General features: G+C 61.6%; 54 protein-coding genes and 1 tRNA gene (2 of these 55 running past the window's edge). 30 read left to right on the top strand and 25 right to left on the bottom strand.

Annotated features, from left to right (window positions below; all coding sequences use genetic code 11):
- Positions 1-965, bottom strand: partial view of an RsmB/NOP family class I SAM-dependent RNA methyltransferase gene (locus B5M06_RS08895; RefSeq protein WP_054065108.1) — the 5' portion only. Its footprint begins 307 nt before the window's first position; only the first 965 of its 1,272 coding nucleotides appear in the window; it begins with the start codon at positions 963-965; its stop codon lies off the left edge, out of view.
- 163 nt (positions 966-1,128) lie between these two features.
- Here B5M06_RS08895 and B5M06_RS08890 point away from each other — a divergent pair, with 163 nt between their 5' ends.
- From B5M06_RS08890 to B5M06_RS08880, 3 genes are all read left to right on the top strand, one after another.
- Positions 1,129-1,386, top strand: a complete 258-nt coding sequence (locus tag B5M06_RS08890) for a DUF1653 domain-containing protein (protein WP_054065107.1) — start codon at positions 1,129-1,131, stop codon at positions 1,384-1,386.
- 68 nt (positions 1,387-1,454) lie between these two features.
- Positions 1,455-1,637, top strand: a complete 183-nt coding sequence (locus B5M06_RS08885; protein ID WP_054065106.1) for a hypothetical protein — start codon at positions 1,455-1,457, stop codon at positions 1,635-1,637.
- 34 nt (positions 1,638-1,671) lie between these two features.
- Complete coding sequence (locus B5M06_RS08880) at positions 1,672-2,310, top strand: FMN-binding negative transcriptional regulator (protein ID WP_054065105.1); 639 nt, start codon at positions 1,672-1,674, stop codon at positions 2,308-2,310.
- Between the two features lie 7 nt (positions 2,311-2,317).
- Here B5M06_RS08880 and purN read toward each other — a convergent pair whose 3' ends face one another.
- The gene (gene purN, locus B5M06_RS08875) at positions 2,318-2,899 is read right to left on the bottom strand and encodes a phosphoribosylglycinamide formyltransferase (RefSeq protein WP_054065104.1); all 582 of its coding nucleotides are present in this window, start codon (positions 2,897-2,899) and stop codon (positions 2,318-2,320) included.
- A gap of 21 nt (positions 2,900-2,920) precedes the next feature.
- Here purN and B5M06_RS08870 point away from each other — a divergent pair, with 21 nt between their 5' ends.
- The 3 genes from B5M06_RS08870 to B5M06_RS08860 all read left to right on the top strand — a co-directional run bounded on the left by B5M06_RS08870 (position 2,921) and on the right by B5M06_RS08860 (position 6,008).
- A complete protein-coding gene (locus B5M06_RS08870; RefSeq protein WP_054065103.1) occupies positions 2,921-3,568 on the top strand; it encodes a YceH family protein in 648 nt (215 codons plus the stop codon).
- 124 nt (positions 3,569-3,692) lie between these two features.
- Positions 3,693-4,874, top strand: coding sequence for an acyl-CoA dehydrogenase family protein (locus tag B5M06_RS08865; RefSeq protein ID WP_054065102.1), 1,182 nt, complete (start codon positions 3,693-3,695; stop codon positions 4,872-4,874).
- 15 nt (positions 4,875-4,889) lie between these two features.
- Positions 4,890-6,008 (top strand): acyl-CoA dehydrogenase family protein, encoded by a 1,119-nt coding sequence (locus B5M06_RS08860; protein ID WP_054065101.1) that lies wholly within the window; start codon positions 4,890-4,892, stop codon positions 6,006-6,008.
- Between the two features lie 96 nt (positions 6,009-6,104).
- Here the strand turns inward: B5M06_RS08860 and B5M06_RS08855 are convergent, their stop codons facing one another.
- Both B5M06_RS08855 and B5M06_RS08850 read right to left on the bottom strand, forming a co-directional pair.
- Complete coding sequence (locus B5M06_RS08855) at positions 6,105-7,052, bottom strand: bestrophin family protein (RefSeq protein WP_054065100.1); 948 nt, start codon at positions 7,050-7,052, stop codon at positions 6,105-6,107.
- A gap of 53 nt (positions 7,053-7,105) precedes the next feature.
- Positions 7,106-7,717 carry an HNH endonuclease gene (locus tag B5M06_RS08850; protein WP_054065099.1) on the bottom strand — a complete coding sequence of 204 codons (612 nt, stop codon included), beginning with the start codon at positions 7,715-7,717 and terminating at the stop codon, positions 7,106-7,108.
- A gap of 160 nt (positions 7,718-7,877) precedes the next feature.
- Here B5M06_RS08850 and B5M06_RS08845 point away from each other — a divergent pair, with 160 nt between their 5' ends.
- The 4 genes from B5M06_RS08845 (at position 7,878) to B5M06_RS08830 (ending at position 14,423) form a co-directional block, all read left to right on the top strand.
- Positions 7,878-8,912, top strand: coding sequence for a bifunctional riboflavin kinase/FAD synthetase (locus B5M06_RS08845; RefSeq protein WP_054065098.1), 1,035 nt, complete (start codon positions 7,878-7,880; stop codon positions 8,910-8,912).
- A gap of 102 nt (positions 8,913-9,014) precedes the next feature.
- Positions 9,015-11,870, top strand: a complete 2,856-nt coding sequence (ileS, locus tag B5M06_RS08840) for an isoleucine--tRNA ligase (protein ID WP_054065097.1) — start codon at positions 9,015-9,017, stop codon at positions 11,868-11,870.
- A 131-nt stretch (positions 11,871-12,001) separates the two neighbouring features.
- Positions 12,002-12,535 carry a signal peptidase II gene (lspA, locus tag B5M06_RS08835; RefSeq protein WP_054065096.1) on the top strand — a complete coding sequence of 178 codons (534 nt, stop codon included), beginning with the start codon at positions 12,002-12,004 and terminating at the stop codon, positions 12,533-12,535.
- Between the two features lie 235 nt (positions 12,536-12,770).
- Positions 12,771-14,423 (top strand): Na/Pi cotransporter family protein, encoded by a 1,653-nt coding sequence (locus B5M06_RS08830; protein ID WP_054065095.1) that lies wholly within the window; start codon positions 12,771-12,773, stop codon positions 14,421-14,423.
- A 67-nt stretch (positions 14,424-14,490) separates the two neighbouring features.
- On the opposite strand, the gene gadC is transcribed toward B5M06_RS08830, so the two are convergent.
- From gadC to B5M06_RS08810, 4 genes are all read right to left on the bottom strand, one after another.
- Positions 14,491-16,035, bottom strand: a complete 1,545-nt coding sequence (gene gadC / locus B5M06_RS08825; RefSeq protein WP_054065094.1) for a glutamate/gamma-aminobutyrate antiporter — start codon at positions 16,033-16,035, stop codon at positions 14,491-14,493.
- Positions 16,036-16,103: 68 nt separating this feature from the next.
- Entirely contained in the window at positions 16,104-17,483 is a 1,380-nt protein-coding gene (gad, locus tag B5M06_RS08820; protein WP_077344421.1) for a glutamate decarboxylase, read from the bottom strand.
- 272 nt (positions 17,484-17,755) lie between these two features.
- A complete protein-coding gene (locus B5M06_RS08815) occupies positions 17,756-18,559 on the bottom strand; it encodes an NUDIX hydrolase (RefSeq protein ID WP_054065093.1) in 804 nt (267 codons plus the stop codon).
- Between the two features lie 17 nt (positions 18,560-18,576).
- Positions 18,577-19,569, bottom strand: coding sequence for a quinone oxidoreductase family protein (locus B5M06_RS08810; protein WP_054065123.1), 993 nt, complete (start codon positions 19,567-19,569; stop codon positions 18,577-18,579).
- A 98-nt stretch (positions 19,570-19,667) separates the two neighbouring features.
- On the opposite strand from B5M06_RS08810, the gene B5M06_RS08805 reads away from it, so the two are divergent.
- Both B5M06_RS08805 and B5M06_RS16990 read left to right on the top strand, forming a co-directional pair.
- On the top strand, positions 19,668-20,579 hold the full coding sequence (locus B5M06_RS08805) for a DMT family transporter (RefSeq protein WP_054065092.1): 912 nt from the start codon (positions 19,668-19,670) through the stop codon (positions 20,577-20,579).
- Positions 20,580-20,632: 53 nt separating this feature from the next.
- Positions 20,633-20,803, top strand: a complete 171-nt coding sequence (locus B5M06_RS16990) for a hypothetical protein (protein ID WP_162777353.1) — start codon at positions 20,633-20,635, stop codon at positions 20,801-20,803.
- Between the two features lie 78 nt (positions 20,804-20,881).
- Here B5M06_RS16990 and B5M06_RS08800 read toward each other — a convergent pair whose 3' ends face one another.
- The 11 genes from B5M06_RS08800 to B5M06_RS08750 all read right to left on the bottom strand — a co-directional run bounded on the left by B5M06_RS08800 (position 20,882) and on the right by B5M06_RS08750 (position 32,881).
- Positions 20,882-21,679: an SDR family oxidoreductase gene (locus B5M06_RS08800; RefSeq protein WP_054065091.1), complete on the bottom strand. Its 798-nt coding sequence runs from the start codon at positions 21,677-21,679 to the stop codon at positions 20,882-20,884.
- 30 nt (positions 21,680-21,709) lie between these two features.
- Complete coding sequence (locus tag B5M06_RS08795) at positions 21,710-22,645, bottom strand: DMT family transporter (RefSeq protein WP_054065090.1); 936 nt, start codon at positions 22,643-22,645, stop codon at positions 21,710-21,712.
- Positions 22,646-22,703: 58 nt separating this feature from the next.
- Positions 22,704-24,017 carry a DUF3422 family protein gene (locus tag B5M06_RS08790; protein ID WP_054065089.1) on the bottom strand — a complete coding sequence of 438 codons (1,314 nt, stop codon included), beginning with the start codon at positions 24,015-24,017 and terminating at the stop codon, positions 22,704-22,706.
- A 451-nt stretch (positions 24,018-24,468) separates the two neighbouring features.
- Entirely contained in the window at positions 24,469-25,980 is a 1,512-nt protein-coding gene (locus B5M06_RS08785) for a tripartite tricarboxylate transporter permease (RefSeq protein ID WP_054065088.1), read from the bottom strand.
- Between the two features lie 21 nt (positions 25,981-26,001).
- Positions 26,002-26,490 carry a tripartite tricarboxylate transporter TctB family protein gene (locus B5M06_RS08780; protein WP_054065087.1) on the bottom strand — a complete coding sequence of 163 codons (489 nt, stop codon included), beginning with the start codon at positions 26,488-26,490 and terminating at the stop codon, positions 26,002-26,004.
- A 259-nt stretch (positions 26,491-26,749) separates the two neighbouring features.
- Positions 26,750-28,561: a type IV pilus assembly ATPase TfpB gene (tfpB, locus tag B5M06_RS08775; protein WP_077344435.1), complete on the bottom strand. Its 1,812-nt coding sequence runs from the start codon at positions 28,559-28,561 to the stop codon at positions 26,750-26,752.
- 59 nt (positions 28,562-28,620) lie between these two features.
- On the bottom strand, positions 28,621-29,406 hold the full coding sequence (locus B5M06_RS08770; protein ID WP_054065086.1) for a class I SAM-dependent methyltransferase: 786 nt from the start codon (positions 29,404-29,406) through the stop codon (positions 28,621-28,623).
- A 1-nt stretch (position 29,407) separates the two neighbouring features.
- Positions 29,408-29,959, bottom strand: a complete 552-nt coding sequence (locus tag B5M06_RS08765; RefSeq protein WP_420809966.1) for a DNA-deoxyinosine glycosylase — start codon at positions 29,957-29,959, stop codon at positions 29,408-29,410.
- Between the two features lie 75 nt (positions 29,960-30,034).
- Positions 30,035-30,856 (bottom strand): TatD family hydrolase, encoded by an 822-nt coding sequence (locus tag B5M06_RS08760; RefSeq protein WP_054065120.1) that lies wholly within the window; start codon positions 30,854-30,856, stop codon positions 30,035-30,037.
- Between the two features lie 98 nt (positions 30,857-30,954).
- Complete coding sequence (lolD, locus tag B5M06_RS08755) at positions 30,955-31,635, bottom strand: lipoprotein-releasing ABC transporter ATP-binding protein LolD (RefSeq protein WP_054065085.1); 681 nt, start codon at positions 31,633-31,635, stop codon at positions 30,955-30,957.
- Positions 31,628-32,881 carry a lipoprotein-releasing ABC transporter permease subunit gene (locus tag B5M06_RS08750; protein WP_054065119.1) on the bottom strand — a complete coding sequence of 418 codons (1,254 nt, stop codon included), beginning with the start codon at positions 32,879-32,881 and terminating at the stop codon, positions 31,628-31,630. Before B5M06_RS08750 ends, lolD begins: the two co-directional genes overlap by 8 nt.
- 88 nt (positions 32,882-32,969) lie before the next feature.
- Between B5M06_RS08750 and B5M06_RS08745 the strand changes: the two genes are divergently transcribed.
- Together B5M06_RS08745 and recJ are read left to right on the top strand one after the other, a co-directional pair.
- Positions 32,970-33,980: a hypothetical protein gene (locus B5M06_RS08745; RefSeq protein ID WP_054065084.1), complete on the top strand. Its 1,011-nt coding sequence runs from the start codon at positions 32,970-32,972 to the stop codon at positions 33,978-33,980.
- Positions 33,977-35,686: a single-stranded-DNA-specific exonuclease RecJ gene (gene recJ / locus B5M06_RS08740; RefSeq protein WP_054065083.1), complete on the top strand. Its 1,710-nt coding sequence runs from the start codon at positions 33,977-33,979 to the stop codon at positions 35,684-35,686. Before B5M06_RS08745 ends, recJ begins: the two co-directional genes overlap by 4 nt.
- Positions 35,687-35,827: 141 nt before the next feature.
- On the opposite strand, the gene B5M06_RS08735 is transcribed toward recJ, so the two are convergent.
- Positions 35,828-37,645, bottom strand: a complete 1,818-nt coding sequence (locus B5M06_RS08735) for a methyl-accepting chemotaxis protein (RefSeq protein WP_054065082.1) — start codon at positions 37,643-37,645, stop codon at positions 35,828-35,830.
- Positions 37,646-37,838: 193 nt separating this feature from the next.
- Here B5M06_RS08735 and B5M06_RS08730 point away from each other — a divergent pair, with 193 nt between their 5' ends.
- The 8 genes from B5M06_RS08730 to B5M06_RS08695 all read left to right on the top strand — a co-directional run bounded on the left by B5M06_RS08730 (position 37,839) and on the right by B5M06_RS08695 (position 46,415).
- Positions 37,839-38,699, top strand: a complete 861-nt coding sequence (locus tag B5M06_RS08730) for a 3',5'-nucleoside bisphosphate phosphatase (RefSeq protein ID WP_054065118.1) — start codon at positions 37,839-37,841, stop codon at positions 38,697-38,699.
- 94 nt (positions 38,700-38,793) lie between these two features.
- A complete protein-coding gene (locus B5M06_RS08725) occupies positions 38,794-39,429 on the top strand; it encodes an L-threonylcarbamoyladenylate synthase (protein ID WP_054065081.1) in 636 nt (211 codons plus the stop codon).
- 55 nt (positions 39,430-39,484) lie between these two features.
- Positions 39,485-40,147, top strand: coding sequence for a site-2 protease family protein (locus B5M06_RS08720; RefSeq protein ID WP_054065080.1), 663 nt, complete (start codon positions 39,485-39,487; stop codon positions 40,145-40,147).
- 66 nt (positions 40,148-40,213) lie between these two features.
- The gene (locus tag B5M06_RS08715) at positions 40,214-41,524 is read left to right on the top strand and encodes a tryptophan--tRNA ligase (protein ID WP_054065079.1); all 1,311 of its coding nucleotides are present in this window, start codon (positions 40,214-40,216) and stop codon (positions 41,522-41,524) included.
- A 36-nt stretch (positions 41,525-41,560) separates the two neighbouring features.
- A complete protein-coding gene (locus B5M06_RS08710) occupies positions 41,561-42,247 on the top strand; it encodes a response regulator transcription factor (protein ID WP_054065078.1) in 687 nt (228 codons plus the stop codon).
- Positions 42,248-42,274: 27 nt separating this feature from the next.
- Positions 42,275-42,721, top strand: coding sequence for a LysM peptidoglycan-binding domain-containing protein (locus B5M06_RS08705; protein WP_054065077.1), 447 nt, complete (start codon positions 42,275-42,277; stop codon positions 42,719-42,721).
- The gene (locus tag B5M06_RS08700; RefSeq protein ID WP_054065076.1) at positions 42,643-44,016 is read left to right on the top strand and encodes a FecR family protein; all 1,374 of its coding nucleotides are present in this window, start codon (positions 42,643-42,645) and stop codon (positions 44,014-44,016) included. The genes B5M06_RS08705 and B5M06_RS08700 overlap by 79 nt, the downstream gene beginning before the upstream one ends.
- Positions 44,017-44,120: 104 nt before the next feature.
- Positions 44,121-46,415 (top strand): CHASE2 domain-containing protein, encoded by a 2,295-nt coding sequence (locus tag B5M06_RS08695; RefSeq protein WP_054065075.1) that lies wholly within the window; start codon positions 44,121-44,123, stop codon positions 46,413-46,415.
- A 73-nt stretch (positions 46,416-46,488) separates the two neighbouring features.
- Here B5M06_RS08695 and B5M06_RS08690 read toward each other — a convergent pair.
- Positions 46,489-46,565 (bottom strand) — tRNA-Arg (locus tag B5M06_RS08690).
- A gap of 180 nt (positions 46,566-46,745) precedes the next feature.
- Between B5M06_RS08690 and B5M06_RS08685 the strand changes: the two genes are divergently transcribed.
- Positions 46,746-47,066 carry a hypothetical protein gene (locus B5M06_RS08685; protein ID WP_054065074.1) on the top strand — a complete coding sequence of 107 codons (321 nt, stop codon included), beginning with the start codon at positions 46,746-46,748 and terminating at the stop codon, positions 47,064-47,066.
- 79 nt (positions 47,067-47,145) lie between these two features.
- On the opposite strand, the gene B5M06_RS08680 is transcribed toward B5M06_RS08685, so the two are convergent.
- Together B5M06_RS08680 and B5M06_RS08675 are read right to left on the bottom strand one after the other, a co-directional pair.
- Complete coding sequence (locus tag B5M06_RS08680; RefSeq protein ID WP_133936506.1) at positions 47,146-47,553, bottom strand: hypothetical protein; 408 nt, start codon at positions 47,551-47,553, stop codon at positions 47,146-47,148.
- A gap of 368 nt (positions 47,554-47,921) precedes the next feature.
- Positions 47,922-48,695, bottom strand: a complete 774-nt coding sequence (locus tag B5M06_RS08675; protein WP_054065072.1) for a LysR family transcriptional regulator — start codon at positions 48,693-48,695, stop codon at positions 47,922-47,924.
- 77 nt (positions 48,696-48,772) lie between these two features.
- On the opposite strand from B5M06_RS08675, the gene modA reads away from it, so the two are divergent.
- From modA to miaB, 6 genes are all read left to right on the top strand, one after another.
- A complete protein-coding gene (gene modA / locus B5M06_RS08670) occupies positions 48,773-49,528 on the top strand; it encodes a molybdate ABC transporter substrate-binding protein (protein WP_054065071.1) in 756 nt (251 codons plus the stop codon).
- Between the two features lie 104 nt (positions 49,529-49,632).
- On the top strand, positions 49,633-50,307 hold the full coding sequence (gene modB / locus B5M06_RS08665; RefSeq protein ID WP_054065070.1) for a molybdate ABC transporter permease subunit: 675 nt from the start codon (positions 49,633-49,635) through the stop codon (positions 50,305-50,307).
- The gene (modC, locus tag B5M06_RS08660) at positions 50,304-51,374 is read left to right on the top strand and encodes a molybdenum ABC transporter ATP-binding protein (protein WP_054065069.1); all 1,071 of its coding nucleotides are present in this window, start codon (positions 50,304-50,306) and stop codon (positions 51,372-51,374) included. The genes modB and modC overlap by 4 nt, the downstream gene beginning before the upstream one ends.
- A 24-nt stretch (positions 51,375-51,398) precedes the next feature.
- Complete coding sequence (gene fdhD, locus B5M06_RS08655) at positions 51,399-52,289, top strand: formate dehydrogenase accessory sulfurtransferase FdhD (RefSeq protein WP_054065068.1); 891 nt, start codon at positions 51,399-51,401, stop codon at positions 52,287-52,289.
- A gap of 65 nt (positions 52,290-52,354) precedes the next feature.
- Positions 52,355-52,735, top strand: coding sequence for a hypothetical protein (locus B5M06_RS08650; protein WP_054065117.1), 381 nt, complete (start codon positions 52,355-52,357; stop codon positions 52,733-52,735).
- Positions 52,736-52,848: 113 nt separating this feature from the next.
- Positions 52,849-54,177: a tRNA (N6-isopentenyl adenosine(37)-C2)-methylthiotransferase MiaB gene (miaB, locus tag B5M06_RS08645; protein WP_054065116.1), complete on the top strand. Its 1,329-nt coding sequence runs from the start codon at positions 52,849-52,851 to the stop codon at positions 54,175-54,177.
- Positions 54,178-54,316: 139 nt separating this feature from the next.
- Here the strand turns inward: miaB and B5M06_RS08640 are convergent, their stop codons facing one another.
- Positions 54,317-54,622, bottom strand: a complete 306-nt coding sequence (locus tag B5M06_RS08640; protein WP_054065067.1) for a hypothetical protein — start codon at positions 54,620-54,622, stop codon at positions 54,317-54,319.
- A gap of 51 nt (positions 54,623-54,673) precedes the next feature.
- Positions 54,674-55,561, bottom strand: a complete 888-nt coding sequence (locus B5M06_RS08635; RefSeq protein ID WP_054065066.1) for an MOSC domain-containing protein — start codon at positions 55,559-55,561, stop codon at positions 54,674-54,676.
- A gap of 103 nt (positions 55,562-55,664) precedes the next feature.
- On the opposite strand from B5M06_RS08635, the gene B5M06_RS08630 reads away from it, so the two are divergent.
- Positions 55,665-56,632 carry the 5' portion of an FAD-dependent monooxygenase gene (locus B5M06_RS08630; RefSeq protein ID WP_054065115.1) on the top strand. It continues 172 nt past the right edge of the window, so only the first 968 of its 1,140 coding nucleotides appear in the window; it begins with the start codon at positions 55,665-55,667; the stop codon falls past the right edge of the window.

Raw genomic sequence — 56,632 nt, 5'->3', positions numbered from 1 at the left:
ACGGCTTTTTCGTCCTGACGCCACTTCAGGTCAGGGTTGCGGCGCAGGGTACCCAGGCCGGAGCAAGGCGCATCGACCAGCACGCGGTCAATCTTGCCTGCCAGGCGCTTGACGCGCTCATCACGCTCGTGTGCCAGCGCTGCGGGGTGCACGTTCGACAGGCCGCTGCGTGCCAGGCGGGGCTTGAGCGCTTCCAGGCGGTGAGCGGACACGTCAAACGCATACAGGCGGCCGGTGTTGCGCATCTGCGCGCCAATGGCCAGCGTCTTGCCACCGGCACCGGCGCAAAAGTCCACGACCATCTCACCGCGCTTGGCGTCCAGCAGCAGGGCCAGCAGCTGTGAGCCTTCGTCCTGCACTTCAATGCGGCCTTCCTTGAAGGCTTCAAGCTTGGTCAACGCAGGCTTGTCCTGCACACGCAGCCCCCAGGGGGAGAAAGGCGTGGCTTCGGCCTTGATGCCTTCCTTAGCCAGTTCTTTCTGCACAGCGTCGCGCTTGGCGTTCAGCGCGTTCACGCGCAGGTCCAGCGGCGCGGGCTCGAGCATGCTGGCGGCCAGTGCGTCGAACTGATCGCCCACCTGGGCCTGCAGCTTGTCGGCCATCCACTGGGGCAGGTTGTGGCGATGCTGGGGGAGCAGCTCTTCGGGCTTGACCGCGTCGCAGTCCTTGAGCCACTTGGCTTCCTGATCGCTCAGCGCAGCCTGCAGAAAGTTGCGGGGCGCGTGAAAGCCCAGAATGGCCAGACGGCGCTCCTTGGGGCCGGAGCCGGAGCGGGCCAGTGCTTCAAACAGGGTTTTCTTGCGCAGCACCGTATAGACGGTCTCCGCCAGCGTGGCACGTTCGCGGGGGCCAAGATTGCGGTGGTCGCGGAAATAGCGAGACACCACGGCATCAGCCGGGTGTTGGAATTGGAGGGTCAGCTTGACCAGTTCGGCGCAAGCGTCGAGAAGGGCTTTGGGATGCATAGCCCCTATTGTCCCACTGCTGCCAAATCCCGGTACGGCGCTGGATGCTGCACATCTCTTATAAACATAGCTGCCAGCGCTTGTATTTGCTTGTTTTTGAATGGTTTTCTATGTAAAACCCTTTTTACACAAGCGCTAGAAGCTATTAATTTGAAAGCACTCTATGTCTGACGCCCATTTGCCGCCCCTGATCGTCACCCCGCCCGGCCTGTACCGCCACTACAAAGGCAATCTGTACCAGGTGATGGACACCGTGCGCCACAGCGAAACACTGGAGCCCATGACGCTGTACCGCGCCCTGTACGGCGAGCGAGGCCTGTGGGTGCGCCCAGCCGCCATGTTCAATGAAACCGTGGTGATTGACGGTGTAGAACAGCCCCGCTTTGCGCGCTGCGCCGACAGTGACGCAGCTACAGCTTGATACCATGCCAGCCACGGCTGCCCGCTTGGCAGCTGGTTTGCCCATCTTCTGACTGAACAGGATTTTTTATGTTGCGCCCCACGCTTGTGCTTGCCCTGCCCCTGACGCTGCTGCTGGCAGCCTGCACTGCCCACGAAAAACAGGTGATCAAGGAGCTGGAAGACATGCCCGGCATCACCTGCACCACCAATGCCAAGGACCAGACGCACTGTGGGCCGGACAGACTGTCCGTCACGGCAGACCCGCAGTAACAGCTTGCGGCATGGCACTTGCTTGACTACCCGCATGTACCTGCCACCCCACTTTGCCGCCAGCCATACCGATGCTCTTGCACTGATACGCCAGTACCCGCTGGGTGCGCTGGTGCATCTGCACAGCGGCGGGCTGGATGCCAACCACATTCCCTGGGAACTGGAAATGCCCGAAGGCGGCCCCGCACGCCTGATCGGCCATGTGGCACGTGCCAATCCGCTGTGCACCCAGCTGCACGATGGCGCGGCGGTGCTGGTGATCTTTCAGGCAGAGCAGGCCTATGTCTCACCCAACTGGTATCCGAGCAAACACACTACGCATCGGCAGGTGCCCACCTGGAACTATCGCGTGGTGCATGTGCACGGCACGGTGCGGCTGCACGATGACCGCAAGTGGGTGCTCGGCGCCGTTGGCAAGCTCACGCGCACGCACGAAGCTCGCGCCCAGTCTGCCCTGCCCCAGGCTGCAGGCCCGTGGAAGATCAAGGATGCACCGCCGGATTATCTGGACGCCATGCTGGCCCACATCGTCGGCATCGAGGTCGTGATCGAGCGCATCGAGGCCAAGTTCAAGCTCAGCCAGAACCGCAGCGCCGAAGACCGCAGCAGTGCAGCCGAGGCCGTCAGCGCTGCTGGCACGCCCCTGCTGGGCGATGCCATGCGCCCGGATTAAGACCGCCTCAGTGCTTTTCCAGCCACGCGGCAATGGCGCGTGCATAAATGATGTGCTCCTGCGTGAGCACGCGTGCGGCCAGCGTATCGGCCGTATCGTCCGGCAGCACAGGCACCACAGCCTGGTCCAGAATCGGGCCGACGTCCAGCTCCGCCGTCACCTCATGCACGGTGCAGCCCGCAAACTTGCAGCCCGCCTCAATCGCACGCTGGTGGGTATGCAGGCCAGTGAATGCAGGCAACAGCGAAGGGTGAATATTCACCATGCGGCCTGCGTAATGCTGCACAAAGCCGGGGGTGAGAATGCGCATGAAACCGGCCAGCACCACCAGTGCGGGCTCGTAGCGGTCAATGACCTCGGCCAGCTGGGCGTCGAAGGCCTCACGGCTGTCGAACTGCTTGTGGTCCAGCACTTCGGTGGCAATGCCATGTTCCTTGGCAAACACCAGCCCCTTGGCATCAGCCTTGTTGCTGATCACAGCTGCCACACGGGCACCATAGCGCTGCTGCCAGTTTTCCTGCTGGGCTGTTTTCACAATGGCTGCCATGTTCGAGCCGCCGCCTGAGATCAAAATCACGATGTTTTTCATTGCCCCGCGATTATCCCTGCCATGACCATTGACCTCCACAAACACCCGCTGTCCCCGACCGAAGCACGCGTGCTTGCCACGCTCATGGAAAAAGCCCGTACCGTGCCGGACAGCTACCCCATGACACTCAACAGTCTGGCCAGCGGCTGCAACCAGAAGACCAGCCGCGACCCGGTGATGAGCCTCAGTGAGGCCGAGATCCTCAGCGCGCTGGACAGCCTGCGCGAGCGCTCCCTCGTGATGGAAGTGAGCGGTCAACGTGCCATGCGCTGGGAGCACAACTTTGAGCGCGTCTTTGGCGTGCCCAGCCAGGCCAGCGCCCTGCTGGGCCTGCTGATGCTGCGCGGCCCGCAGACGGCGGCTGAGCTGCGCACCAATGCCGAGCGCTGGCACAAATTTGCCGACACCGGCTCGGTGGAAGCCTTTCTGGACGAGCTGCAATCGCGCAGCGAAGAAAAAGGTGGCCCGCTGGTGCAGCTGCTGCCCAAGGCACCGGGCGCACGCGAGGCACGCTGGGCGCAACTGCTGTGCGGTGCGCCTTCCGTACCTGCTGTGGCAGCCAGCGCCCCGGCCAATGCCGATCAGGATGCACGCATGGCCGAGCTGGAAGCCCGCGTGCAGGCACTGGAAGCCCAGGTGCAGCAGCTGCTGGATGCCATGAACAACTGACGCACATCAGGCACCTAGGCGACAGTTGCTCCGCATTCCCCCTGTGGCGTATCAGGCCGCAGGGGCGCAAGCTCTCAGAGGCAGCCGGATATCAGCGCCGGCACGCCATCAAGAGGAGCAACGCATGGATTTGGCATTTACGCCCGAAGAACAGGCCTTCCGCGAAGAAGTACGCGCCTGGATCAATGCCCATCTGGACCCGACACTGGCGCACAAGGTGCGCAGTGGCCTGCGCCTGAGCCGCGAAGACCTGCAAGGCTGGGCCAAGACCCTGGGCAAACAAGGCTGGCTGGCCTATGGCTGGCCCAAGGAGTTTGGCGGCCCCGGCTGGAATGCGGTGCAAAAGCACCTGTTTGCCGAAGAACTGGCCAAAGCCGGTGCCCCTGGCATCGTGCCCTTTGGCCCGGTGATGGTGGCCCCCGTCATCATGGCCTATGGCACGCCCGAGCAGCAGCAGCGCTTTCTGCCCGGCATTGCCAGCGGTGAAGTCTGGTGGAGCCAGGGCTATTCCGAGCCCGGCTCCGGCTCGGACCTGGCCAGCCTCAAGACCCGCGCCGAGCGCCAGGGCGACCACTACATCGTCAACGGACAGAAAACCTGGACCACGCTCGGTCAGTACGGTGACTGGATCTTCTGCCTGGTGCGCACCAGCACCGAAGGCAAGCCGCAGACCGGCATCAGCTTTTTGCTGATTGACATGCAAAGCCCCGGTGTGACCGTGCGCCCCATCAAGCTGCTGGATGGCGAGCACGAGGTCAACGAGGTGTTTTTTGACAACGTCAAAGTACCTGCCGACCAGCTCATTGGCGAAGAAAACAAGGGCTGGACCTACGCCAAGCACCTGCTGGCCCACGAGCGCACCAATATTGCCGACGTCAACCGCAGCAAGCGCGAGCTGGAGCGTCTCAAGCGCATTGCCAAGCAGGAAGGCGTGTGGGAGGACAGCCGCTTCCGTGACCAGATTGCCCTGCTGGAAGTGGACATCATTGCGCTGGAAATGCTGGTGCTGCGCGTGCTCTCGGCCGAGAAAAGCGGCAAGAACCCGCTGGACATTGCAGGCCTGCTCAAGATCAAGGGCAGCGAAATCCAGCAGCGCTACACCGAACTCATGATGCTGGCCGCAGGCCCCTACAGCCTGCCCTTGATCGAGGAAGCGCTCTACCCCGGCTGGCAGGGCGATTTCCCCGGTGGCATCGTCGGCAATGCGCCGCTGGCGGGGGCCTACTTCAACTTCCGCAAGACCACGATTTACGGTGGCTCCAACGAAGTGCAACGCAACATCGTCGCGCAGACGCTGCTGGGCTGAGAAGGAGATACAGCAATGGATTTCGATTTTTCCGATGACCAGCAGCAGCTGCGCGAAGCCGCACGCCGCTGGGTAGAAAAAGCCTATACCTTTGAACACCGCCGCGCTGCCGTACAGGCGGGGGGCTTTCAGCGCGAGAGCTGGAACGCCCTGGCCGAACTGGGCCTGACCGCGCTGAACGTGCCGGAAGCCCATGGCGGCATGGGCATGGGCGCCGTAGAAGCCATGGTGGTCATGGAGGAAATGGGCCGTGGCATGGTGCTGGAGCCGCTGGCGCAAAGTTTTCTGGCCGCACGCGTCATCAGCCAGTTCGGCAGCGAAGCCGTCCAGGCCGCATGGCTGCCGCGTATTGCCAGTGGCGAGGCGCTGGTCGTGCTCGCACATCAGGAGCGCCGAGCGCGCTACAGACTGGACATTTGTGAGTCTAAAGCCTCTCAAACGCCCGATGGTTATGCACTGACCGCTCAGAAAAGCATAGTACCTGCGGGCGATCAGGCCGATGCCTATCTCGTGCCCGCACAGCTGGATGGCCAGATCGCCCTGTTCCTGGTCGAGCGCAGCGCGCCCGGTGTCAGCGCCCGTGGCTATGGCACACAGGACGGCAGCCGCGCCGCTGAGGTGGAAACCGATGGCAGCCCCGCCACGCTGATCACCACCGAAGGGCTGGCGGCGCTGGAGCTGGCGGTGGATGTGGGCAGCGCCGCCGTCTGCGCCGAGGCCGTGGGCGTGATGGAAGAAGTGCTGCGCATCACGGCCGACTACCTCAACCAGCGCAAGCAGTTTGGTGTGCCAATTGCCAGCTTCCAGGCCCTGCGCCACCGTCTGGCCGACATGAAAATGCAGCTGGAGCTGGCCCGTTCCATGAGCTACTACGCCAGCCTGATGCTGGAGACCCCTGCCGAGCAGCGCCGCCGTGCCATGGCCCGTGCCCGTGTGCAGCTGGGCCAGTCGATGCGCTATGTGGGCCAGCAGGCCGTGCAGCTGCATGGCGGTATTGGGGTGACGGACGAGTACATCGTCAGCCACCAGTTCAAAAAGCTCACGCAGCTGGAAATGACCTACGGCGACACCCTGCACCACCTCGGCGAAGTGTCTGCCCGCATGCTGGAGACTGCAGGCGTAGGCGAAGCCTGAGCAGCCACAGCACGTACCAGCGCACAGAACTCAGAAAGCACAAAGGCCACCTCGCGGTGGCCTTTGTTTTAGGGTGCACCCCATGCTGGGCGCGGCTCAGGTCAGACGGCTGTCTACCGGCTGCATGGGCGGAGAAATGTCTGTGTCGCCCAGCAGGTGCAAGGCATTGCGCTCCATGGTGCGGCACATGGCGTCCAGCGGCAGGTCGTTGTTGTCCGTGCCAAAAGGCTCTTCCAGCTCGTCACCCAGCGCATCCAGCCCAAAGAAGGTATAGGCCACGATGCCGACCACAAACGGGGTCATAAAGCCGGTCACATCCACCAGGCCAAAGGGCAGCAGGAAACAGTACAGATGCGCCGTGCGGTGCAGCAGCAAGGTGTAGGAAAACGGAATGGGCGTGTAGCGCAGGCGCTCGCAGGAGGCGGCAGCAAAGGTGATGAAAGTCAACGTCTCATCCATCTTGTTGTAGCTGATGGAGTCAATCTGGCCGTCACGTACGCACTGCGCCAGGTCGTTGGCATTGGCCTGGATGATGGCGTCCCCCCGGTAATCCATGGGCAGGTTGCGCACCTTGTCCCAGTCGTCCCGGGTCAGCCAGCGCTCCACAGCGCGGTCGTCCATGTGGTGGCGCAGCTGGGCACGCAGCGCATGGGCATGGGCCAGTGCGCGGTGGATCACGCGCACGCGCACATCACCTTCGCGGTTGTTGGGGTCAAGCGGCTGGTCCAGCCGAATCAGGCTCAGGCACTGGCGCGCCAGCACGCGCACGCGGATGTTGATGTCACCCCAGAGCTTGCGCCCTTCCCAGTAGCGGTCATAGGCGGTGTTGTTGCGAAAGCCCAGAAAAATGGCCAGCGGCAGACCAATCAGCGAAAAGGGAATGGTGGTGACGGTGATCTTGATATCGAAGAGATAACCGTGAGCCAGCGTGACCAGCACGGCCAGCAGGATGTTCAGGCTCAGTTTCCAGCGGATGCGCTGTAGCACAGACCCTCTCAGAATGAGAAACAGGGTCAGCCCAGAAGGGCGCTCGTGCACGATCATGGTGTAGCTTGGCGGAAGAAAACCGGCGATTTCACCATGCGCCCTACCCCATTTCAGGCATTACTGAAATTTTCAAACTCGGGCGCATGGTCTTTGTCAAGCACCAGGTCCTGCGCCAGACGCGATGTCTTGGGCACGTGCATGCGCAGGAACTCCATCTGGTCAGCAAGAATGCGGCGATTGCGCAGGATGAAGTCTTCCCAGATGCTGGGAACGTAAGGCGCATACAGCAGCGGCATGCGTGCCTGCTCAGGGGTGCGGGGACCTTTGCGGTGGTTGCAGGAGCGGCAGGCCGTGACCAGATTCATCCAGGACGTCTGCCCCTTCTGGCACAGCGGAATGATGTGCTCGCGCGTGAGCTCGTCTGCATGAAACACCTTGCCGCAGTAAGCGCAGACATTGCGGTCACGCGCAAACAGCTTGGTATTGCTCAGACCCGGCTCCATCTCGTGCGGGTTGATGCGTGGCACGCCGCGTGTGCCAATGATGCTGTGCACCTCGATGCTGGACTGCAGGCCAGTGCGCGCGTTGTGCCCCCCGCGAAATACGGCGATGGTGGAACCCATGGTCCAGCGAACATCGTCCGCAGCGTAGTGCAGCACCGCTTCTTCCAGGGTGATCCAGGACTGTGGCAAACCGTGGGCGGACAGCTTCAAGACTCTCACGTTCAGGCCTCCTTGCACAAGCAGAGGATGGCTGCACCTCAGACCAGAGCCGGGCTTGGCGCGCCATGCATCTGCATCACAATATACTTGCTTTCGGTGACAAACTGCCACCACGATTTATTTCTGTGGGCTTTCAAGCTATAAAAACCAAAGCAATCAAATGAAGATTTTTCGCGGATTCAAACACCCGGGGCTAGCACCAAATTGCGCGGTCACCATCGGCAACTTTGATGGCGTGCACCGAGGCCATCAGGCCATGCTGGCCCTGCTGGCGGGTGAAGCCGCACAGCGCGGCATTCCCACCTGCGTGCTGACCTTTGAGCCCCACCCCCGCGACTACTTCGCCGAGAAATTCAAAAAACCCGAACTGGCCCCTGCACGCGTGGGCACGCTGCGCGACAAGCTCTCCCAGCTGGAGTTCTGCGGCGTAGACCAGGTCGTGGTGCTGCCTTTCAACGACATCCTGGCCAGCCAGTCGCCCGAAGCCTTTATCCAGGAAGTGCTGGTCGAAGGCCTGGGCGCGCAATATGTACTAGTGGGCGATGACTTCCGCTTTGGTGCCAAGCGCGCAGGCGACTACGCCATGCTGGACGCCGCCGGACAGCGCCTGGGCTTTGATGTGGCCCGCATGAACAGCTATGAGGTGCATGGCGAGCGCGTGTCCAGCACCACCGTGCGTGCCGCACTGGCAGATGGCAATATGGAACTGGCCGCACAGATGCTGGGCCACCCCTACACCATCTCCGGCCACGTGGTCCATGGCCGCAAGCTGGGTCGCCAGCTGGCCGAGACTACCCCAGGCGCCTTGGACGGCTTTCGCACCTTGAATCTGCGCTTTAACCACTGGAAGCCAGCCGCCCAGGGCATTTTTGCCGTGCTGGTGCATGGCCTTGCCGATGCCCCCCTGCGCGGCGTGGCCAATCTGGGCGTGCGCCCTTCCCTGGACCCCAATGACGTGAACGGCGGCCGCGTGCTGCTGGAGACGCATTGTCTGGATTGGCCATCCGAGCTGGGTAGCGAAGGTGCCTACGGTAAAATCATCCGCGTGGAACTTTTGCACAAACTGCACGACGAGCTGAAATACGACAGTCTGGAAGCCCTGACCCAGGGCATCGCCAAGGACTGCGATGACGCACGCGCGTTCTTCGCCACGTACACAGAAACCCGTCGCCAGACCACGCGCGACCGAATTTGACGCTCGCCTTCGTCAGCTCGAGCGCCGACATTGCGCTCGGTGCTCCACCCCGCTTTTTTCGCCCGGCCCTGTGCTTGGCAGCCCTGCTTTCAAGGTTCCCCCATGTCTGACCAAAAATCGAACAAGCCCGAAGCGTCCGTCTATCGCACCACGCTGAACATGCCCGATACCCCCTTCCCCATGCGCGGCGATCTGCCCAAGCGCGAGCCCAACTGGGCCAAGGAATGGGACGAGCAAGGCGTCTACAAGCAGCTGCGTGACGCCCGTCGTGGTGCGCCCAAGTTCATCCTGCACGATGGCCCCCCCTACGCCAACGGCAAGATCCACATTGGCCACGCCGTGAACAAGGTGCTCAAGGACATGATCGTCAAGAGCCGCCAGCTCGAAGGCTATGACGCGCTGTATGCACCCGGCTGGGACTGCCACGGTCTGCCGATTGAGAACGCCATCGAAAAGCTGCATGGCCGCAACCTGCCCCGCGACGAAATGCAGGCCAAGAGCCGCGCTTTCGCGACCGAGCAGATCGCGCAGCAGATGGTGGACTTCAAGCGCCTGGGCGTCCTGGGCGACTGGGACCACCCCTACAAGACCATGAACTACGCCAACGAAGCCAATGAGCTGCGTGCGCTGAAGAAAGTCATGGAGCGAGGCTTTGTCTACCGCGGTCTGAAGCCCGTGTACTGGTGCTTTGACTGCGCCTCCTCGCTGGCCGAGTTTGAAATCGAATACGCGGACAAGCAGTCGCAGACGCTGGACGTGATGTTCCCCGCAGCCGATCCAGCCAAGCTGGCTGCAGCTTTCGGTCTGCCTCAGCTTTCCAAAGAAGCGTTTGTGGTGATCTGGACCACGACTGCGTGGACCATCCCTGCCAACCAGGCGCTGAACGTCAACCCCGATCTGGAATACAGCCTGGTCGACACCGAGCGCGGCCTGCTGATCGTGGCTTCCGCTCTGGTCGAAAAGTGCCTGGCCCGCTGGAAGATCGAAGGCACCGTGGTTGCCACCGCCAAGGGCGAAAAGCTGGACCACATGCCCTTCAAGCACCCGCTGGCACACGTGGACAAGGGCTTTGACCGTATCTCGCCCGTGTACCTGGCCGAATACGCCACGGCCGAAGACGGTACCGGTATCGTGCACTCGGCCCCTGCCTATGGTGTGGACGACTTCAACTCCTGCGTGGCCAACGGCATGGAGTACAAGGACATCCTGAACCCCGTGACCGGCAACGGCGTGTATGCGGCTGACCTGCCCATGTTTGGTGGCCAGCACATCTGGAAGGCTGTGCCCGTGATTCTGGATGCCCTGAAGGTGGCTGGCCGCCTGATGGACACCACGGGCCTGACCCACAGCTACCCCCACTGCTGGCGCCACAAGACGCCCGTCATCTACCGTGCGGCCGCCCAGTGGTTCATCCGTATGGACGAAGGCGAAGGCGTGTTTACCGACCCCGCGCAAAAGCCTGAGAAGACGCTGCGCCAGATCGCGCTGGAAGCGATTGAGCAAACCAGCTTCTACCCCGAAAACGGCAAGTCCCGCCTGCGCGACATGATCGCTGGCCGCCCTGACTGGTGCATCTCGCGCCAGCGCAGCTGGGGTGTGCCCATCCCCTTCTTCCTGCATGTGGACACGGGCGCTCTGCACCCCCGCACCATGGAGATCATCGACCAGGCGGCCGACATGATCGAGCAAGGTGGCATCGAGGCCTGGAGCCGCGTAACCACCGAAGAAATTCTGGGTGCCGAAGAAGCCAAGCACTACACCAAGAGCACCGACATTCTGGAAGTGTGGTTCGACTCTGGCTCCACCTTCTGGCACGTGCTGCGTGGCTCGCACCCTGAGCACCACCACGACAGCGGCCCCGAGGCTGACCTGTACCTCGAAGGGCACGACCAGCACCGCGGCTGGTTCCACTCTTCGCTGCTGCTGGCTTCTGCCATCTACGGCCGCGCGCCCTACCGCGGCCTGCTGACCCACGGTTTCACGGTGGACGGCCAGGGCAAGAAGATGTCCAAGTCGCTGGGTAACACCGTGGCGCCACAGGACGTGTCCAACAAAATGGGGGCGGAAATCATCCGCCTGTGGGTGGCTTCGACCGACTACTCGGGCGACCTGGGCATTGACGACAAGATTCTGGCCCGCGTGGTGGACGCCTACCGCCGCATCCGCAACACCCTGCGCTTCCTGCTGGCCAACACCAGCGACTTTGACGCTGCTACCGACTCCGTGCCTTACGAGCAGCTGCTGGAAATCGACCAGTACGCGCTGGCACGTGCGGCCGAGCTGCAAAAGGAAATCCTCGGCCACTACCACGTGTACGAGTTCCACCCCGTGGTTGCCAAGCTGCAGCTGTTCTGCTCAGAAGACCTGGGCGGCTTCTATCTGGATGTGCTCAAGGATCGCCTCTACACCAGCGCACCCAAGAGCCTGGCCCGCCGCTCGGCCCAGACCGCACTGCACCAGATCACCCATGCGCTGCTGCGCTGGATGGCGCCTTTCCTGTCCTTCACGGCCGAAGAAGCCTGGAAGATCTTTGGCAACAGCAACTCCATCTTCCTGGAGAAGTTCACCGACCTGCCCGCAGGCGACGAAGCCTTGCTGGCCAAGTGGAAGCGCCTGCGCGACATCCGTGACGTGGTGAACAAGGACATCGAAACCGTGCGTGCCGAAGGCAAGATTGGCGCATCGCTGCAAGCCGAAGTAACGCTGGCCGCCGAGCCAGAAGATCTCGCCCTGCTGCAATCGCTGGGCGATGACCTGAAGTTTGTGTTCATCACCTCGGCAGCCAATGCTGTGGCTGGTGACGCACTGCAGACCACGGTGAAGGTCAGCGAACACGCCAAGTGCGAGCGCTGCTGGCACTACCGCGAAGACGTGGGCGTCAACCCCGAGCACCCCACCCTGTGCGGCCGTTGCGACAGCAACCTGCACGGCGAAGGTGAAGTCCGCACCAAGGCCTGAGCCTTAAAAAGATGAGCTGTTAGCGCCTGTATTTGCTTGGTTTCAATATGAAAACTATCTGAAACCAAGTATTTACAAGCGCAAGCAGCTATTGTTTTATTTGCAAACCGCTTTCACTGTAAAGATTGGCCATGAGCAGCACCCCAGCGCCCACCACCGACCTGCAAGCACGCAAACCGGCCTACTGGCCCTGGCTGATCTGGGCCGCGCTGCTGATCTTTGTGGACCAGATCACCAAGCAGTGGATTCTGAACATCTTTGAATATGGTGACTGGGCCCCCATCACCAGCTTCTTCAACCTGGTTCGTGCCCACAACACAGGGGCAGCATTTTCCTTTCTGGCCAGCCATGACGGCTGGCAGCGCTGGCTGTTTGTCGGCATTGGCGTGATTGCCACCGTGCTCATCATCTGGCAGCTGCGCAAACACCCCCAGCAGAAGTTCTTCTGCTTTTCCATTGCCTCCATCCTCGGCGGTGCCTTGGGCAATGTGATTGACCGCCTGCAGCACGGCTATGTGGTGGACTTTCTGGACTTTCACCTCGGCGGCTGGCACTACCCGGCCTTCAACGTGGCCGACATTGCCATCTGCGTGGGCGCCGCCTGCCTGATCCTGGACGAAATCCTGCGCGCAAGACGTGCCAAGCGGACAAACACTGCTGCCTAAACAGCCCCCAGACCCAGCTACAGCCAGCCCACCCTCGCGGTGGGCTTTTCTTGGGCATGCTCCGTGCATGTGCTCCCAAAAGTCGCCCCGAAAATTTTCGTTTCAATAGAATCTGATATTTTCGTTTTGGTTCGATTGTTTTCTTTATTCCGCACCTACTTGTGCGTGATGGGCCGGCCCTGAGAGCGCGATTGGCAGCCTCAAGGGTATATTCCTTGGCGTCATCGTCTGATCCATGAAGCATTTACTCAATCTCTTAGCCGCCATTGCCCTGCTGGTCTGGGGCACACAGCTGGTACGCACCGGAGTGCTGCGTGTTTTTGGTGCCAACCTGCGTGAATTTCTCTCGCGCGGGGTCAGCAACCGCCTGCGCGCGGTACTCTCGGGGATTGGTGTCACCACCATTGTGCAGTCCAGCACGGCCACGGCGCTCATCGTCTCCTCCTTTGTGGGGCAGGGCATGGTGTCGCTCACCGCAGCGCTGGCCGTGATGCTGGGTGCGGACGTGGGCACCAGCGTGATGGCTGTGGTGTTTTCGCTGGACCTGTCCTGGCTGTCGCCACTGTGTATCTTCACCGGCGTGGTGCTGTTTATTTCACGCCAGGACACGACTGCAGGCCGCGTGGGCCGGGTGCTGATTGGTCTGGGGCTGATGCTGCTGGCCCTGCGGCTGATCAATGAGGCCACCACGGTGCTCACGCAAAGCCCCGTCATGGTGACCCTGCTGGAAGCACTGACCAGCGACATCACCATGGAAGTGCTCACCGGCGCTATTCTGGCCATCATCTGCTACTCCAGCCTGGCCACCGTGCTGCTGGTCTCAACCCTGGCAGCGTCTGGCGGCATTCCCGTGGATGTGGCACTGGGCCTGGTCATTGGTGCCAACCTGGGCAGCGGCTTGCTGGCCGTGATCACCACCCTCAAGGCCAATGTACAGACCCGCCAGGTGCCCCTGGGTAATCTGATTTTCAAGATCATTGGCGTGCTGCTGATGGTGCCGCTCACTGGCCTGTGGGCAAGTTATGCCTCCCAGCTGTTGCCAGATCTGGCCAGCCAGGTCGTCATGTTCCACCTGGCCTTTAACGCCGTTGTGGCCGTGGTGTGCATTGCCTTTACTGACAAGGTGGCATGGATGGTGCAGAAAATCCTGCCACAGCAGGAGGAAGAAGCGTCGCTGTCCACCTCTCGCCCACGCCATCTGGATGTGTCGGCCCTGAGCACACCTTCGCTGGCTATTTCCTGCGCCGCGCGCGAAGCCTTGCACCAGGCCGATGTGGTAGAAGCCATGCTGCTGGGCCTGCAGAAAGTGTGGATGAGCGACGACCAGAAGCTGTCGGAGCATCTGCGCAAGCTGGATGACGAAGTGGACGATCTGTACTCCGCCATCAAGTACTACATGACCAAGATTTCCCGTGAGGAGCTGGACGAGCATGAAGGCCGCCGCTGGACGGAAGTCATCAGCTTCACCATCAATATGGAGCAGGTGGGAGACCTGATCGAGCGCGTGCTGCAGGACCTGGAAGACAAGAAGATCAAGAAGGGCCGCCAGTTCTCACAGGCGGGCCTGGAGGAAATCAACCGCCTGCACGAGCATCTGGTCTCCAATCTGCGTCTGGCCATGAGCGTGTTCCTGACCGGCAATGTGCGCGATGCACAGAAGCTGCTGGAAGAAAAAGTACGCTTTCGTGATCTGGAACTGGCCTACTCTGCCACCCACCTGGGCCGCCTGTATGACAACACGGTGCAAAGCATTGAAACCAGCTCGCTGCACATTGACATGATCAGCGACCTCAAGCGCATCAACTCCCTGCTGTGCTCTGTGGCCTACCCCATCCTCGAGCAGGCTGGCGCACTGGCTCCCAGCCGTCTGCGTGAGCAAAAGGGCTGAACCAGCCACTGAACAAAAAAACGCCCACTGAAAAGTGGGCGTTTTTGCTGGCAGCTCAGATCTGCTCTTATGAGTGCGTGGTGTTCACGCCATCCACGATCACATGGTGTGTGCTGCGTGCACGAGGGTGGATAAAGAAGTGGTCGCTATGGATGGTGTATGGCTTGATGTGCTCCAGATCCGCATTCAGCTTCTGGCCCTGCTTGTCATGCACGGCATACAGAATGAAAGGAATGGCGGCAACAATCAAAAAGCTCACCACCAGGCTGCTGACGTATACGTCCATGCCATGTGCACCCGGCAAAGAGCTGGGGGGCACAAAAGAGATTACAAAGGCAAACAGCGAAACCAGGAAGCCCACACCGGCAATCAGCAACTTGAAGGTCTTGCCTCCAGGCACGTTGAAGGCGCGCTTTTTCTCAGGTTGCTTGCACACCAGGTGCATATAGCCCAGGAAGAGCATGAAGTAGCTGCACAGATAGATCACCACGGTCAGCGACATCGCAATCAGGAAGGAGATGTTGTTGCCGCCCCCTGTGTTGGTGAAGACAATCAGCGCTACGGTGGTAATCACCAGCTGGCTGATCACCAGTGCCACGGGCACACCGTTCTTGTTCACGCGGCTCAGCGCCTTGGGCAACAGACCACGCTGCGCCGTCACCAGCATGCCGCGCGAGGGGCCTACGATCCAGGCAGCAACCTCAGCCAGCACTCCCAGCATCAGCAAGGTAGCAATGATGCGGATGGTCCACTCCACGCCGGGGCCAAACTGGCCAATCAGCACTTCAAAGGCTTGCATCACGCCAGCGGACAGATTGATCTCGGCATGCGGAATGACCGCAGCCACAGACAGACCGCCGATAGAGCTGAGCACAATGGCTGCCGCCATCAGCAAGATGATGGCCAGCGGATAATCACGCCCGGGGTTTTTCATCTCGTTGACGTGGGTGGCCGAAGCTTCCGCGCCCATGTAGCTCAGGATAAAGGCTACAAACACCACCATCGTGCCCAGCTTGGTGAAGTCCGGGAAGAAGCTGGCAGCGTCCATCTTGATCTGCAGTGTTGCACCGCTGGACAGGTAGCTGATAGCCAGCAGCACCAGAATGGCGGCAGGCAGCAAAATACCTGCGAAAAAGCCCAGTTTGGCAATCTTGGCGGTGTACTTGGTCCCTCCGAACTGAGTGAAGGCCAGCAGCCACAGAATCACCAGCCCGCCAATGGTCTTGAGCACGGGGCTGGTATTGAGTTCAGGCCACTTCAAAATGTATGACAGGCACCCCAGCACGAAATACAGCATGGGGATAAAGCCAATGGCAATCTGCAGATAGCCAAAGGTGATGGCAGCAAAGCCCCAGCGCTCGCCGAGCGTGTTGGAGACCCAGGAGAAAACGCCGCCTTCTTCCCAGCCTTCTACCGTCGCCATTTCTGCAGAGCACAGGCCCAGTGGCACAAACCACAGCAGCCCGCCCAGCAGTAAGAAGAACACCAGGCTAAAGCCCGAGGTGGCAAAGGTGGGGTATTCATAGACCGCCATCACCATGGATGCGGTGATGGCAAAAAAACCGATCAGACTGAGCTGATTTTTTGCGTTTGATGCTTGCGCTGTGGCCATAAGTCCTCCGCTGGATAAAAAAATGGCATGCCGGGAAGCAATCTCCACAGGCATGCCAGGACTAGCGTTTAACGATGGCTAAATCCACCTGCTTCCTTTTCCGTCAACGGGTTGGAGACAGGGTGCGCCTTGAAGTACTCCAGCGCACGCTTCATGTCTTCAATCAGCAAGGAGCCCAGATCGCGGCTCACGCCGTGGCGCACCAGAATGCGCTGCACCACCAGGTCTTCACGGTTGGCAGGCATGGAGTAGGCCGGCACCTGCCAGCCACGGCTGCGCAGGCGGTCCGCGAAGTCATACAGGGTGTAGCCGTTGATGGCATCGGGGTTCTTGAGCGTCCAGGCCAGCGCAGGAATGCCGTGCTTGGGGTTGCCATCAAAGATGATCTTGAAGTCGCCCAGCTTTTCAATTTCCTTGGCCAGGTACATGGCGGTCTCATAGCAGGCACCGTGCACCTTGGCGTAGCCTTCGCGGCCCAGACGCAGGAAGTTGTAGTACTGCGCAATCACCTGGCCACCGGGGCGCGAGAAATTCAGCGCAAAGGTGGGCATATTGCCGCCCAGGTAGTTGACGTTGAAGATCAGCTCTTCGGGCAGATCCTTGGCTTCACGCCAGATCACCCAGCCCACACCCAGTGGTGCCAGACCAAACTTGTGGCCGGAGGAGTTGATGGACTTCACGCGGGGCAGGCGGAAGTCCCATTCAATTTCAGGAGCACAGAAGGGCGCCAGGAAGCCGCCACTGGCGCCGTCCACGTGCATGGGAATATCCAGACCGGTTTCCTGCTGCAGCTTGTCCAGCGCATCGTGAATCGCTTTGACGGGCTCGTACTGGCAGGTAAAGGTCACGCCCATGGTGGGCACCACGCCAATGGTGTTTTCGTCCACGCGCTTGAGCACTTCGTCCGGATTCATGATCATGCGATCGCCTTCCAGCGGCACTTCGCGGATTTCCACATCAAAGTAGCGCGCAAACTTGTGCCAGCAGATCTGCACGGGGCCGCAGACCATGTTGGGGCGGTCGGTGGACTTGCCCTGCGCTGCACGCTTCTTGCGCCACTGCCACTTCAGCGCCAGACCACCCAGCATGGCCGCTTCCGAAGAACCCACGGTGGAACAGCCCAGGGTGGTTTCTGGCGAAGGTGAATTCCACAGATCCGCCAGCATGTGCACGCAGCGGCTTTCAATTTCTGCAGTCTGTGGGTATTCGTCCTTGTCGATCATGTTCTTATCGATCGACAAGTCCATGATGGCGCGCGCATAGTCATCCACCCAGGTCTGGCAGAAGGTGGCCAGGTTCTGGCGCGAATTGCCGTCCAGCATCAGCTCGTCACGTACGGCGCTGAACACATTGCGGCCATTGAGCTCGTTTTCTGGAAAACGCTTTTTGGGCAACGACGATAGCAGCTCTCGCGATGCATAAATATCGTCATTCAGGTTTTGCGCCATCTATTACCTCTCTCTTTCAATATCAAGTTTGCACATAGCAAAGATTTTTTACTACGGCTTGGACTTTGTACCAAACATTCCTCCCAGAGGAACGCCGCAGACGCCAAGAAGGAAAAAAGACTACGCAAGCAACACGCACGAACCGACACTGGACATGAAGAGCCTCGATCATTTCATAGATTCTTTTTAATAAGAAAAAATATTCATGAAAATAAAAAAAGCCGGCATGTCTTCTTGCCGGCTTTTTACATGCCAAAAAAAATGAGACTGGATTAAAGCTCCAGATAATCGCCCAGCACCAATGTTGCCTCCGGTGTAAAACGCCCGGCTTTCAGCCAGGCCAGCAAGGTTTCATGGTCAATGCAGGCAAATTGCTGCACTTCGCCATCCTGGTTGCTGGGCGTCACCTCCTGCGGCACCGTGCCCACAAACCAGTCGATGCGCTCGCGCATATAGGCAGCGCCACCCGGCACCTCATCGCTGGGGCAGGCAAACATCACATGGCCACCATGGCGCAGGTGGAGCAGCTGGGTGACATCCAGCCCAGCCTCTTCCTGGGTTTCACGTGCCAGCGCCTGCTGCAGGCTGTCGCTGGCCGAGACCATGCCGCCCATCAAGGTGTCCCACTTGTCGGGGTGGTTGGCCTTGGTACTGCTGCGCTGCTGCACCCACATGCGGCCATCCGGCGCCAGACCAATGAGATGTACGGCATGCGTTGCCACCCCCAGCACGCGCACCACTCCACGCTCTACCGTCGCCACGCGCTGGCCCTGCGGAGTGCAGACGGCAATCTGCTCATCCCGCCAGGGACCGCTGCGCCCCTGCTCACGCAGCAGCTGTGCCAGCGCATTCAGACCAAAGCTGGCATCTGGGGCTGTCAGGCTCCAGGCATTGCCCAGCCCTGGTGTTTTTTTCTGCGTCAGCGTAATGCGCTGCCCTCGCAGGAAATCGACCCCCACCCGTTCCAGGAAACCCTCTGCGACCGTGCCTATGACCTGCCCGTTCCAAAGCAGGGGCATGCGCGGTTGATCAGGCGGGCGCTGTGCCGCATCTCGGAGTTTTTCCAGCCAATCCATGCTCTTTCCTCGCTCCTTCACACCATCAAAATGGTCGACCCTGTCGTGCGCCGTGCCTCCAATGCCTCGTGGGCCGCACGCACCTCGTCCAGCGCAAAGCGCTGGTCAATATGAATCCTGACCTGACCGCTGCTCACCACGGCAAACAGGTCATCTGCCATGGCCTGTGTCGTCGCACGATCATGGGCGTAGACAAACAGGCTGGGGCGCGTCACATACAGGCCCTTGGCAGCCAGTGCTGCCAGAGACACCGGCGGCACGGGCCCCGAGGCATTGCCAAACGAGACCATCAGCCCAAAGCGGCGCAGGCAGGCGATGGAGCCCTCCCAGGTGTCCTTGCCTACGCTGTCGTAGACCACTTTCACGCCCTGCCCCTGCGTGATCTCCTGCACCCGTGCGGCAAAGTCTTCTGTTCTGTAATTGATAGCGTGTGATGCCCCATTGGCAAGCGCCAGCTGGCATTTTTCATCACTGCCTGCCGTGGCGATCAGCTGCAGCCCCAGGGCCCTGGCCCACTGGCAGGCAATCAGCCCCACACCACCGGCGGCGGCATGGAACAGCACATAGTCCCCAGCCTGCAGACCCTGCATAGGCTGGCATTGCTTGAGCAGGTATTGCACCGTCATGCCCTTGAGCATCATGGCAGCTGCCGTGTCAAAACTGATGTTGTCAGGCAGCCTGCAGACATGGGTGGCCGGCATGACGCGGCGTTCGCAATAACTGCCCGGAGGGTTGCATGCATACGCCACCCGATCTCCTGTTTGAAGATGGGTAACGCCGTCACCTACGGCCTCCACCACGCCCGCAGCTTCCATGCCCAGCTGCAAAGGCAGGGGCAAGCTGTACAGGCCGGAGCGCTGGTAGACATCAATAAAATTCAGCCCCACTGCGTGGTGGCGCAACAAGATTTCTCCCGGACCGGGCTGCCCTGCATCTCGCACCACGAGGTCCATGACCTCGGGGCCGCCGTTGCGCTGTATCTGTACCGCCTTGCTGAGTATCGCTGACATATTTTTTGCCTCCTTATTCTGATGAAACGCTGTCACCTGCATCATCGTGCCACGTTTGGACAGCTGTCTGCGATTTGTCTCCGCTACCATTGCCGGCCATGAGTTCCCCTTTGACTATTGGCACGGCTGCCATGTTGACTTTGGCTCCACTGATGTGGGCTGGCAATGCCATTGTGGGCCGCCTGGTACACGATCTGATTTCCCCCTTCACCCTCAATCTGCTGCGCTGGTGCATTGCCTTTGTCATCCTGCTGCCCTGGGGTGGCTATGTACTACGCAAAAACAGTACCATGTGGAAGTGCTGGAAGCAGTACGCCGTCCTCGGCGTGCTGGGCATTGGCTGCTACAACGCCCTGCTGTATCTGGCACTCAAGACCTCCTCGGCCATCAACGTGACGCTGGTGGGCTCCAGCATGCCCATATGGATGCTGCTCATTGGCCGCATCTGGTTTGGCACGGCCATCAGTGGCCGTCAGGCCGTGGGGGCCCTGCTGTCCGTGCTGGGCGTGGCCGTGGTGCTCAGCCGCGGAGATGTGAACCAGTTGCTGGGGCTGCATCTGGTGCCGGGGGACTGGTTCATCCTGCTGGCCACCATCGTCTGGTCGTTCTACAGCTGGCTGCTGGCGCGCAGCGGCCAGACCATGCAGGGGCAGGAAAGCATTCGCAGCAATTGGGTGGGCTTTCTGATGGCGCAAATGCTGTTTGGCATTGCCTGGTCAGCCCTGATTACCGGCGGTGAAGCAGCCGTGGGCGATCTGGTGTTCGTGCCCAGCTGGCAACTGGCTGCTGCCATGCTGTTCATTGTGATTGGCCCGGCCATTCTGGCCTACCGTTTCTGGGGCGAAGGGGTGCGCCGCGCAGGGCCTGCGACAGCGGGATTTTTTGCGAATCTGATTCCGCTGTTCACCGCCCTGCTTTCCATTCCGGTGCTGGGTGAGGTGCCACAGCTCTACCATGCGCTGGCCTTTGCGCTGATTGTGGGCGGGATTGTGGTCTCGTCCCGGCGCTGATCGCAGCATGCGGGTACAGTGGGCCTCACACTCACCCTGAGAAAGCAGGCCGTATGAAGGCTCCCTCCGCCACGCAGCAAAAAGTGCTGCGTCTTGAGCAACAGGTCAGCAACTTGCTGGCACAAGTGCAGGCGCTGCAAGCCACGGTGCAAACCTTACAGGCTGCACACCCCGCTGCGCAGGGCATCTCCCCCTCGCCAGACACTGACCTCACTGCCAAATAGAACAGCGCCAAAAAACAAAGCCCGCACATGCGGGCTTTGTTCATTGCTGGCTTGATGCCAAACGTGCGATGCAGCGCTTCAGAAAGTGCCAATATACAAGCCACCGTCAGGCAGGATGTTCTGCCCCGTCATATAGCCTGCCTGCTGGCTGCACAGGAAGGCGCAGATGGCACCGAACTCATCGGGCGTGCCAAAGCGCCTGGCAGGAATCTGCGCAGACTGTGCCTTGCGGATGTCCTCCAGCTCCTTGCCACTCTTGGCGGCAGCCGCCTTGAAGGTGGTGGCCAGACGGTCGGTATCGAACTTGCCAGGCAGCAGGTTGTTGATGGTCACGCCCTTGGCGGCAATGCCAGAGCGCGCCAGACCGGCCACAAAGCCTGTCAACCCTGTACGCGCGCCATTGGACAGTCCAAGTATGTCGATAGGCGCCTTCACCGCGCTGGAGGTGATGTTGACGATGCGGCCAAAGCCACGCGCGGCCATGCCATCCACGGTGGCCTTGATCAGCTCAATCGGCGTGAGCATGTTGGCATCCACGGCCTTGATCCAGTCGGCACGCTCCCAGTCACGGAAGTCGCCGGGTGGCGGGCCGCCCGCATTGGTCACCACAATGTCAAAGTCCTTGCCGGGGCCACTGGGTACGCTGAACACGGCGGCGCGGCCTTCTGGCTGCGTGATGTCGCAGGCCACAGTCAGCACCTGTACGCTGGTGTTCAACGCCTGCAGCTGCTCGGCCGCAGCCTGCAGGGCTTCAGCGCCACGGGCGTTGATCACCACATTCACACCTTCCTGCACCAGCGCCTTGGCACAGCCAAAGCCCAGGCCCTTGCTCGCGCCGCAGACCAGCGCCCATTTGCCTGCAATTCCCAGATCCATTGCTTATCTCCTCTTTGTACTTGCTAGCGTCTACCTGACAACGCCTGGCTTCTTGGCCCAGCGCGTAAACACAAAAATGCCCACCATGACCAGGCTGGTGCCTGCAAACATCCAGACATTCAGCTGCTCATCGAGCAGCCACACGCCCATCAAGATGGTGGACAGCGGGCCAATCATGCCGGTCTGCGCCGTCATGCCGGGGCCGATGCGCTCAATCGCCATCATGACCATGAGCACCGGCGCTACCGTGCAGGCCGTGGAATTGAGCGCGGACAGCCACAGCACCTCGGGCGCCACTGCCATGGCCGAGATGGGATGGGTCAGCAAAAACTGTGCAATGCAGAAAAAGCAGGCCACGCTGGAGGCCAGACCCACCAGCCGCAGCGAGCCCAGGCGCTTGACCATCTCGCCGCTGTAGACCATGTAGATGGCATAGCTCACGGCACTGGCAAACACCAGCAGCGTGCCCCAGATGGCATCACTGCCCTGCGCGCCCACCTCATGCCCAAAGACCAGCAGCACGCCGCAATAGCTCAGCAGCATGCCGACAAACTGCATCCAGGTAATGCCGCGCTTGTAGACCACCCAGCCAAAGAGCACGACCAGGGTGGGGTTGAGGTAGAGAATCAGCCGCTCCAGCGCCGCTGTGATGTAGGCCAACCCGGCAAAGTCCAGATAGCTGGCCAGGTAGTAGCCACTAAAGCCCAGCCCCAGCACGCCCAGCCAGTCCTTGCGTGTGAGTGCTGCCTGCCCGCGCCCGGCCCACCATGCCATGAGCAAAAAGATGGGCAGCGCAAACAGCATGCGGTACATGAGCAGCGTGACCGCATCCACCCCATAGCGATAGGCCAGCTTGACGATGATGGCCTTGCCACTGAAGGCAATCGCCCCCAGCACCGCCAGCGTCAGGCCTAGCGCTACCCCTTTAGGAGCTTTTTGCGCTGGTGGATTCTGGATTTCAGACACTTTTATATTGAAAACCTAGATAAATCAAACGCAAGGCGCTATTGTTTTAAAGAATCACTCAGTGCTTGCCACCAAACAGCTTGTGATGCAGGCGGCGCAGCGACCACCAGACACTGAAAGCCACCACGGGAATGGCCACAGCCGCCGTGATCTCAGGAGAGAGCGGCCAGCCCAGCTTCTGCGCGCCCTTGCTCAGATAAGTAATCAGCCCCGTGATGTAGTAGGTGATGGCCGCTACAGACAGGCCTTCCACCGTGGACTGCAGCTTCAGCTGCGTGCCCTGCCGGTCGTTCATGGTGGCCAGAATTTCCTGGTTGCTTTGCTGCTGCTCGATTTCCACGCGCGTGCGCAGCAGATTGCTCACCCGCGAGACACGCTGCGACAGGGCATTCTGGCGGTGCACAGCCCACTCGCAGGTACTGCGTGCGGGCGAGAGGCGCCGCTCCATGAACTCCTGAATCGTCAGCAGGCCAGACAGGCGCTCTTCGCGCAAGTCCTGAATGCGCTTGTCCACCAGCTCAAAGTAGGCCTTGCTGGCAGAAAAGCGCGAATGGGTGGCGGCATATTCGCTCTCCACCTGCCCCGCCAGCCGCGTCAGGTGATCCAGCAGCGCAGGCTCGGCATCGCGATCCGCCTCGCGGATGGCATTGGCCAGCTCAGCCAGTTCTTTTTCTGCAGCGCCCAGCACACTGGCAGCCTTGCGCGCAGCAGGCAGGCCCAGCAAGGCAGCCATGCGGTAGGTTTCAATCTCCAGCAGGCGCTGCACCAGACGGCCCATCCGGCGTGCGCTGATGCTGTCTGAAGGCTTGACCAGCATGCGCGAATAGCCATCGGCATGGATGGCAAAGTCGGTGCAGACCTCGGTATGCCCCGCATGCACGGCCGCGCCCGCCAGCGTGTCTGCATTGAGCATTTGCTGCACCAGATGCTTCATGCCCTTGCCTTCGCACTGCGCATCCTTGACGATCCACAGGTGAATGCTGCTCAGGCACTCGCCAGGCAGGTTGCGGAGCCACTGCTGCGGCACCTCTTCCATGGCTGTGAGCGGTGCACGCGTATCCAGCGGTGCATCGGCAGGCAGTGGCACCATGAAGGTCCAGCTGACAAACTCGGTATGCAGCTCCCAACGCAGGCGAAAAGTGCCCAGATCTACACGCAGGTGCGTGCAGTCTGCATCCGGTCCCGTGCAGTGGTGGTCGTGCAGCAAGGCTGCCAGATGCGCACGACTGGCCTCACGCTGCGCCGGGTCTGCCAGCATCACCACATGGGCAATGGCGGCCGGGCCTTCAATGGCTTCGGCAGGCCGGGCATGGACTTCGTTGTGCAGCAGCGCACGCAGGGGGTGCTGTTGGGGATGCGAAAGAACGGGCATAAGCGGAGAAAAACGATCAGCACATATTGTGCGGCGAACCATGACTGCCCCGCTCCACACGATTGCAGTAGCCCCATATCGCCAAAGCCCCGCCGTGGCGGGGCTCAGTCACTGTGCGGGAGCAGGCTTAGAAAGTTTCCCACTCATCGTGGCTTTGTTGCATAAATGCTCGGCGAACAGCTTGTACGCTCAGGCTATGAGCGGATCGACGCTTTTCCTGTCCTTTGCAAAGCTTGCTCAATCCAAGAACGATCAATGAAAGCAGCCAATTGATCAAGCTGATCTGACGCTTGAGAGAGACATTGGCGCAATGCGCCTGAGAGAACACCCATCAATGAAAAAGGCAACGTGTAAACACGTTGCCTTTTAGCGCATTTAGAGGCTGCTGAACCTTAACTGACTGGCATTAGCCTCGAAAGGCGCCTTTTCTGGGAAATGCCGGGAAGAGAAATTAATCTTCCACAAACGCTTCTTCACGCTTGTTCTTCACTGCGGGCAGACACACGATCACCAGCAGGATCACGGCCAGCACCAGCATGGTGGCAGAGATTGGACGTGTCACGAACACGCTCCAGTCACCGCGCGACAGCAGCAGTGCACGGCGCAGGTTTTCTTCCATCATGGGGCCCAGGATGAAGCCCAGCAGCAGGGGCGCAGGTTCTGTGCCCAGCTTGTAGAAGATGTAGCCAATGAAACCGAAGATACCCACCATCCACACGTCGAACTCGGAGTTCTTGGTGCCGTATACACCCACCGCGCAGAACAGCACGATGGCAGGGAACAGCCAGCGGTAAGGCACAGACAGCAGCTTGATCCACATGCCGATCATGGGCAGGTTCAGAATGATCAGCATCGCGTTACCCAGCCACATGGAGGCGATCAGGCCCCAGAACAGCTCGGGGTTGCTGGTCATCACCTGAGGACCAGGCTGGATGTTGTGGATGGTCATCGCACCCACCATCAGCGCCATCACAGCGTTAGGTGGAATACCCAGGGTCAGCAGAGGAATAAAGGAAGTCTGAGAGCCAGCGTTGTTGGCAGACTCAGGTGCTGTCACACCACGGATATTGCCTTGACCGAAAGGCACTTCACCAGGACGCAGCTTGGTCTTCTTCTCGATGGTGTAGGAAGCAAAAGCCGACAGCATGGCGCCACCGCCTGGCAGGATACCCAGCGCCGAACCCAGCGCCGTACCACGCACCATGGCGGGGAACATCAGCTTGAAGTCTTGCGCGGTAGGCATCAGCCCCTTGACCTTGGCGGTGAAGATTTCACGCTGGTCATCTGGCTTGGACAGGTTGGCAATGATTTCACCGTAGCCAAACACACCCATGGCGATCACGACGAAGTCGATACCGTCGGTCAGTTCAGGAATGTCCAAGCTGTAGCGTGCCACGCCGGAGTTCACGTCCGTGCCGATCATGCCGAACAGCAGACCCAGCACGATCATGCCAATGGCCTTGAGCAGCGAGCCGGAAGCCAGCACCACAGCACCGATCAGACCCAGCACCATCAGCGAGAAGTACTCGGCAGGGCCGAACATGAAGGCAACTTCAGTCAGCGGGGGAGCAAAGGCAGCCAGGATCACGGTGCCCACGCAGCCAGCGAAGAAGGAGCCAATACCAGCAGCTGCCAGCGCAGGGCCTGCACGGCCCTTGCGTGCCATCTGGTAGCCGTCAATCATGGTCACCACAGAGGACGACTCACCGGGCAGGTTCACCAAGATAGCGGTGGTAGAGCCACCGTACTGGGCGCCGTAGTAAATACCGGCCAGCATGATCAGTGCTGCCACGGGTGGCAGCGAGTAGGTGGCGGGCAGCAGCATGGCGATGGTCGCCACTGGACCCAGGCCAGGCAAGATACCGATCAGCGTACCCAGGATACAGCCGATCAAGCAATACATCAGGTTCTGGGCCGTGAAGGCGACCCCGAAGCCCATCGACAAGTGTTCAATCAATTCCACGATGCAAATCTCCAGGGGGCATTAACCGACGATGAAGGAAGGCCAGACAGGGAACTGCAGGCTCAGCGCCCACACGAACACCGCATAGCTACCCGCGGCCAGAATGGTTGCGAGCACCAGGGTTTCCTTGATCTCCACTTCCTTGCGCGCAAAGCTGGCAATGATCACCAGACCATAAATTGCCACGATCAGGCCAAAGCTGGGAATGCCGATGGCAGGAATGCCAACCAGCAAAATACCGAAGGCAAAGTTCGCACCCAGAATGAAGGCAATCTGGCGCCATGCCCACTTACCGATAGGGTCACCATCAGCCGGACCACTGAGTGTTGACTTGAACGAAATTGCCAGACCGATGATGGCCAGCAAGATGCCCAGAATCATGGGGAAGTAGCCAGGGCCCATGCGCGCGCCGGTACCAATGCTGTACTCCGTCGCGCCAATGGCAAAGCCAGCGCCCACGACCGTGTACATCAGGCCAGCGAAAAAGTCTTTTTGACTCTTGATTTTCACGAAAACGTCTCCTGCAAGGGATTCACGACCTGTGGATTCTGTAAGCAAAGTGAAGTGGAATTCATGTGGGTTCCACCTACGGAATAACCGACATAAACCGCGAATTTGCAGGATTTTTTACGCGTTTCCCCTAGGAAAATGCAAGTGCAAGTACTTGCAAACATAAAAAATACAGCCTGTGGATGCCTTTGGTACAACTGTCACTGGTTCCGCTATCTCAGCGACAAGGCTTACGCTTTTTTCATTGAGTGATGATTGCTTAATGCAACGGCGGCGTCGCTGCCAGCACTTCGGCCAGCGTGGTCTGCCCCTCCGCCACCCGCAGTACACCGGACACCCGCAAAGGCCGCATGCCGTCCTGCACGGCCTGGCGGCGCAGCGTCTCCATGGCCGGACTCTGGTGGATCTGCTGCCGGAGGCTGTCACTGCACACCAGCAGCTCATACAACCCCATACGGCCTCTGAAACCGGTCATGCGGCAGGCCTCACAGCCCACAGGGCGGTAAGGCGTGGCCTGACCATTGAACTTCCACGGATGCATGGCCTGCACCAGCATGTCGGATGAGGTGTCGGGATCTGGCTGCTTGCACTGCGGGCACAGCACGCGCACCAGACGCTGGGCCAGCACGCCCAGCAGCGTGGCATTGATCAGGTAGGGCGGCACGCCCAGCTCCATCAGGCGGCTCACGGCACTGGGCGCATCGTTGGTGTGCAGCGTGGAAAACACCAGGTGCCCCGTGAGTGCGGCCTGCACGGCCATCTCTGCCGTGGCGGTGTCACGGACTTCGCCCACCATGATGACGTCCGGGTCCTGGCGCATCAGGGCACGCAGCCCTTCGGTAAAACCAAAGTCCAGCTGCGGCTGCACCTGAGTCTGGTTAAAAGCCGGCTCAATCATTTCGATGGGGTCTTCCACCGTGCTGACGTTCACCTCTTCCGTGGCAACGCGCTTGAGTGTGGAGTACAGCGTGGTGGTCTTGCCCGAGCCTGTGGGGCCGGTCACCAGAATAATGCCGTGGGGCCGCTGCACAAGGTCTTCCCAACGCTGCGCGTCATGCGGCATGAAGCCCAGCTGGTCCAGCTGCTTGATGGTGTTGTCCGGGTCAAAAATGCGCATCACCATCTTCTCGCCAAAGGCGGTGGGCAAGGTGGAAAGACGCATTTCAATTTCTTCACCGCGCGGGTTGCGCGTCTTGATGCGGCCGTCCTGCGGACGGCGCTTTTCCATCACATCCATGCGCCCCAGCAGCTTGATGCGCGCCAGCATGGCGTTAAACACACCCATGGGCATGCGGTAGACGCTGTGCAGCACCCCGTCAATGCGAAAGCGAATCACACCCTGCTCGCGCCGGGGCTCCAGGTGGATGTCGCTGGCGCGCTGGTCAAAGGCGTACTGCCACAGCCAGTCCACCACACGAATCACCCCGGTGTCATTGGCGTCCAGCTGGCGACTGCTGCGCCCCAGCTCCACCAGCTGTTCAAAGCTGGCAGATGATGCTGCCCCTCCCGCCTTTTGCGCTGCGCGCACCGAATTGGCCAGCGCAAAAAATTCCTTGGTGTAGTGTGCAATTTCGGCAGGATTGGCCATCACCCGGCGCACGGTCTTGCGCGTCTGGCGCTCGACCTCGGCCACCCAGCCCTGCACAAAGGGCTCGGCTGTAGCCACCACAATCTCAGCCGCACCCACCTGCACGGGCAGGATGTGGTGCCGCTGCGCATAGGGACCGCTCATGGCTTCGCCCACACGGGCCACATCGGCCTTGAGCGGGTCAATACGCAGATAAGACATGCCCGTGCATTGCGCCACAAAGGCTGTGAGCTGCTCCACATCCAGCGGCACTCCGTCGCTGCTGCGCGTCACGCCCACACCTGCCAGTCGCACCAGCGGGTGCTGGCTGCTCTCGGCCGTGGAGCAACGGGCACGCACGCGGCCGGCTTCTGCGGCATCGATGACGCCGTCTTCCTCCAGCCACTGCAGCACCAGACGCCAGTCCAGCGCACGCCCGCTCAAGGGGCCGCCCACAGCACGCAATGTCAGAGAAGAAGCCGAAGCAGCAACAGAAGTAGTCATGGCAGCAAGCACATCAGACACAAAAAGCCAACTGTACTTGCTTGCCCGTATGCTGCCATTTATGCAGCGTCAACCACCGGCTTGAAGACCTTGAGCCACTTGGTGGCAGGCAGGCCCCAGCGGGCCTGAATCGCTTCGGCGCGAACCAGCAGCGCTTCGCGGTCCAGCATCTGCGGCGTGCGCTGCGCCAGCACAATGGTGTTGCCTTCGCGTGTGGGCTTGAAAGCCCAGACATGGCCCTGACCAAAAGCCTCAGTGATCTTGTCCAGGCTGCGCTGATAGCTCGATGCACGGCCAAACAGGTTCACCGTCATACAGCCTTCGGGCGTGAGCATATTGCGGCAGTCGGCATAGAACTCGGCGCTGTCCAGCACGGGGGCAGCGGCATTGTGGTCGTACAGGTCCACCTGCAAGGCATCGACGGCACCCTGCCAGCGGGGCTTGAGGATTTCCATGGAGGCATCGCCCAGCACCACTTCCAGCGATTCGTTATCGGGCGGCAGCTTGAACCAGCTGCGGCAGATATTGACCACCAGCGGGTTGATCTCAATCGCCGCCGTGTGCATCTTGAGCATCTTGTAGTGGAACTTGGTCAGCGCCGCAGCGCCCAGCCCCAGTTGCACGGCGCGGCGCTCGGCCACGGTGTCCGGGTCCACAAACAGCAGCCAGGCCATCATGCGCTGCACGTATTCCAGGTCGATCTCGAACGGTTTTTTCAGGTTCATAGAACCCTGCACCCAGGGTGTGCCCAGATGCAGATAGCGCGAAACACCATCGTCCGAGACACTGACCTGGGGCATGTCCTCTTCGGTAAAGGCACTGGATTTTTTCTTGCGTGTTGCCACCTTAGTGTTCTTTCTCAAATAGTCCTGCGGCCTGCATCACATCCCGCCAAGCAGTGAGCTTGCGCTCGAAGCTGATGGAGGCATTGGCCGGGCTGGTGGATGGCAGCTTGTGGACCGTCAAGCCCAGTCCCTCGAGCTTGCTGGCGTGCTTGTAGCTTTCACCGCCGTTATGGGCCACGGCCTGCAGCAGCGGGCAGCGCGCCTTCAGCGCGGCAAAGTCATTGACTTGGGGCTGCCGAATCGCACTGTCCAGACTGCCCTGGCGCTCACAGCTGTCATACACATCCCACAGGCCCAGGCCTCGCGCCAGCAGCCATTCGCAGCGGGCGGCATAGTCCTCGCGCCCGGGCTGCGGATGGGCAGGCCACAGGGCCGCCAGAATGGGCCAGAACTTGTTCTGTGGGTGGGCGTAATACTGCTGCGCCGCCAGCGAAGCCACGCCGGGAAAGCTGCCCAGAATCACCAGCCGCGTGCGCACATCGGCCACCGGCGGCAAGCCTTGCAGACGCTCAGATGCATCGTTCATGGGCTGGCATTGTGCGGCCAAAGGCATGCTGTCTGCTGTCACTGGAGTTTTTACAAATCTATAGCTGTCAGCGTTTGCTGCATCAGCGCCAGAGGCCAAAAACTATCTCAACGCTGACAATCCACGCAGCACAGCACGTGCGTTGTTGCTGGTGGCCTGCGCCAGCGCATCGGCGCTGATGCCACGCAGCTGCGCCACTTCCTGCGCAATGCGCGGCAGCTCCTCCGGGCTGTTGCGGCCCTGCGGCTGGCCTGCAGCACGCGCCTCGGCCGTGGTGTAGAGCCAGTGCGGCGGAATGTCTGGCGCATCGGTTTCCATCACAATGCTCTCCAGCGGCAGTGTCGCCGCCAGCTCACGCAACTTGAGCGCGCGGTCATAGGTGACGGCGCCGCCAAAGCCGAGCTTGAAGCCCAGATCGATAAACGCCTGGGCCTGCTGCAAGCTGCCGTTAAAAGCATGGGCAATGCCGCCCACCACCGGCTTGGCACGCAGGGTTTTGAGCAGGCGGTCGCTGCTCTTGCGCACATGCAGTATGACGGGCAAGCCAAACTCGCGCGCCAGCTGGATTTGCTGCTCGTAGAACCAGATCTGCCGCTCGGCATCCAGCCCCGGTACAAAAAAGTCCAGGCCGATTTCGCCAACTGCCACCAGGTGCGGGTCGTCCTGCACCTCCACCAGCAGCTCGCGCAGCACAGCAATATCGCCTTCCTGCGCGTTCGGGGTGTAGAGCGGGTGAATGCCCAGCGCATAGCTGTCGCCATGCCGGTGGGCCAGTGCGATCACCTCGCGCCAGTGCGCACGGTGCACGGCGGGGATGACTATGTGGCCCACACCCGCAGCCCTAGCCGCTGCACGCACAGCGTCACGGTCGGCGTCAAATTCCGCTGCGTCGAGGTGGCAATGGGTGTCAATCCAGCTGTGCATCATTCATTTTTGATAGCTCTTAGCGCTTGTAAATCAATACTTTCAGATAGAAAAGTATTTGAAATGCTTATATATAAGGCGCAAGCAGCTCTCATTTTTCATTCAGACAAGCGCCCGCGCACAATGCGCACCACGCGGTCACACTTGACGGCCAGGCTTTCGTCGTGCGTGACCATCACAAAAGCCGTGCCGTGGTTGCGTGCCAGCTCCAGCATGAGTTCGAACACGCCATCGGCCGTCGAGCGGTCCAGATTGCCCGTGGGCTCATCGGCCAGCACACAGGCAGGTTGCGTCACCAGCGCGCGGGCAATGGCCACGCGCTGGCGCTCACCGCCAGAGAGCTCTGCCGGGCGGTGCGCCATGCGCTCCTTCAGCCCCACGGCTTCGAGCATGCGTGCGGCCTGCGCCAGGGCTTGCTCTTTGGAATCGCGGCGAATGCGCAGCGGCATGGCCACGTTGTCCTGCGCGCTGAACTCGGGCAGCAGGTGGTGGAACTGGTAGATAAAGCCCAGATGCTGGTTGCGCAGCTCACCCTGCTTGCGGGGGCTGAGCGTGTGCATGGGCTGGCCCATGAGCTGCACACTGCCCTGCGTGGGCGCATCCAGACCACCGAGCAGATGCAGCAACGTGCTCTTGCCCGAGCCCGAGGCGCCGACGATGGCCAGCGTCTCGCCCGCATGCACCTGCAGGTTGACCTCATGCAGCACCTGCACGTTCAGGTGCCCATCTTCAAAGCGCTTGGAGAGATTGCGCGCGTCCAGTACGACTTGCTTATTCATAACGCAGCGCCTCCGCAGGGTTCACGCGGCTGGCGCGCCAGCTGGGGTAAATGGTGGCTACAAAGGCCAGAATCAGAGAAATCACGGCAATCGGCACGATGTCGCTGGCCTGTGGCTCGCTGGGCATGGTGCTGATCAGGTAGATGTCCTTAGGCAGGAAGGTCGCGCCCAGCGCCTGCTCAATGGCTGGCACGATGACGTCGATATTGCAGGCCACCAGCAGGCCCAGCGCCAGTCCGGCAAAGGTGCCAATCACGCCCACCATGGCACCTTGCACCATGAAGATACCCATGATGGACGCGGGCGAGGCACCCAGCGTGCGCAGAATGGCAATGTCTGCGCGCTTGTCCGTCACCGTCATCACCAGGGTCGAGACCAGATTGAAGGCCGCCACGGCCACGATCAGGGTCAGGATGATGAACATCATGCGCTTTTCCAGCTGCACGGCGGCAAACCAGGTCTTGTTCTGCTGCGTCCAGTCACGCAGGTAGAGGAACTCGGTAATCATACCCGCCAGCTCTCTGGCCACGCGCGGCGCTTCGTGCAGGTCCTTGAGTTTCAGGCGAACGCCTGTTGGCCCTTCCAGGCGGAAGATGCGCTGCGCATCCTCATGGTGCAGCATGGCCATGGCAGAGTCGTATTCGTAGTGGCCGGAGTCAAACGTGCCCGCCACCGTCATCTGCTTGAGGCGCGGCACCACACCAGCCGGTGTGACCTGGCCGCTGGGCGCAATCAGCGTCACCTTGTCCCCCACGCTAACGCCCATCTGGCGTGCCAGCTCCTGGCCGAGCACGATGTTGAAGCTGCCGGGCTGCAGCAGCTGCAGCACATCGGCATTCGTCGCTGCCAGATCGGTCACCTCGCCTTCGCGCGCCGGATCAATGCCGCGCACGATGGCGCCCTTCATGTCCTCACCGCGTGCAATCAAGCCCTGCGCTGCCACAAAAGGCGCTGCGCCCACCACCTCCGGGTGCTGCCGTGCCTGCTGTATGGTGGTGTCTACATCCACCATGGCCTGGCCATTGGGCGCAAAGATTTCGATGTGCGAGACCACGCTGAGCATGCGGTCGCGCACTTCCTTCTGGAAGCCGTTCATCACACTCAGCACAATGATCAGCGCTGCCACGCCCAGCGCAATGCCGAGCATGGAGACACCGGAAATAAAGGAAATAAAACCATTGCGCCGTGTGGCGCGGCCTGCGCGGGTGTAGCGCCAGCCCAGAGCGAGTTCGTAGGGAATTTGCATACGTGGACGCCATTGTGGCATTGCTCCAAAGGCCAGCATGTCAGAAGTCTTCAGCGCAGGCATTCTGGTTTGGGGACAATACCCGCCTATGTCGTCCCCTGTCCTGCCTGAACTTCCGCTGCCGTTTACCGTGCCTCCCCGCCCGGCACGTGCCCGCCATCTGCATCTGGTCCTGCCTTACGCCGCGCTGGCACAGGACAGCTGCCAGCTGATCCTGCGGGAGCTGCAACTGCCCCAGCTCGATCAGCTGCTGGCCCAGCTGGCCCCCAGCCATGTGGACGAAGGCAGCATGGACCAGCTGATTCCGCCCCACGAACGGGCACTGGCCCACCTCTGGGGGCTGGATGCACAATCCCCCGCCTGGGCAGCGCTGGCACAGGACACGCCCCGCCCCCAGCCCTGCGCCTGGATGACGCTGTGCCACTGGACAGCCGGGGCCGATCAGATTCGCATGGACGACCCTGCCAGCCTGCCGCTGGACATGGAGGACGCCCAGACCCTGCACACCATTTTGCAGCCCTGGTTTGCAGAAGATGGCCTGCAGCTGGAGCTAACCAGCCCCGGCCGCTGGCTGGTCAGCGGCGAGCCCCTGCTGGGGCTGGAATCCGCCTCACTGGACCGCGTGCTGCTGCGCGACGTCAGCCACTGGATGCCGCAAGGCCCGCACCAGCGCACGCTGCAGCGCCTGCACAGCGAAGTGCAGATGCTGCTGTACAACCACCGCTTTAACGCCGAGCGTGCCGCGCGCGGTTTGCCCCCCATCAACGCCTTCTGGCTGCATGGTGTGGGCCAGCTGGATGCAGAAGCGCTACAGGCAGCGCGCACGCTGCACAGCGTGACGCCCGTGCTGTTCGTAGACAGCCTGCGCCAGAGCGCACTGCGCCAGGACTGGCCCGCATGGAAACAGGCCTGGCTGGCAGCCGAGGCTGGCCCTGTGGCCCAGACCCTGGCCCATGTGCAGCTGGGCGGCACCGCCACCGTCACTTTCTGCGGAGAGCAGCATGTGCGCAGCTTCACCACGCAGCGCCGCAGCTGGCTGCAAAAAATCAAGAACAAAATGAATCCCCAGCGCTTTGCTGGCTTGCATCAAGCGCTATGAAAATCATTGAGAGAGAAATCGCTGAACACAGCGTGCAAGCTCTGGTGCGCTCCGGCGTGAATCCGCTGCTGGCGCGCCTGTATGTGGCGCGCGGCGTGCAGTCCTGCGACGAACTGGACACCAGCCTGAGCAAGCTGCTGCCGCCCTCCGACCTCAAAGGCATTCATGAAGCGGCGCGCATTCTGGCCGACGCCATCGCCGCGCAGCGCAGCATCTGCATCGTGGCCGACTATGACTGCGACGGTGCCACCGCCTGCGCCGTGGGTGTGCGCGGCCTGCGCATGCTGGGCGCCCAGCACGTTACCTACGAAGTGCCAGACCGGATTCAGGACGGCTATGGCCTGTCTGCCCCCATCGCCCGGCGCGTACATGCCGCCGGGCATGAGGTGCTGGTCACCGTGGACAACGGCATCGGCAGCATCGATGGTGTGGCTGAAGCCATGCGGCTGGGCATGACCGTGGTCGTCACCGACCACCACCTGCCCGGTGAAGTGCTGCCCACGCCCCACGCCATGGTCAACCCCAACCAGCCCGGCTGCAGCTTTGCCAGCAAGCACATGGCCGGGGTAGGCGTCATGTTCTACGTGCTGCTCATGCTGCGTGCCGAACTGCGCGCACGCGGCGTGTTCACGGCGCAGACCCAGCCCAAGCTCGATACGCTGCTGCCACTGGTGGCACTGGGCACGGTGGCCGATGTGGTCAGGCTGGACACCAACAACCGCCGTCTTGTTGCACAGGGCCTGCAGCGCATTCGCAAGGGCCATATGCAGGCCGGCATTCGCGGGCTGTATGAAGCTGCGGGCAAGGAATACTGGCAGGCCACCACTTCGGACTTTGGCTTTGCGCTGGGCCCGCGCATCAATGCCGCAGGCCGCCTGGCCGACATGACGATTGGCATTGAATGCCTGCTGACGGACGACTACGGCAAGGCGCTGGAACTGGCCAAGCTGCTCACCCGCATCAACCGCGAGCGCCAGGAGATGGAGTCCGACATGCGCGTGCAGGCCTTTGCACTGGCCGACGAGCTGTTTGAAGATGGCGTCACGCCGCCTGCGGCCATCAGCGTCTATGACCCGGAGTTCCACGAAGGCGTGGTCGGCATTGTGGCCTCACGCGTCAAGGACCGCCTGCACCGTCCCACCTTTGTGTTTGCGGCCAGCCAGGCGGAAGGCAAGAGCCATGAACTCAAGGGCTCGGGCCGCTCCATTCCCGGCTTTCACCTGCGCGATGCGCTGGACCTGGTCGCCAAGCGCCACCCCGGCGTGCTGCTGCGCTTTGGCGGCCATGCCATGGCGGCAGGCTGCACCATTGCGGAAGACAAATTCCATGAATTTGAACGTGCGTTCACGCAAGTGGCGCAGGAGTGGCTGGATGCCAAGACACTCACCCGCTGCGTGGAAACCGACGGGCCGCTGGACCCCACCTTCCGCCGTGCCGAGATCGTGGAGCAGCTGAACCTGGAAGTCTGGGGTCAGGGCTTTGCGCCACCCACCTTCAGCGAGGATGTGGAAATCCTCTCGCAACGGCTGGTGGCTGAGAAACACCTCAAGCTCAAGGTGCGCCACCGTGGCGACGAGGTGGACGGGATCTGGTTTGGCCGCACCGAGCCGCTGCCTGAATGGGTGCACATGGCGTTTCGCCTGGACATCAACGAGTTCCGCGGCGAGCGCAAGGTGCAGTTTCTGGTGGAAGGTGCGCAAGCATAAAAACAAGAGCTGCCAGCGCCGGAAAATCAAGCATTTCAGATAGTTTTCTATTTGAAGTGCTTGATACATCAGCGCAAGCAGCTATCAAAAACAAAGGCCTGCAATGCAGGCCTTTGCTGTATGCGCTATCTGAGCATGTGCTCAGAAGCTTTCCCAGTCATCATCGGCAGCGGCCTTGGTGGAAGTTGCAGGCTTGGCTGCTGCGGGTGCGGCCAGGCTGGCTGCAGGCCTTGCCTTGGCTGGTGTGGAAGCCGCCGACGCCACAGGTGAAGCAGCGACAGGCTTGCGCACTGGCTCAACCTTGTCCTTGGCAGGCTGAGATGCAGGCACAGCCGCAGGCGCGCTGCGCACGGCATTCACGGCCGCAGCTGCTGGGCTCGCCGGACGCTGGTAGGACATGGACAGTCTGCCCGCATTCCCTACATTGAACACCGCCACCACCTGCGCCAGGCGCTGGGCCTGCTCATTCATGGCCGTGGCAGCTGCCGAAGACTCTTCCACCAGCGCGGCGTTTTGCTGGGTCATCTGGTCCAGATTGCTCACCGCCTGATTGACCTGGGCAAAGCCATCGTGCTGCTCATGCACCGCAGCGCTGATCTCACCAATCAGATCGGTCACGCGGCGCACGCTCTCGACGATTTCCTGCATGCTCTTGCCCGCTTCTGCGACCTGGGACGAGCCTGCATCCACATTGGCCACGCTGGCCGTAATCAGGGACTTGATTTCCTTAGCCGCCTCGGCACTGCGCTGCGCCAGCGCCCGCACCTCACCGGCCACCACGGCAAAGCCACGCCCCTGCTCGCCCGCACGTGCGGCTTCCACCGCGGCGTTCAGCGCCAGGATGTTGGTCTGGAAGGCAATGCCATCGATCACGCTGATGATGTCGGCAATCTTGTGGCTGCTGCTGGTGATCTGCTGCATGCTGCTCACCACCTGCTGCACCACGCTGCCGCCGCGCTCCGCAGCCTGCACTGCTGTGCTGGCCAGCTGGTTGGCCTGGCGTGCCGTATCGGCAGACTGCGAGGCGCTCGCCGTCAGCTCTTCAATGCTGGATGCGGTTTCTTCCAGGTTGGCTGCGGTCTGCTCCGTGCGGCTGGACAGATCCTGATTACCCGTAGCAATCTGCGATGCTGCTGAGGAGACAGAGTCCACACCGTTGCGCACTTCCAGCACCACACTGCGCAGGCGCTGGGTCATGGCGCTCAGGCTTTGCAGCAGTTTGCCCAGCTCATCCCTGCGGTCAGACTGCAGGCTGGCCGTCAGATCACCTGCAGCAATGGTCTCGGCCAGCTGCACGGCTTCGTCCAGCGGACGGGTGATCTGGCGAATCACATAGAGGGACAGCAACACAGCCAGCACTGCCACCAGCAGCAGTGCGGCGCCGCCCACCAGCAAGGCGGAATTGCGCTTTTGCAGGCCCTGCTCAATCATGCGGTCACGCATGCGCTCCTGCAGGCGCACCAGATCGGTCTGCGCCTGGTTATAGGCCGCGACGGCAGGCATCATCTGCTGGTCGAGCAGTTCACGGGCCTGCTCGTAGCGATAGGCATTGCGCGCCTGCGCAATCTGCCCGTTCAGCTCCAGCACCTTGGCGCGCGCCTGTGCAATCTTGGCCAGTTGCTGCTGGCCTTCAGGGCTGGTCAGCGCCTGCTCCAGCTGTTTCTGGATGGCCGATGCCCCCTCTACGCCCTCACGGGTTTTGTTCTGGGCATAAGCGCTCAGGCTGCTCTCGGTGGTCATGGCGCCCATCACCACGTGAGCCACTGCATGGTCAGTAATGCCGCGCCACTGCTCGGCCAGCCGGATGCGCTGCTCATAGTCCTGCAGTTCAGCGCGCAAGTGCGTCTCTACCCCATCGATGTAACGCAGCATGGCCCCCCCTGCGCACACGGCCAGCACCAGCACCCCCAGCATCAGCCCCCATATCTTTGTAGATACCGACCAGTTCTTAAATTGCATCTTCTCCCTCCCGATTTAATACTTTTCGCGCAAATTTGAAACATTTTGTGCAAGCATCAGAAAAACGCCTGATACAAACATGGCAGCTTCAAGGGGATTTTGCGCAAAAGCAACTCCGGTCGAAAATCAGCACGGGTCTGTTGTTTTAAAACGGCAGCGCCGCTGACCTATGCCCCCTCTCATGCCCCCTCCCATGCCCTCCTCCCTCCCCTTCCAGGCCGACCTGCATTGCCACTCCACCTATTCCGACGGCACCCTGTCTCCACAGGCACTGGCGCAGCGTGCCAGAGCGCGCGGCGTGACGCTGTGGGCACTGACCGACCATGACGAAATCAGCGGACTGCCCCTGGCCCATGCAGCCGCGCAGGAGCAGGGGCTGTCCTTTCTGACGGGCGTGGAAATTTCTGTCAGCTTTGCCAGCACCACCGTACACATCGTGGGTCTGGGTTTTGATCCGGACGATGCACAGCTGCGCGATGGCCTGCACAGCGTGCGCCACAGCCGCGGTCCGCGCGCCAGAGAAATGGCGCAGCAGCTGGCGGTTGCGGGCATTTCTGGCGCTTACGAAGGGGCGCTTAAATACGTGGGCAATCCGGAGCTGATCTCGCGCACCCACTTTGCACGCTATCTGGTGGAAATCGGGGCCTGCTGCAGCACGCAGGAAGTGTTTCAGCGCTATCTGGTGCCAGGCAAACCTGGCTATGTGCCGCAACGCTGGGCATCGCTGGAAGACGCTGTGCGCTGGATCACCGATGCTCAGGGCGTGGCCGTGGTGGCCCACCCTGCGCGCTACCACTTCAGCCCCATGGAGGAGTACGCCTTTTTCAGCCGCTTCAAGGAGCTGGGCGGTCAGGCTGTGGAAGTGGTCTGCGGCAGCCACACACCGCACGAATACGAACACTATGCGGATCTGGCCCAGGAGCTGAACCTGGCCATCTCACGCGGCAGTGACTTTCACAGCCCGCAAGAGTCCTCCATCGACCTTGGCGGCCTGCCACCTGACCCTGCACGGCTGACCGGCGTGTGGGAGCTGCTGCAGCACCGTATCTGCTAGGTTGCCCCCACATTTTGTGAGCATCTGACCTGCATGCAGCAGCGCCAGAGACGGCGCACAATGCGCATACCGCGCACAAGATCAAGGAAGCACCATGGCCCAGTACTTTGAAATCTATCCGGACAACCCGCAGCCACGCCTGCTCAAGCAGGCCGTCGCGCTGCTGCAAAAAGGCGGAGTCATTGCCCTGCCGACCGACTCCAGCTATGCCCTGGTCTGCCAGCTGGATGACAAGAATGCCGTGGAACGCCTGCGCCGCATTCGCCAGGTCAATGACAAGCACCACCTCACCCTGCTGTGCCGCGATCTGTCCGAGCTGGCCAACTACGCCCTGGTCGATAACCAGCAGTACCGCCTCATGAAGCTGGGCACCCCCGGCCCCTACACCTTTATCCTGGATGCCACCAAGGAAGTGCCACGCCGCGTGAGCCACCCTTCGCGCAAGACCATTGGCCTGCGTGTACCGGACCGCAAAGGCACGCAGATGCTGCTGGAACTCATGGGGGCACCGCTGCTGGCCACCACGCTGATTCCTCCGGGCGAAGAGCTGCCCATGAACGACCCGGAAGCCATCCGCGAACGCTTTGAGCACGAGATCGACGCCATTGTCGATGCCGGTGCCTGCCCGCTGGAGCCCACGACGGTGATTGACCTCACGCCCATGCGTCTGGGCAACCCGCCCGTGTGTGTGCGCGAAGGCGCAGGCCCGCTGTCTGCAATTGGCCTGTAAAACGGGCTGCAATGGCAAACCACCGCAAGCGGTGGATGTTTGAGACAATGACACCGTGAACGATCTGATACAAACCGTCCTTATCTACGCCCTTCCTGTGCTGTTTTCCATCACAGTGCACGAAGCTGCCCACGGCTATGCCGCGCGCTACTTTGGTGACTACACCGCCACCATGCTGGGCCGCGTCACGCTCAACCCCATCAAGCACATTGACCCCATCGGCACCATTCTGATGCCGCTGCTGCTGTACTTTTCGACCTCGGGTGCCTTCCTGTTTGGCTACGCCAAGCCCGTGCCCGTGAACTTCAGCCATCTGCGCCGCCCCAAGCGCGACATGATCTGGGTCGCACTGGCGGGCCCTGCCTCCAACTTCGTGCAGGCCATTGCCTGGGCCTTGCTGCTGGTCGTGCTGGTTGCCACCAATGTGGAAGAGCGCTTTTTCATGGAAATGGCACGCGCCGGTGTGCTGGTGAACCTGGTGATGTGGGCCTTCAACCTGTTTCCGCTGCCGCCGCTGGACGGTGGCCGCATTCTGGTGGGGCTGCTGCCCACCAAGGCCGCCATCAGCTTCTCGCGCATTGAGCCCTATGGCTTTTTCATCGTGCTGGCGCTGGTCCTGCTGGGCATTGTGGGCACGGTCTGGCTGCGCCCGCTGATGGACATTGGCTACAGCGTGATCAACACCCTCATCAGCCCCCTGCTGTCTGCGCTGCAGTAAGCACACAAAGCTTTGACTGATTCAGGCTGCCTGCGTGCAGCCTCTTTTGATAACTTGGTTTGAGATATGAGCACCACCCGTTTTCTGACTGGCATTACGCCCTCCGGCACACCTCACCTGGGCAATTACGCAGGCGCCATTCGCCCTGCCGTGGCCGCCAGTCGCACCCCCGGCATGGAAAGTTTTTATTTCCTGGCCGACTACCACGCCCTGATCAAGTGCCAGGACCCTGCCCGTGTGCACCGCTCCACGCTGGAAATTGCCGCCAGCTGGCTGGCCTGTGGTCTGGACCCCGAGCATGTGGTGTTCTACCGCCAGTCGGATGTGCCCGAGATTCCCGAGCTGAACTGGTTCCTCTCCTGCGTGACCGGCAAGGGCCTGCTCAACCGTGCCCACGCCTACAAGGCGTCGCAGGACAAGAATGCCGAAGCAGGCAAGGAACTGGACGACGGTGTGACCGCTGGCCTGTTCATGTACCCCGTGCTGATGGCCGCTGACATCTTGATGTTCAACGCGCACAAAGTGCCTGTGGGGCGCGACCAGATCCAGCACATCGAAATGGCGCGCGACATTGCCTCCAGCTTCAACCACCTGTATGGCGAGCACTTTGTGCTGCCCGAGGCTGCCATTGAAGAAAACGTAGCCACGCTGCCAGGTCTGGACGGCCGCAAGATGAGCAAGAGCTACGACAACACGATTCCGCTGTTTGCTCCCCGCAATGAACTGAAAAAGCTCATCAACAGCATCGTGACCGACTCGCGCGCCCCCGGTGAGCCCAAGGACACCGAAGGCTCTGCCCTGTTCCAGCTGTACCAGGCCTTTGCCACCGCCGAGGAAACCGAAGCCATGCGCAAGGCCTTTGCCGAAGGCATTGCCTGGGGTGATGCGAAAAACATGCTGTTCGAGCGCATCGATGCCGAAATCGCACCCAAGCGCGCCATCTATGAAGACCTGATGGCCCATCCCGAGAAGGTGGAAGCCGCTTTGCAGATCGGTGCCGAACGTGCCCGTGCGCTGAGCCGCCCCTTCATCACCAAGCTGCGCGCCGCCGTGGGCCTGCGCAGCCTGGCCAGCCAGGACAGCCATGCCAAGAAGGCCAAGGCCGCCAAGCAGGCCCTGCCCAGCTTCAAGCAGTACCGCGAAGCCGATGGCAAGTTCTACTTCAAGTTCATGGCTGCCGACGGAAGCCTGCTGCTGCAAAGCACAGGGTTTGAGCAACCCAAACAGGCCGGCCAGAGCATTGCGCAACTGCAGCAGCAGGGTGCCGATGCACTGCGTGCCCTTCAGGCCTGCGTCCAGCTGGGCGAAGGTGTTTCGGATACCGATGTACTGCAGGCGCTGCAGACACTGCAGGAAGCAGCAAACAATAAAGGCTGACACAGACTGATTGCAAAAAAAGGGGGAGGTGCCGCTATGCGCATTGCCGTTTTGGATGACGATCCCGCACAGCTGGCCATGATTGAGCGCGTGGCCCAGGAGATGGGCCACAGCTGCGCGCTGTTTTCAGAAGGTCAGGCGCTGATGCTGGCGCTGCGCCGCGACACGTTTGACCTGCTGGTCGTCGACTGGGAACTGCCCGACACCAGCGGCCCTGAGGTGGTGCGCTGGGCGCGGCAGCATCTGGAGTCCCAGCTGCCGATTCTGTTCATCACCCACCGCAGCGAAGAACGCGATGTGGTGGAGGGGCTGCAGAGCGGGGCGGATGACTTCATGATCAAGCCGCTGCGTGTGGCCGAGCTGCAGGCACGCATTCAGGCCCTGCTGCGCCGCGCCTATCCGTTTCCCAGCGACGATGTACAGCACTTCGGCCCCTATACCTTTACGCGCTCACAGCTGACGGTCAGCTTTCAGGACAAGCATGTGGCGCTGACGCACCGCGAATTCGCCCTGGCCCTGCTGCTGTTCCAGAACGCAAGCCGCCTGCTGTCACGCGACTACCTGCGTGAGGCGGTCTGGGGCCAGAACGCCGAAGTGCTGTCGCGTTCGCTGGACACCCATGTGTCCCGCCTGCGGCAAGTCCTGCAACTGCGGCCCGGCAATGCGTATTCCATTGCTGCGGTCTACGGTCTGGGCTACCGCCTGGACAGCCACTCGAGCTAACGCGACACCACACTTTCTGCTGCTGCCATGTTCCCACGCACTGCCTTCTGCATTCCCGCATTGCCCTGCGCCGTGGCCCTGTGCAGCACCCTGGTGCTGCCTGCTGCTGCGCAGCAGACGTCGCAACCGCAGCAGGTCATTGCCCACCGCATCGTGACTGGCGACACGCTGACCCAGATTGCCCAGCGCTATCTGGGCGATGCCACGCTCTGGCAGGCCCTGCAAAGCCACAACAAGGTGGGCAGCCCTTACCGCCTGCAGCCCGGCTCCATGCTGGAAGTGCCCATGTGGCTGATGCGCAAGGCTACGGCTTCGGTGGACTTTGTGCAGGGCAGTGCCCAGCTGCGCAACCGCAGCACCGCAGCACCACAGCCGCCGTGCCTGTGCAGCCTGGCATGCCGCTCGAGGAAGGTGACCAGCTGCAGCTCTCGCCCGATGCATTCGTCACCGTCAAGCTGGCCGACGGCAGCCTGATTCAGGTGCGCGCGGCTTCCTCCGTGCAATTGAGCCAGCTGCGCCGCCGTGGCCGTGCGGGCAGCCTGCAGTCCGTCCTCGAACTGCAGCAAGGCGGTGTAGATATACAGGTGCCCGGCAAGCCGGATGCCCAGCGCCATCTGGACATACGCACGCCCGTTGCTGCCACCAGTGTGCGCGGCACCCGCTTTGACGTGCAGCTGCAGCCCGACGGCAGCACCACAGCCGCTGTACTGCAGGGCCAGGTGGCCATGCAGTCGCTGACCGGCGCTCAGTCCGCCGTGCAGACGCTCCACCCTCACTTTGGCATGGCCGTGGCGGCCAATGGCCAGCCCGGCCCTGTCACGGCACTGCTGCCCGCGCCCAGTGCACAGTCCCTGCCCAGCCTGTATGAAGACGCGCAGTGGCTGGATATCCCGCTGCCTGCCATGCCACAGGCACAGGGCTGGCTGGTGAGCATCAGCAGCGATGCGCAGGGCCACAAGGTGCTGCGCAATGCACAGGTACAGGGCCAGCAGGCACGCTTTGCCGCCCTGCCTGATGGCGGCTACTACCTGCATGTACGGGCGCTGGACCCGTACGGCATCAGCGGTCTGCCGCGCACGCTGCCGATCCGCGTCAAAGCCCACCCCGTGCCACCGCTGGTGCAAACGCCTGTCCCCGGAGCCACGCTGGCCCTGGGTGAAGCCCAGCTGCTGTGCACCCCCGTGGATGGCGCTGACAGCTACCGCCACCAGATCATTGCCCTGCCTGCAGCAGATGCAGACATTGCCACCAGTGCGTTTGCACAGCCTGCTCTGCAAAGCAGCAGCCCTGCGCAGGACTGCCGCATCGACCTGCAAAACCTGCCCGCTGGTGACTACGCATGGCGCGCTGCCAGTGTGCGCAGCATGGCCGGGCAGCCCGACCGCGGGCCATTTGCCGATCCGCACCGCTTCCGCATTGCGCCCCGGCCAGCCACGCTCTCCGCAGCAAATATGCAGGAGCACACCGTCGCCGGCCTGAGCACCATTCACTGGCCCGGCGAGCCTGGTCAGCGCTACCGCCTGCAGGCCTTTGCCACGCCCGATGGCACAGCACCAGCACTGGATACACTGCTCGACAGCCCACGCTGGACGGCCGCAGGCCTGCCTGCAGGCACCTGGCATGTGCGCATTCAGGTGCAGGACCCATCGGGGCTGAACAGCGCCTTCTCGCCACCGCGCAGCGTGCAGGTGCGCGATCTGCTGCTCGATGGCACGGGCCAGCCCGTGCAGTCCGGCACAGGCCTGGGTATTGAACGCTGGGACAGATAAAAAAGAGAGCTGCTAGCGCTTATCTATCAAGGTTTTTCAATGCAATTAACTTTCAAATCATTGAAAGATAAGCGCTAGCAGCTCCTTTTTTTGATATTTTCCGCATGAAACGCTCGCTCACGCTGGAATGGCTGCTGATGTCACTGGGCCTGATGGCGCTGGTGTTCTGGCTGTCCGGCCCCCTGCAGTTTCCCCGGGCCAATCTGTGGTTCAAAGACCTGGCGCTGCGGCTGCACAGCCCCGAGCCATCGCCCGATGTGGTCCTGATCGCCGTGGACGAGCGCAGCCTTGCCAGCATTGGCCGCTGGCCCTGGCGCCGCGCCCTGCATGCACACCTGATCGACTTCGTCAGCATGGGCCAACCACGCTCCATTGGACTGGACATTCTGCTGGCCGAAGCCGATCTGGACTACCCCGAAGACGACGCCCTGCTGGCCCACAGCATGGTGCGCAGCGGGCGCGTGGTTCTGCCGCTGGTCAGCAGCGGCAACGCCCAGACCACCAGCCTGCCGCTGCCACTGTTTGCCCAGGCTGCTGCACGGCTGGGCCACGTTCACCTGCCGCTGGACCCGGACGGTGGCGTGCGCAGCTTCTATGCCCGCGAAGGCTTTGCCCAGCACCAGTGGCTGCACCTGGGCCTGTCCATGCTCTGCCTGAGTCAGCCACAGAACCCTGACTGCCGCAGCACTGCCCAGACCGATGCGCCATCTGCCTCCGGCCCATGGCTGCGCAGCCAGCCGATACGCATTGCCTTTGCCAGAGGCGATGCACCTTTCATCACCTACTCCTATATCGACGTGCTGCGGGGCAAGATTCCAGCCAGCGCCTTTCGCAACAAGCATGTGCTGATCGGTGCGACCGCCACCGGCCTTGGTGCCACGGTGCTGCCACCGAGCGGCGCCAGCCCCAGCGCCTTGCACAATGTGGAAATGCTGGCCCACATCGTCAGCGGCGCACTGCAGCAGCAACACGTAAGCACTGCCAGCCCCTGGGCCAACCGCATCTTCAACCTGCTTCCCGTGGCACTGGGACTGGCCGCACTGTCCGTGCTGGGCCCGTCTGCAGCCCTGCTCACCTGTCTGGGGCTGGCACTGCTGACGCTGCTGCTGCACGCTCTGGCCCCCACCCACACCGTATTCAGCCCGGCGGCCGCCTTGCTGGTGCTGCTGCTGGCCTACCCGCTATGGAGCTGGCGCAGGCTCAGTACCGCAGCCCAGTTTCTGAACCAGGAAATGCAGCATCTGCGCGTGCAGGGGCTGAACACAGCGCCTGCCGCTGTGCCGCGGCGAGGCGACTTTCTGCAAGGCCGCATTCTGGCCGTGGAGCAGGCTACGCAGCAGCTGCGCCAGCTGCATGAGTTTGTGACCGACACCCTGCTGCAGCTGCCATCGCCCACCATGGTCTGCAATCGCCAGGGGCAGATCGTGCTGGCCAACAGGGCGGCCCACCGCTATGCCCAGCAGCTGCAGCGTCCGCTGCAGGAGCTGCAGCCCATCGCCGAACTACTGGAGGGGGCGGTAGAACGTGGCAGCCTGCAGCCGCTGTGGAGCAGCGAGCAGCCTCCGCCACTGGACAAGACCATGCAGCGCGAAGGCATAGACCTGCAGCAACGCAGCCTGCTGATGCTGAGCAAGCCGTTTTCCGTGGCTGGTGACACCGGCTGGCTGGTCAGTCTGGTGGACATCAGCGAACTGCGTGCCGCCATGGCCCAGCGCGACCAGGCCCTGCACTTCATCTCACATGATATTCGCGCGCCCATAGGTGCCATCCTCACGGCCATTGAGATGGAGCAGCACTTTGGGCAGGAGGACACCTCTTCCGTCCTCATCGAGCGCATCCAGCGCTACGCACGCAACGGCCTGTCCCTGGCTGACGACTTTGTCTACCTGGCCCGTGCCCAGCACACCACGGCCCAGCGTGTGCCGGCGGAACTGGGGGCCATCATTGACCAGGCACTGGATGACACCTGGGCTGCCGCCAACGCACGCCTGGTCGAGCTGGACTGGATGCCCCAGGAAGAAGAGGCCTGGGTGCTGGGAGACGCCAGCATGCTGCGCCGCGCCTGTGTGAACCTGATCAGCAATGCCATCAAGTACGGCCCTGTGGAAGGCACGGTGTACTGCAGCCTGGCCCAGGATGGCGATGCCTGGTGCATCACCGTGCGCGATGAGGGCGATGGCATCAGCGCCAAAGAGCAGGAACGCCTGTTTGCCCCCTTTACCCGGCAGGCACAGCACGAGGCACAAAAGATCCAGGGCTTTGGCCTGGGCCTGGCCTATGTGCACACCACGGCCCAGCAGCATGGCGGCAGCATCAGCGTGGTCAGCGAAGTCGGCCACGGCGCCAGCTTTATCCTGCGCCTGCCCAAGGCGCCGGTACCAGCACCGCAGCCCAGCTGAGCGCCTCAGGCTGCATTAGCAGCTGGGAAAAACGAAAAAGCCCCAGAACTTTGCAGTTCTGGGGCTTGTCGTTTGGTGCGGCTGGCAGGAATCGAACCCACGACCCCTTGGTTCGTAGCCAAGTACTCTATCCAGCTGAGCTACAGCCGCTGAAGCTATGAATTATAGGCACATTTTTCACATCTTTTTTGAAATTGCGCATTTTTTCCAAAAAATCTCAGTCACTGTATTTACATACAGATTCTTTGCAGCATCAGCCCTGCTACGCCTTAAAATTCAAGCCCTGACTGCTCTTAAAACAGCAGCATTCGCGGCTGGGCTGCATGTTTTATGGCAACGCGCAACAAAAAGTCATCCACTCCTGTCTCCTGGCTGCGCCGCATCTACCAGCGCCTGACCAGCCGCATGGCCTGCTTTGTCTGGGGTGCACTGTTCGGCAATGCCTTGCTGAGTCAGCCCGTAGAGCCGCTGAACCTGCTGCTGGCACCGCCGGAGTACATGCTCAGCAGCTCGGCGCAGGAAGGACTGGCCGCACTGCGCCAGAGCATGCGTGAGCTGGGTACTGCGTTCACCGACGCGGTCTGGGAACGCGTACATGCACATATGCGCCCTGACGACAGCGCTCCCGCGCAAGAGCGCACCGAGCACTGATCCCCAACCGCCGTTCCAACCGCTACCAACAAAAACGCCTGTCACTGGACAGGCGTCTGGTGTGCAGCAACGCCTGGAATCAGGCGGGGGCTTCCGTCTCCTGCAAGTGCTGCAGCTCTTCTTCGCCGCGAATGCGCACATGCATCCAGAAGCCGCGCGCCTCGTCCTGCTTGACCAGGCGGGTATCCAGCTTGACCTTGTGCGGCAGCGGTGTCTCGATGGAGTACAGCGAAGGGGTACGCAGGATGGCTTCCTGCGATGGCATCTTCCAGTACTGCTCGTAGCCCGCGTGGTAGGCCACGGCATCGCACAGGCCTTTGCGCTGCAGGTCCTGCATCATCTTGGGCGTCAGCTCTTCGCCCGTACCTATGCCAAGCTCGGGCACCAGCAGCAGACGCTGTGTGGCGGGCTGCACATGCAGCCAGACCTCGGAGGGGCCATCAAAGCCTTTTTCTTCTACAACAGGTGCTGTTTGATGAGCTTCCACGCCTTCACGCCCCATGAAGCGCCGCTTCTGCCCTTCACTTTCAGCGGCAGCTGCGGAGGCAGAGGCCGGCGCATCTTGGGCACCACTCCCTGACAACGTAGAAATCAATCGATCAAAAATGCTCACTGCGTCTTTTCTTTCTGGTCTACCTGCACCATGCAGATATTCATCACCTTCACCAGCACTGCTGGCAGCCTGCCCCTGCACAGGCAGCAGCCAGACTTTGCAACAGGCATGCAGGCTGTGAAACCGGGTTCAAGCCCGGTATTGTCGCAAAAAGCAGCAAATCACGTTGTTGTCTAGGCGCAGATAAGCTTTCCATTCCCGTCTTTCTTTGCTCCATTGGCACTGCGCCCAGCGTACCGTCATCAGCCCAGCATTCCCCCTTCCAGCGCCAGCACCACAGCCGCTTCAGGCACATGCACCTGCACCCTGCGGCCCACGCGCCAGCCTGTGTGTGCAGCAGCAAACCCCACCCATTGCATGCCGGGTGACAGCTGCACCGCCACTTCATCGCCCAGCGCACCGGGGGTGATGCGTGCAATCTTGCCCTGCCAGCTGTTGCCCTGCGCCAGTGATGCAGTGGCCGCCGTCACTTCTACTGCCGTGGCCTTGCACATGGCCAGCAGCTGCATACCGTTGTACAGACCCAGCAGCTGCGCGCTCTCGGCCGTAATGCGTGCCTGCACGGTCACATCGGCATGCAGCCCCTGCAGATGCACCTGTGCCAGCGGGCCACTCATTGCCAGTTGCTGCACCATGCAGGGCCACTGGTTGCGCATGCTGGTCTGAATGCCCAGGCGCTGCACGGGCAGCCTGGACTGCAGTTGCTGCATCACTGCGCCCTTGGCCTGCGCCAGGGCCTCAGCCGCACGCAGCAATTCCTGGCCTGCCTCGGTCAGTCTGGCCCCGCCGCCACCCGCGCCGCCCACGGACTTTTGCACCACGGGCACGCCGGCCAGATTGCTCAGGGTATCAATGGCCTGCCAGGCGGCCTTGTAGCTCACGCCGACTGCGCGGGCCGCCTGCGAGATGGAGCCACACTCCCCCAGCGCACGCAGCACCTGCAGACGCCGGTCAGACAGGGGGTGACCCAGCGCCTGCAGCAGGGATGAAGATGAATCAGCAGTGTTTGAAGACATGGCCCTATCATGCCGCTATTCACACAAGGAATAACGCTGCGGCTATACTTTCGCTATTCAAAAAAGGAATAGCGCTTATGTTGATCGCTTCTGTTCTGCGCACCAGTCTGCTGGCATCTGCTGTGCTGGCTGCCACAGCACATGCCGACACGGTGTCGGTGGCGGTGGCTTCGAATTTCACAGCCCCCATGCAAAAGATTGCCCAGGAGTTTGCCAGGGACACAGGCCACCAGGCGCAGCTGTCGTTTGGCTCCACCGGCAAGTTCTACGCCCAGATCCACAACGGCGCACCCTTTGGCGTGCTGCTGTCGGCAGATGCGGCCACGCCCGAAAAACTGGCGCGCGAAGGCAAGGCCGATGCTGCCTCGCGCATCACCTATGCCATCGGCAAGCTGGTGCTGTGGAGCAAGGACAGTACTTATGTGGATGAGCAAGGCGAAGTGCTCAAAGCCAACCACTTCCAGCACCTTGCCATTGCCAACCCCAGGCTTGCGCCTTACGGCCTGGCGGCGGAGCAGACATTGCGCAAGCTGGGGCTGCTGGATGCGGTCCAGCCCAAGTTTGTGCAGGGTGAGAACATTGGTCAGACCTACCAGTTCGTTGCCACGGGCAATGCCCAGCTGGGCTTTGTGGCCCTGTCGCAGGTGATGCAAGATGGCCGCATCAGCGCTGGCTCAGGCTGGATCGTGCCTGAAACCATGCATGAGCCGATCCGCCAGGATGCGATTGTGCTGAATCAGGCCAGAGACAACGCAGCCGCCCAGGCACTGATGCGCTACCTGCAGGGCGACAAGGCCCGCGCCATCATCAGCGCTTACGGCTATGGTTTTTGAAGCAGCTAGCGCTTGAATATCAAGCACTTCAAATAGTTTTCATATTGAAGTGCTTGATTCATCAGTGCTAGCAGCTCATTTTTTTAATTCTTCACACGCTGGGCATGCTATCTACCGAAGATTGGGCCGCCATCAGGCTGACACTGGAGCTGGCCACGGTCACCACCGTGCTGCTGCTGGTGCTGTGCACCCCGCTGGCATGGTGGCTGGCACACACGGCTTCACGCTGGAAGGGACCGGTAGGCGCAGTCGTGGCCTTGCCTCTGGTGCTGCCACCCACGGTGATTGGTTTTTATCTGCTGGTCACCATGGGGCCGAATGGCCCGGTCGGGCAGCTCACCGAATGGCTGGGCCTGGGCCGCCTGCCCTTTACTTTTGCGGGGCTGGTGGTCGGCTCGGTGATCTATTCCCTGCCCTTTGCCGTCCAGCCGCTGCAGCGCGCCTTTGAAAACCTGGGGCGGCGGCCGCTGGAAGTGGCGGCCACGCTGGGGGCCAGCAAGCTCGATACTTTTTTCACCGTGGTGCTGCCCATGGCGCGCACCGGCTTTGTCACCGCTGCCGTGCTGAGCTTTGCGCACACCGTGGGCGAGTTTGGCGTGGTGCTCATGATTGGCGGCAACATCCCGGGCGTGACGCGCGTGGTGTCGGTGCAGATCTACGACCACGTGGAAGCCATGGAATACGCCAACGCCCACTGGCTGGCGGGTGGCATGGTGGTCTTCAGCTTTGTGGTGCTGATGCTGCTGCACTGGCTGCAACCCAGCAAGGAGCGCGCATGATCGAAGCCCAACTGGCACTGCAGCGTGCCGACTTCACGCTGGATGTGCATCTGCAGCTGCCCGGCCGAGGCATTACCGCGCTGTTTGGCCCATCGGGCTGCGGCAAGACCACGGTGCTGCGCAGCATGGCCGGGCTGGAACGTGCCCGGGGCCGCGTCACCGTCAACGGCCAGGTCTGGCAGGACGAGGCCACACGCCAGTGGCTGCCCACACACCAGCGTGCGCTGGGCTATGTGTTTCAGGAAGCCAGCCTGTTCCCCCACCTGAGCGTGCACGGCAATCTGGCCTATGGCCTCAAGCGCACCCCGGCAGCCCGCCGCAAGGTGCAGCTGGAGCAGGCGGTGGAGCTGCTGGGCATTGGCCATCTGCTGGAGCGCAGCCCGGCCACGCTCTCTGGCGGTGAACGCCAGCGCGTAGCCATTGCACGGGCGCTGGCTACCAGCCCGCAACTGCTGTTGATGGACGAGCCCCTGTCTGCCCTGGATGCCCAGCGCAAGGCCGAGGTGCTGCCCTATCTGGAAAGTCTGCAAAAAAACCTCGACATGCCCGTGCTCTACGTGAGCCACGCGCAGGACGAAGTCGCGCGGCTGGCCCACCATGTCGTGCTGCTGCGGGCCGGGCGCGCCGTGTTTGCGGGCGACACGGCCAGCGCCATGGCCCAGAGCGAACACCCCATGGCACCGGCGTCGGAAGCTGCCAGCCTGGTGCAAGGCCAGATCACGGCCTATGACGCGCAGGACCACCTGAGCACCGTGCATTTTGACGGTGGCCAGCTCCTGATCAGCGGCGCAGCCAACCGCCGCTTGGGGGACGCCGTACGCCTGCGCGTGCTGGCGCGGGACGTGAGCATTGCGCTGCAGGCACCGCAGGGCAGCAGCATTCTGAACCGCATCCCCGCCACGCTCACGACGCTGCATGAGGACAGCCCCGGCCAGGTCATGCTCAGCCTGCAGGCGGGCAGCACCACGCTACTGGCACGCGTATCAGCACGTTCAGCACGCGAGCTGGGCTTGCACCAAGGCCAGTCTGTGATTGCGCAAATCAAAAGCGTGGCCCTGCTGGATTAAACGCAGCGGCCTATCATCCGCTGTATGACTGATGCCAGCGCCTGCTCTCTTGAAACTCCCGATGTCCCTGCACTGACCCGCTGCGACGTGCGCTTTCACCACGCCGAGCGCGGCGTGCAGGCCGAGCAGCGCGTGCTGGCCAACGAAGTGCCAATTGCCCTGGTGTTCAACGGCATCGCCCATGCGGTGATGATGGGCACGCCACTGGACCTGGAAGACTTTGCCATCGGCTTTGCGCTCAGCGAAGGCATCATCGACAGCGCCGCCGACTGCTATGGCGTGGACGTGCGCCCGGTCTCTGCCACCGCAGCCGGTTTGCCTGTTGGCATGGATGGCATGGAAGTGCAGCTGGAAATTGCTTCGCGCTGCTTCATGCGCCTCAAAGACCACCGCCGCAGCATGAGTGGCCGCACAGGCTGCGGGGTCTGCGGGGTGGAGAGCTTTGCGGCACTCGATCTGACATTCGACGCCCTGCCTGCTCGCGACTGGGTGGCACAGGTGGACCTGCCCACTGTGTTGAAAGCCATAGACCACCTGCCGCCCAAGCAAGTGCTCAATGCCGAAGCCGGCGCCATCCACGCCGCTGGCTGGGCCACGCTGGACGGACAGGTGCACGATGTGATTGAAGACGTGGGCCGCCACAATGCGCTGGACAAGCTGCTGGGCCGCCTGGCACGCACGGGCCGCCTCAGTGAGCCGGGCTTTGTAGTGCTCTCCAGCCGTGGCAGCCATGAGCTGGTGCGCAAATGCGCCAAGCTCGGCATTGCTGCGCTGGCCACCATTTCTGCCCCCACGGCCATGGGCGTGCGCATGGCTGAACTCACTGGCCTGCGCTTCTGGGGCCTGGCGCGCCCACCCAAGGCCACGCTGTATGCCCCAGGTGCTGGCCTGCATCTGGATGCCCCGCAAGCCTGAGCAAGGCACTGCCTGCGTACACATTGCGTAGAATGCGCCGGTCTGTCAGCCCCTGGATGAACACCATGACCCGCTGCTTGCTTGCATCTGTCTTTCTGGCCCCTGTGCTTGCCATGGCTCTGCCTGGCCAGGCACAGACGACGCTGTCCGCAGTGCAGACTGCGCCTTCGACCATTCCCAAGGCCAGCTACCGCAATTTCCCTAGCCATGTGCAATACGGCGTGCTGCGCATTGAGCAGATTCCACGCGCTGAAATCAATGGCAAGCCTGTGCGCACTGCACCGGGCTTCAGGCTCTTCGCTCCTGACAACAAGCTGATATTTGCCCACACCGTGCAGAACGAAGCATTGCGTGTGGCCTATGTCCGGGAAGCCAGCACCCAGTGGCTGCTCACCGCCTGGATTCTCACGCCGGAAGAAGCGGCCAGCGCCTTCAAAAAGCGCTGACAGATACGCCCCCACCCCATTGAACTGCAACGCCACACAGCCTGCTGGCGGCGCTGCGCTCTTTTCCCCTTTTCCCATATGCAGCAGTCCTGCGCGACTGCATGGCACACACGATGAGCAAAAAAGTATTTATCAAGACCTTTGGCTGCCAGATGAACGAGTACGACTCGGACAAGATGGCCGACGTGCTGAACGCCGCCCAGGGCTATGAACCCACGGACAACCCCGACGAGGCCGACCTGATTCTGTTCAACACCTGCTCCGTGCGCGAAAAGGCACAGGAAAAAGTGTTCTCCGACCTGGGCCGCATCAAGCACCTCAAGGAAAAAGGCGTACTCATTGGCGTGGGCGGCTGCGTGGCCAGCCAAGAGGGTGACGAAATCATCAAGCGCGCCCCATTCGTGGACGTGGTGTTTGGCCCCCAGACCCTGCACCGCCTGCCCGAGCTGCTCAACGCACGCCAGAGCAAGGCCAAGCCCCAGGTGGACATCTCCTTCCCCGAGATTGAAAAGTTTGACCACCTGCCCCCCGCACGCGTGGAAGGTGCATCGGCCTTCGTGTCCATCATGGAAGGCTGCTCCAAGTACTGCAGCTACTGCGTGGTGCCCTACACCCGTGGTGAAGAAGTCAGCCGCCCCTTTGAAGACGTGCTGGTGGAAGTGGCCGGTCTGGCCGACCAGGGCGTCAAGGAAGTGACGCTGCTGGGCCAGAACGTGAACGCCTATCAGGGCAAGATGGGCGACACCAGCGAGATCGCCGACTTTGCCCTGCTGCTGGAATACGTGGCGGAAATCCCCGGCATTGAGCGCATTCGCTTCACCACCAGCCATCCCAATGAGTTCACCCCCCGCCTGATCGAGGCCTACGCCAAGATTCCACAGCTGGTGTCCCACCTGCACCTGCCCGTGCAGCACGGCTCGGACAAGATTCTGATGGCCATGAAGCGCGGCTACACCGCTATGGAATACAAGAGCACGGTGCGCAAGCTGCGTGCGATTCGCCCCGATATGGCCATGAGCTCGGACTTCATCGTCGGCTTCCCCGGCGAGACGGAAGAAGACTTCCAGAAGATGATGAAGCTGATCCACGACATCCGCTTTGACAACAGCTTCAGCTTTATCTTCAGCCCCCGCCCCGGCACGCCTGCCGCCAACCTGCAGGACGACACCCCGCACGAGGTGAAGCTGCGCCGTCTGCAGGAGCTGCAGGCTGTGATCAACCAGAACATCAAGGACATCAGCCTGGAGCGCGTGGGCACCGTGCAAAAGCTGCTGGTTGAAGGCTTTAGCAAGCGCGACAAGAGCGAACTCATGGGCCGCACGGAGTGCAACCGCGTGGTGAACTTCCCTGGCAACGAGCGCCTGATTGGTCAGATGGTGGATGTAAAAATCACCGAAGCCATGACCTACACCCTGCGCGGTGAAGTCGCCATCAAGGAATAAGCCACCGACAGTTCAGGCGCTGGCTGTGCATGCAATAAACATAGCTTCCAGCGCTTGTGTAGTAAGCCTCTGAGGCATATTTGACCCACAAAAAAGCCAACCGGAAGGTTGGCTTTTTGCTGTCCACGGCAAGCGCGAATTACTTGGCAAGGCGCGGCTTGCACTGCAGCTGCAGCAGGCGGTGCGTAGCGCTGTCCACATCGCTGCCGGGCTCGCGCAGGGGGCGAATGCGCAGGTCCAGGAAACCGCGCTTGCCGCACAGGGCCTTCAGCGCATCTTCGCACTTGCGCAGGTCGTCATAGCGTGTATCGCAGACCATGGCATGGTCATAGTCAGGTGTGACCACATAGGGCGCACCCTCCTTGGCCATGGGGTCGTTGGCCGTCTGTGTGGCACAGCCCGCCAGAGTGAGAGCAGCCGTGGCTGCCAGCAGCATGTATTTCATGGATGTACTCCTCCAAAGTTGAACGGCATCTTAACGAAGATGCACCGCGGTTCAATCAAACTTCAGCTGGCCGCCTACAGTCTGCCCCACCTGCAGCATCTGCCCGGCGCCCTGCGCCACCACGGCATTCATGCCAAAGGTGATGGCACCATCCAGCCGTGCATCCTGCCGGTACTGGGCGATGGTGTCCCCTACTTCGGGGCTGAAGGTGGCCGTGCGCGGATCAATGTTCGGAATCGGGCAGCGCGAGCAAGGCTTGCCCAGACGAATGGCAACCGGCGCTGCCGCCTGCACCCAGACGGTGTCGATAAAGTCTTCCTCATGCTCAGCCAGCCCGTCGAGCACGATGTTGGCGCGAAAACGCAGGCCATCTACGGCCGCATGCCCCTGCGCCTGCAGTCGGGCGTTGAGCCCTTCAAACGCTGCGCTGGTGGTGACCAGCAAAGGATAGCCATCGGAAAACTGGTTCGGTGCCTCAATGCCCCCCGTCCATTTGAGGTTGGACAGGCGCTGCTGCGCAGGATCGAAGCGCACCAGACGGCAAGCCCGGCCCAGCGCCTGGCTGAACCACTGTGCGGCTGCATCCCCCATATCCCATGCCAGCACCTGGCTCTTCCACACCTGCACCATGCGCTGCGGTGCAGTCTCCATCCAAGGCAACGCCAGTGGCACGGACAGCGTCTCCTGCCCGGCATGTGCCACCAGCAGCTGACCATTGGCCACATCCAGCCGTGGCTGAATCAAGGCCATCTGCGGCACCTCACGCTGGGTGATGAAGCGCCCCTGCGCATCTACCACCATCCAGGCCCGGTCCCACTCCAGCCCGCTGGCCAGCAAGCGTGCCTGCTGCACCGCAATACCAGCACAGGACTTGATCGGAAACACCCACAGCGCGCCTATGGCGCCTGTGACATCGAAATCGGTCTGCAACTCTATCATCTCACCATTGTGCGGCCCCGATAGCAGATTGCCTACAAGCGCCCCCTTCTTGTTTGCAGAGGTCTCTCCGCAGACGGGCTGCCCTGCCTACAATGTGCAACCTATGGCGCAAACCTTTGATGTATGTATTCGCGGGGCTGGCATTGTCGGCCGCACTCTGGCTCTCCTTCTGGCACGAGAGCGGCTGCGTGTTGCTCTGGTGGCAGCACCGCGTGCGGCATCGGCACAGGCCGATGTCAGGGCCTATGCACTCAATGCCAACTCCAGGCAGATGCTCGAGTCTTTGCGTGCCTGGCCGGATGCTTCTTACGCCACTGCGGTACGCCATATGGAAGTGCACGGCGACCAGGACGGCAGCGTGCACTTTGATGCGCAAGTGCAGGACGTAGATGCACTGGCCTGGATTGTGGATGTGCCCGCACTGGAGCAGCGCCTGGCCGAGGCCGTGCGCTACCAGCCCCAGGTCGAGGTGGTGGACGCCCCTGTGGATGCCCCGCTGACCGCCATCTGCGAAGGCCGAGCCAGCGCCACCCGCACTGAGTTCGGCGTGGACTTTGACGTCACCCCCTACGACCAGCATGCGATTGCCACACGCCTGCAGTGCGAACTGCCCCACGGCCAGGTGGCGCGCCAGTGGTTCTCCCCCCAGGGCATTCTGGCGCTGCTGCCGCTCGACGGTGCCGATGGCCGCAGCGTGGCTGTGGTGTGGTCGGTGGCACAGACCGATGCCGCCTACTGGCAAGCCGCTGATGAAGCCGAATTTGTACAGGCCCTGACTGATATCAGCCAGGGCAGCCTGGGCCAGCTGACACTGCAAGGCCCGCGCATGAGCTGGCCGCTGCAGCAGGCCGTGGCCAAACGCTGGTGTGGCCCTGTGCCCGGCAGCAGCGATGCCCGCACCCCCACCAGCTGGGTGCTGGCAGGTGACGCCGCACACACGGTGCACCCTCTGGCCGGACAAGGACTGAACATTGGCCTGGCCGATGTGCAGACGCTCTCGCGCATCCTGCAGGCACGCGGCGAATGGCGCAGCCCCGGTGACCTCAAGCTGCTGCGCCGCTATGAGCGCGA

It is taken from the genome of Comamonas kerstersii (assembly GCF_002056725.1).
In the GTDB taxonomy this organism is placed as follows: Bacteria; Pseudomonadota; Gammaproteobacteria; order Burkholderiales; family Burkholderiaceae_C; genus Comamonas; species Comamonas kerstersii.
The sequence above is the reverse complement of the archived record's forward strand: the minus strand, read 5'-3'. Positions and strand labels throughout refer to the sequence as shown.

Excerpts from the sequence above, each read along its gene's own strand:
- B5M06_RS08890 (WP_054065107.1), top strand. The coding sequence starts at position 1,129 with ATGTCTGACGCCCATTTGCCGCCCCTGATCGTCACCCCGCCCGGCCTG.
- B5M06_RS08885 (WP_054065106.1), top strand. The coding sequence starts at position 1,455 with ATGTTGCGCCCCACGCTTGTGCTTGCCCTGCCCCTGACGCTGCTGCTG.
- B5M06_RS08880 (WP_054065105.1), top strand. The coding sequence starts at position 1,672 with ATGTACCTGCCACCCCACTTTGCCGCCAGCCATACCGATGCTCTTGCA.
- purN (WP_054065104.1), bottom strand. The coding sequence starts at position 2,899 with ATGAAAAACATCGTGATTTTGATCTCAGGCGGCGGCTCGAACATGGCA.
- B5M06_RS08870 (WP_054065103.1), top strand. The coding sequence starts at position 2,921 with ATGACCATTGACCTCCACAAACACCCGCTGTCCCCGACCGAAGCACGC.
- B5M06_RS08865 (WP_054065102.1), top strand. The coding sequence starts at position 3,693 with ATGGATTTGGCATTTACGCCCGAAGAACAGGCCTTCCGCGAAGAAGTA.
- B5M06_RS08860 (WP_054065101.1), top strand. The coding sequence starts at position 4,890 with ATGGATTTCGATTTTTCCGATGACCAGCAGCAGCTGCGCGAAGCCGCA.
- B5M06_RS08855 (WP_054065100.1), bottom strand. The coding sequence starts at position 7,052 with ATGATCGTGCACGAGCGCCCTTCTGGGCTGACCCTGTTTCTCATTCTG.
- B5M06_RS08845 (WP_054065098.1), top strand. The coding sequence starts at position 7,878 with ATGAAGATTTTTCGCGGATTCAAACACCCGGGGCTAGCACCAAATTGC.
- ileS (WP_054065097.1), top strand. The coding sequence starts at position 9,015 with ATGTCTGACCAAAAATCGAACAAGCCCGAAGCGTCCGTCTATCGCACC.
- lspA (WP_054065096.1), top strand. The coding sequence starts at position 12,002 with ATGAGCAGCACCCCAGCGCCCACCACCGACCTGCAAGCACGCAAACCG.
- B5M06_RS08830 (WP_054065095.1), top strand. The coding sequence starts at position 12,771 with ATGAAGCATTTACTCAATCTCTTAGCCGCCATTGCCCTGCTGGTCTGG.
- gadC (WP_054065094.1), bottom strand. The coding sequence starts at position 16,035 with ATGGCCACAGCGCAAGCATCAAACGCAAAAAATCAGCTCAGTCTGATC.
- gad (WP_077344421.1), bottom strand. The coding sequence starts at position 17,483 with ATGGCGCAAAACCTGAATGACGATATTTATGCATCGCGAGAGCTGCTA.
- B5M06_RS08815 (WP_054065093.1), bottom strand. The coding sequence starts at position 18,559 with ATGGATTGGCTGGAAAAACTCCGAGATGCGGCACAGCGCCCGCCTGAT.
- B5M06_RS08810 (WP_054065123.1), bottom strand. The coding sequence starts at position 19,569 with ATGTCAGCGATACTCAGCAAGGCGGTACAGATACAGCGCAACGGCGGC.
- B5M06_RS08805 (WP_054065092.1), top strand. The coding sequence starts at position 19,668 with ATGAGTTCCCCTTTGACTATTGGCACGGCTGCCATGTTGACTTTGGCT.
- B5M06_RS16990 (WP_162777353.1), top strand. The coding sequence starts at position 20,633 with ATGAAGGCTCCCTCCGCCACGCAGCAAAAAGTGCTGCGTCTTGAGCAA.
- B5M06_RS08800 (WP_054065091.1), bottom strand. The coding sequence starts at position 21,679 with ATGGATCTGGGAATTGCAGGCAAATGGGCGCTGGTCTGCGGCGCGAGC.
- B5M06_RS08790 (WP_054065089.1), bottom strand. The coding sequence starts at position 24,017 with ATGCCCGTTCTTTCGCATCCCCAACAGCACCCCCTGCGTGCGCTGCTG.
- tfpB (WP_077344435.1), bottom strand. The coding sequence starts at position 28,561 with ATGACTACTTCTGTTGCTGCTTCGGCTTCTTCTCTGACATTGCGTGCT.
- B5M06_RS08765 (WP_420809966.1), bottom strand. The coding sequence starts at position 29,959 with ATGCCTTTGGCCGCACAATGCCAGCCCATGAACGATGCATCTGAGCGT.
- B5M06_RS08760 (WP_054065120.1), bottom strand. The coding sequence starts at position 30,856 with ATGCACAGCTGGATTGACACCCATTGCCACCTCGACGCAGCGGAATTT.
- lolD (WP_054065085.1), bottom strand. The coding sequence starts at position 31,635 with ATGAATAAGCAAGTCGTACTGGACGCGCGCAATCTCTCCAAGCGCTTT.
- B5M06_RS08750 (WP_054065119.1), bottom strand. The coding sequence starts at position 32,881 with ATGCAAATTCCCTACGAACTCGCTCTGGGCTGGCGCTACACCCGCGCA.
- B5M06_RS08745 (WP_054065084.1), top strand. The coding sequence starts at position 32,970 with ATGTCGTCCCCTGTCCTGCCTGAACTTCCGCTGCCGTTTACCGTGCCT.
- recJ (WP_054065083.1), top strand. The coding sequence starts at position 33,977 with ATGAAAATCATTGAGAGAGAAATCGCTGAACACAGCGTGCAAGCTCTG.
- B5M06_RS08735 (WP_054065082.1), bottom strand. The coding sequence starts at position 37,645 with ATGCAATTTAAGAACTGGTCGGTATCTACAAAGATATGGGGGCTGATG.
- B5M06_RS08730 (WP_054065118.1), top strand. The coding sequence starts at position 37,839 with ATGCCCTCCTCCCTCCCCTTCCAGGCCGACCTGCATTGCCACTCCACC.
- B5M06_RS08725 (WP_054065081.1), top strand. The coding sequence starts at position 38,794 with ATGGCCCAGTACTTTGAAATCTATCCGGACAACCCGCAGCCACGCCTG.
- B5M06_RS08715 (WP_054065079.1), top strand. The coding sequence starts at position 40,214 with ATGAGCACCACCCGTTTTCTGACTGGCATTACGCCCTCCGGCACACCT.
- B5M06_RS08710 (WP_054065078.1), top strand. The coding sequence starts at position 41,561 with ATGCGCATTGCCGTTTTGGATGACGATCCCGCACAGCTGGCCATGATT.
- B5M06_RS08705 (WP_054065077.1), top strand. The coding sequence starts at position 42,275 with ATGTTCCCACGCACTGCCTTCTGCATTCCCGCATTGCCCTGCGCCGTG.
- B5M06_RS08700 (WP_054065076.1), top strand. The coding sequence starts at position 42,643 with ATGCCGCTCGAGGAAGGTGACCAGCTGCAGCTCTCGCCCGATGCATTC.
- B5M06_RS08695 (WP_054065075.1), top strand. The coding sequence starts at position 44,121 with ATGAAACGCTCGCTCACGCTGGAATGGCTGCTGATGTCACTGGGCCTG.
- B5M06_RS08685 (WP_054065074.1), top strand. The coding sequence starts at position 46,746 with ATGGCAACGCGCAACAAAAAGTCATCCACTCCTGTCTCCTGGCTGCGC.
- B5M06_RS08675 (WP_054065072.1), bottom strand. The coding sequence starts at position 48,695 with ATGTCTTCAAACACTGCTGATTCATCTTCATCCCTGCTGCAGGCGCTG.
- modA (WP_054065071.1), top strand. The coding sequence starts at position 48,773 with ATGTTGATCGCTTCTGTTCTGCGCACCAGTCTGCTGGCATCTGCTGTG.
- modB (WP_054065070.1), top strand. The coding sequence starts at position 49,633 with ATGCTATCTACCGAAGATTGGGCCGCCATCAGGCTGACACTGGAGCTG.
- modC (WP_054065069.1), top strand. The coding sequence starts at position 50,304 with ATGATCGAAGCCCAACTGGCACTGCAGCGTGCCGACTTCACGCTGGAT.
- fdhD (WP_054065068.1), top strand. The coding sequence starts at position 51,399 with ATGACTGATGCCAGCGCCTGCTCTCTTGAAACTCCCGATGTCCCTGCA.
- B5M06_RS08650 (WP_054065117.1), top strand. The coding sequence starts at position 52,355 with ATGACCCGCTGCTTGCTTGCATCTGTCTTTCTGGCCCCTGTGCTTGCC.
- miaB (WP_054065116.1), top strand. The coding sequence starts at position 52,849 with ATGAGCAAAAAAGTATTTATCAAGACCTTTGGCTGCCAGATGAACGAG.
- B5M06_RS08640 (WP_054065067.1), bottom strand. The coding sequence starts at position 54,622 with ATGAAATACATGCTGCTGGCAGCCACGGCTGCTCTCACTCTGGCGGGC.
- B5M06_RS08635 (WP_054065066.1), bottom strand. The coding sequence starts at position 55,561 with ATGATAGAGTTGCAGACCGATTTCGATGTCACAGGCGCCATAGGCGCG.